The following is a 54,967-nucleotide window of genomic DNA, read 5'->3' as shown; positions in this document are numbered from 1 at the left end:
TATCCTATTTTCATGCGCGCTGTTTGCTGAATCAGTGCAGAAAATCGCCCGCGGCTGGCGACGCTTGTTAAAAGAAAGTAAATTACTGTTCATGCGCGTTGCGGCCGAGCTTGCCCTTAACGCACAATGTGATCAAGATCGAATTTGGTCAGCGTTTGAGCGCCAACGAGCCGTGCGTTACGCCAATCATTTTTTCGGTTGCCCTGTCCGCGCCTGGGCAACCTCTTTGAGGCAATCATGGATAAACACCTGCAAAAACCTAAAATTCTGAAAGTGGAAACGGTCGCGCGTTCGCGTTTGTTCAACGTCGAGTCGGTCGATTTGGAATTCAGCAACGGTGTGCGGCGGGTGTATGAGCGCATGCGGCCTTCGGATCGCGAGGCGGTGATGATTGTACCGGTGATTGGCGATGACCTGCTGCTGATCCGCGAATATGCGGTGGGCACTGAATCCTATGAGCTGGGCTTCCCGAAAGGGTTGATCGATCCCGGCGAGGGGGTGCTGGAGGCGGCCAACCGCGAGCTGATGGAAGAAGTGGGATTCGGCGCCAGACGCTTTGATTTCCTCAGCAAGCTGACGATGGCGCCATCCTACTTTTCCAGCAAAATGAATATTGTGCTGGCGCACGATCTCTACCCGCAGAGCCTGGAAGGGGACGAACCGGAACCCCTGCCGCAGGTGCGCTGGCCGATCGCCAACATGATGGCGCTGCTGGCGGAACCGGATTTCCGTGAGGCGCGCAACGTCAGCGCGCTGTTCCTCTCCGAGGCGTTTCTGCGCGCTTCGCGCTGAGACGCTTCGCGCCGCATAAAAAAAGGGCCAGATTTCTCTGGCCCTTTTCGATCAGAACAGCTCGTGGCTTTCGCCGCCCGGATCGGTCAGCGTGGTGCCGGTATCGCGCGATGGGTAGTCCGTCGGCTGCGTTCCTTCGATAAAGTACTCGGAACGGCTGCCGCCGCCACCGCCAGAGAGCTTGCCGCTGCTCTTGTCGATGGTGACGCTGATGATGCCCGGAGGCGGCGTGACTTTCTGCTCCGGAATGCCTTCCAGCGCGATCTTCATGAAGTCGTCCCACGCCGGCTGGGCGCTCTTGGCACCGCCTTCGCCGCCGGAAATCTGATCCGGGATGGCGCCGGACACCGTCGAACGGCCCAGATCGCGGCGGTGATCGTCGAAGCCGATCCACACCGACGTCACGGTATCCGGGCCATAGCCGGAGAACCAGGCGTCTTTGGAACTGTTGGTGGTACCGGTTTTGCCGCCGATATCATGACGTTTCAGATCGCGCCCGGCGCGCCAGGCGGTGCCCATCCAACCCGGTTCACCGAAGATGTTGCTGTTCAGCGCGTCGTGGATCAGGAAGGCCAGCGGCGTGCTGATCACGTGCGGCGCATACTGTTGGTCGCCGTCCTGCTGCACCTGAGCCGGGGTTACCTGCTCCAGCTGCGGCATCGGCACCGTGCTGTTGCTGCCTTCCTGCGAGGTGGCGACGTTTTCGATGTTGTCATCGGACAGCACGGCCGAACGGTGAGTATCACCGTAGATCACCGGCAGGTTGCAACTGCTGCAAACCACTTTAGGTTTGGCTTCGAACACCGTATTGCCGTTGTCGTCTTCAATTTTGGTGATGAAGTACGGATCGACCAGATAACCGCCGTTCGCCAGCACCGCGTAACCGCGCACCAGTTGCATCGGGGTGAAGGAAGCGGAGCCCAGCGCCAGCGATTCGGTATGCACGATGTTCTGTGCCGGGAAGCCGAAGCGCTGCAGATATTCCGCCGCGTAGTCGACGCCCATCGCACGCATCGCGCGCACCATCACCACGTTCTTCGACTGCCCCAGCCCTTGACGCAGACGAATCGGGCCATCGTAGGTCGGCGGCGAGTTCTTCGGCCGCCAGTCGGTGCCGGCGCCGGCATCCCAACGGGTGATCGGCAAGTCGTTCAGGATGGTGGCCAGCGTCAGGCCTTTATCCATCGCGGCGGTATACAGGAACGGTTTGATGTTCGAGCCCACCTGACGCAGGGCCTGCGTGACGCGGTTGAACTTGCTCTGGTTGAAATCGAAGCCGCCGACCAGCGCTTTCACCGCGCCGTCGTTCGGGTTGATGGAAACCAGCGCCGAGTTGACGTCCGGCACCTGCGACAGCCACCAGGCCTCGTTCACTTTACGCACCCAGACCTGCTGGCCTGGCTGCACCACGTCGGTGACGCGTTTCGGCGTTGGGCCTTGCTGAGTGTCTGAACGGTATGGCCGCGCCCAGCGCATGGTGGCCATCGGCAGGGCAATGCTGCTGCCGTCGGCCAGCATCGCCGTCGCTTCCTGCGGGTTGGCGGCGGTGATGACCGCCGGCGCCAGCGGGCCGTAGTTCGGCAGGTTTTTCAGCGAGTCGACAATCTGTTTGCGATCCCAGGCCGCTTCGCCGACTTTCCACAGCACGTTTGACGGGCCGCGATAGCCGTGGCGCATGTCATAGGCCAACACGTTATTGCGCACCGATTCCTGCGCCGCCAGCTGCAGCCGTTTGGTCACGGTGGTGTAAACCTTATAACCGTCGGTATAGGCGTTTTCACCGTAGCGCTTGATCATTTCCTGACGCACCATCTCGGAGAGATACGGGGCGGAGAAGCTGATTTCCGGCGCATGGTAGTTGGCGACCAGATCTTCAGAACGCGCCTGATCGTACTGCGCCTGCGTGATGTAGTGTTCGTCCAGCATGCGCGACAGCACTACGTTGCGACGGGCAACGGCGCGATCGTGCGAATAGAGCGGGTTGAAGGTGGACGGCGCTTTCGGCAGGCCGGCGATGGTCGCCATCTCGCTCAGGGTGAGCTGGCTGACGTCCTTGCCGAAATAGACCTGCGCGGCGGCGCCCACGCCGTAAGCGCGATAACCCAGGTAGATCTTGTTCAGATACAGCTCAAGGATTTCATCTTTGGTCAGCATCTGCTCGATGCGTACCGCCAGAAAGGCTTCCTTGATTTTACGCATCAGGGTGCGTTCCGGGCTTAAGAAGAAGTTACGCGCCAGCTGTTGGGTAATGGTGCTGGCCCCCTGAGAAGCGTGGCCGGAGACCAACGCGATGGAGGCCGCGCGGAAGATGCCGACCGGATCGACACCGTGGTGATCATAGAAGCGGCTGTCTTCGGTGGCGATAAATGCGTGCACCATCACCGGCGGAATTTGATCCAACTTCAGCGGAATGCGGCGCTTCTCGCCGTACTGGGCGATCAGTTCGCCATCGGCGCTGTAAACCTGCATCGGTATCTGCAGCCGCACGTCTTTCAGCGTTGCGACGTCGGGCAGCTGCGGCTCGACATATTTGTACAAGCCGAAAATCGAGGCTGCTCCCAGCACGATGCAACATACTGCAAGGATTAGTAAATACTTTACGAACTTCACCTGAGATTTCCCATTTCTAAGTCATTTGGGCAGTTTATAAACAACCGCGCGGTAGTATAAAGGCAAGCCTGCGACATGGATATGTTCTTTTATCATCGGATGTTATGGAGGCTTGTGAAACATGTTCCCTCAAGCATGGCAGGTGGGGCTGGATATACAAATCGACTGCGTGCGGGCGCTGGCGGTCCAACGCCGCCGCAACGGCTGGCAACTGCGTCACTGGTGGCAACAGACGCTGCCGCAGGCGGTTTTACGCGACGGCTGCCTGGCACCTTCCGAAGCCCTGATCCGGGCGCTGCGGCAATGGCGCGTCCAACTGCCGCGACATATTTCCTTACGCATTGCCCTGCCGGCGCAGCGGGTGTTGCAACAGTGCATGGCGCAGCCGGACGCGCGGCTGCGCGAGCCGGAACGCAGCGACTATATCGTTGGCCACGGCGTGAAGCAGTTCCCACTCGACGGCCAGACGCTGGCGCTCGACTATCGCGCCGCGCCGGCGGAGGGGGCGGCGCTGCTGTTGACCGCCGCGCGGCGGCAGGAGCTGCAGCAGTGGCTGCACTGTCTGCGCCAGGCGGGCCTGCATCCGCAAGCGGTCGATATTACGCCCTGCGCGCTGCGGATGATGGCGACGGCGGCGGACGTGCCGCACACCGCAGGGCTGATGCATCGTCTCGAGCGAGAATGGCTGTGGGTGGCGCCGGCCGACGGCGCGTTCGCGTTCGGGCTGACGCCGGGCGACGATGACGCGCAGGCGCTGCGGGCGCTGCAAGCCCAGACGCCGGCGGACGATGATCGACCGGTCTATGCCGGCAGCGTGCTGGCAGGAGCCTTGCCCGTCGGCTGCCTTTCCTGGTCACCGCTCAGCGCCTTCACGCAGCTGCGTCCGCCGTTGCCCGTGCATCCCTCAGCGTTCGCGTTGGCCGGCGGTCTGGCGCTGCGCGAGGAGGACCGCTGATGTACCAGGTCAACTTTTTGCCCTGGCGGCAACGTCGCGATCGGCGGCGCGGCTGCTTCTGGCTGGGCGTGTTGCTGTTGCAGATAACGGTGCTGTTGCTGGCAGGGGGCCTCGTCGCCGGTCAACTGCGTCATCAACAGGCGCAGCGTCAGGAGCGGCTGGCGCTGTTGGAAGAAGAGCTGGCGGCAGTGACGCTGCTCGTCCGTCAGCAGCAGCAAGAGCGGGCGCAACGGGCGCGATACAGCGCCCTCGCTGAACGGCAGGCGCGCAATGCCCAACATAACCGGCGTTATTTGCAACTGCTGCAGCAACTCTCCTCCTGCCTCCCCCCACCGCTGTGGCTCACGGCGTTGGACAGCGATGCGGCGAACGGCCTGCGGCTGCGTGGATTGAGCCGTTCTCCTGCCGCCATTTCGCAGTTCGAACGGCGGCTGGCGGGGATGCCCGCGTTACCGCGGCTGCGTTTGGCGGAGGTGGCGCAACGCGACGACGGCCTGTACGCCTTTCATCTGGTGGCGCAATGGGGGCGTGATGGATAACCGTTTGCCATCTGGGCTGCGCTTCTTGCTGGGCCTGTCGGGCCGGCGATTGCTGGCCGCGCAATGGCTGGGCATCGGCACGTTGGCGTTGTTGGGTGGGGGCTGGATGCTGCAAGACGAATGGCGTCAGCGGGAAAGTGCGACAGAGCGGCAACAGCGCCTGCTGCAACAGATCGCCGTGGCGCAGCGCCAACTGGACGAGGCGCCGGTCGCCCTGATGCCGCCGACGCCGCTCGCTCCGGCCGCCACCGGCGATCTGACGAACGGGCTGCAACGTGCGGGGGGCGCCTTATTGCGCTGGCAGCGGCAGGAAAAACCGCCGCGGCAAACGCTGAGCTTGCGCATTGACTACCCCGGTTTGTTGGCGCTGCTGGAGGCGCTGCCCGCCGATTTGCGTCTCGAACAATTGAGCGTGGAGACGCCGCCGCAGGGCATGACGGCGCGGTTGGTTTTACAGGATGCCGCCGAGGAGCTGGCCGATGAGTAGAAGATCCGGCCGTTGGTGGTGGCTGCTATGGCCGTGGGCCTTATGCGCCGAACCGCGCGACCCGTTTGCGCCGCCCCCGATGCCTGCTTGCGCCCAGACAGAGACATCCCCGGCGGGCTGGCGACTGAAAGGCGTCATCGGGCAACCGACGCAGCGCTATGGCTGGGTGGTGACGCCGGCGGGGCAATGGTTGCGCCTGCGGCCGCAACAACGGGTGCTTGCCGAGCGCTGGCAGGTGACGCAGGTGCAGGCGCGCAGCCTGACGTTGAAGGCGCTGACGGCCGAACCGGAGTGCCCGACGAGCCGCGACGACATATCGCTGATGATCGACGACAAGGATGACAAATCATGAAAGGACGCGCTGGACTGGGCTTGGCGCTAGGGTGTTTGGCGCTCGGCGCCGCGCAGGCTCAGGATAAACAGATAATCTCATTGGAGTTTCAGGATGCGCCGGTCACGGTCATCCTGCAGGCCTTGGCGGATTATCGGCAGATGAACCTGATCGCCGCGCCGGGCGTGAGCGGCAACCTGACGCTGCGGTTGGAGGATGTGCCCTGGCCCCAGGCGCTGGCGCTGACCCTGCGTATGGGCAAACTGACGATGACGCGGGAGGGTAACGTGATGCTGATCTCCCCGGAGCCGGATGCGCGGGAAAAAAGACAGCTGCAAGAGGCGCTGGCGCAGCGGCAACCCTTGCACAGCCTGACGATGACCGTGCAAAACGGCGATGCGGCGGAAATTGCCGAAAGCCTCAACGCCCAACGTGGCGCGTTGCTGAGCGAGCGTGGCAGCGTGTTGGCGGATAAACGCACCAATACGCTGCTGCTGCGCGACACCGCGCCGATTGTGGCGCAGTTGAAAAAGCGGATAACGGAAATGGATGCGCCGCTGGCACAGGTGCAACTGGCGGCGCATATCGTGACCATCAACAGCGAAAGCCTGCGTGAGCTCGGCGTGCGTTGGGGATTGGCGCCCGACGACAGGCCGGCGCGGCCGCTGCGGCCGGGCAATATCGGCGTTAACCTGCCGTTGGAGCGCAGCGCGGTGAACGCCGGTTTCCATCTGGCGCGCATCAGCGGGCGTTTGCTGAGCCTGGAGCTGACGGCGCTGGAGCAGGAAAATCAGGTGGAGATCATCGCCAGCCCGCGTCTCCTGACGGCGCATCTGCAAACCGCCAGCATCAAGCAAGGGACGGAGATCCCTTATGAAGTGTCCAGCGGCGCCAGCGGTGCGACCGCCATCGAGTTTAAAGAGGCGGTGCTGGGCATGGAGGTGACGCCGAAGGTGTTGCCGGACGGGCGCATCACGCTGACGCTGCAGATCAGCCAAAATATGCCGGGGCGCGCCATCAGCCGAGGGGCCGGAGAGGCGTTGACCATCGATAAACAGGAGATTAAGACGCAGATCACGGTGAAAAACGGCGAAACCCTGGTGCTCGGCGGCATTTTTCAACGGCATCGCGGCAAGACGGCGGACAAGGTGCCGGGACTGGGGGATGCGCCGCTGCTGGGGGGCTTGTTCCGGCAGAGCGGCGCACAACAGAAAAAACGCGAGCTGGTGATCTTTATTACGCCAACCCTGATTAAGGGATAAGCGGCGGCCTGTCGGCCGGGCGGCAAATCGCCTAAAGTTGATGAGCAGATACACTTTTTTATCCCCTTGGGGGGATCTGCGTTTGACGCTGCGGCCGATTTAGCTTACAAGGGTTACCGAATTGAGCACCGAGGTTTTTTGTTAGCGCCAAGACGCCGTTAAAAACATATGGTTTCCCTCCCGCGGCGTGGATTGCGATTTATTCGGTTGCCAAACTACCAAGAGTGTTGAGATAATTTTTCGTCTGATCTCGCACTATCGCTCATGAGGTTTCAGTTTAGGTCCCGCCGCTGATTTGATTGGCGGGGCGGGTTAACATTAACGAATTGTCTTAGTAATACCGAAAAACATGGCAGAGAAACGCAATATCTTTCTGGTTGGGCCTATGGGTGCCGGCAAAAGCACTATTGGCCGTCAGTTAGCTCAGCAACTCAATATGGAGTTCTTCGACTCCGATCAAGAAATTGAGCGACGTACCGGAGCTGACGTGGGCTGGGTATTCGACGTGGAAGGGGAAGAAGGTTTCCGCGATCGTGAAGAAAAAGTCATTAATGAACTGACGGAAAAACAAGGGATTGTGTTGGCGACCGGCGGCGGTTCGGTGAAGTCGCGCGAAACGCGCAACCGTCTGTCCGCGCGCGGCGTGGTGGTTTATCTCGAAACCACGATCGAAAAGCAGTTGGCTCGTACCCAGCGTGATAAAAAACGCCCGCTGCTGCAGGTTGATTCTCCGCCGCGTGAAGTGCTGGAAGCTTTGGCGAAAGAGCGCAATCCGTTGTATGAAGAGATTGCCGATGTCACCATTCGCACCGACGATCAGAGCGCTAAAGTGGTTGCCAACCAGATCATCAACATGCTGGAAAGCAACTGATTGCTGATTTTCGCGTTCGCCGTCGGCCAATGCGGAAAACTGATTTGTGTTCCCCGCCGTTGCGGGGATCAACCACCGCCGTACCATACAGAGAACTAAGCGCGACATGGAGAGAATTACTGTAACGCTTGGGGAGCGCAGCTACCCGATTACCATCGCCGCCGGATTGTTTGACGATCCGGCTTCTTTTATGCCGTTAAAGGCGGGTGAACAAGCGATGTTGGTCACCAACCAGACCCTGGCGCCGCTCTATCTGGAGCGTGTCCGGCAGGTGCTGGAGCAGAGCGGCGTCGTGGTGGATCAGGTGATTCTTCCCGATGGTGAGCAGTACAAATCTCTGGCGGTGTTGGAGCAGGTGTTTTCGGCGCTGCTCGAAAAACCGCACGGGCGCGATACCACGCTGATCGCGCTCGGTGGCGGCGTTGTCGGCGATCTGACCGGCTTTGCCGCCGCGTGCTACCAACGCGGCGTGCGCTTCATTCAGGTTCCCACCACGCTGCTGTCGCAGGTGGACTCCTCCGTGGGCGGCAAGACCGCCGTCAACCACCCGCTCGGCAAAAACATGATCGGCGCTTTCTATCAACCCGCTTCGGTGGTGGTTGATCTGGATTGCCTGAAAACGCTGCCGACGCGTGAACTCTCTTCCGGCCTGGCCGAAGTCATCAAATACGGGATCATCCTCGATCGCGAGTTTTTCGTCTGGTTGGAACATAACATCGATGCGCTGATGGCGTTGGATATGCAGGCGTTGGCCTACTGTATTCGCCGCTGCTGCGAGCTGAAGGCCGAGGTGGTGGCCGCAGACGAACGCGAAAGCGGCCTGCGCGCCCTGCTGAATCTGGGCCATACTTACGGCCATGCTATCGAAGCCGAGATGGGCTACGGCGTGTGGCTGCACGGTGAGGCGGTGGCTGCGGGCATGGTGATGGCGGCGGAAACCGCGCACCGTCTCGGCCAGTTCTCCGTTGAAGACATCGAGCGCATCAAAGCGCTGCTGCTGCGCGCCGGCTTGCCGGTCTGCGGGCCGCAGGAAATGACGCCGGAATCCTACTTGCCGCACATGTTGCGCGACAAGAAAGTGCTGGCGGGGGAACTGCGTTTGGTGTTGCCGACCGCGATCGGTGCGGCGGAAGTGCGCGGCGGCGTAGGGCATGAGCTGGTGCTGGCGTCGATCGCCGCCTGCTTGCCTGAGCGGAAGCGTAATTAAATCGGACTAAGTAACAGTGGCTTAGCCGCCATTAGCATCTATATTAATACAGTGAGCAGAGCACGACGGGTGTCGCTTTGCCATCATCGGGTTAATCCGCCCGTGCCACGGTAGGTCTACGGTGGTGGGCTTTTGCCTCTAGTTGGAGGGTTTCAGATGGACGAGTTTAAACCGGAAGACGATCTCAGACCTGATAGCAGCGATCGTCGTCCTACGCGTTCGCGCAAGCCGGCCGCCGCGCCGCGCTTCGCCGTTTCGCGCCAGCATTTGATGATTGGCATCGGCATTTTGGTGCTGCTGCTGCTGATTATCGGCATCGGTTCAGCCCTGAAGGCGCCGACCAAACATGAAGCGGCTCAGGAGAGCGGCGCGCAAAACGGCGCGGCCCGCGATATCAACCTGTCCGGTTCTTCGTCGCTGACCACCGCCAATAACGGCGTGCCGGGCGGCACGACGGATACCCACGATAATAACGGCGTGAGCGCGACTCAGCCGCAGCAACCGCAGAACGTCAGCGTTCCGCCGATCTCCGGCACGCCGACCGAAGCGCAAACGCAGCCTCAGCAAGGCGGTGCGCAGCAGCGCGTCGATTTGCCGGGCAACATGGCGGATGCGCTGTCGCAGCAGCAGGGGCAGGTGGATGCCGCTACGCAGGGCATGACCGGCGCAGCGTCGACGTTGCCGACCGCACCGGCAACGGTGATGAGCGGCGCCGCAGCGCGCGAAGCGACGCGTCCTGTGCAGGGCACTGCCCCGCAACAGCATAAAACGCCGGCGAAAACCGCCGCCGCCAAACCGACCGCGACGCAGCATAAATCACCGACTACGGTGTATACGCCGCCGGCCAAGCCGTCTTCCACCGCGAAAGCGGGAGCGGTCGCCAGCAGTGGCAGTTCTGTGCAGTCTGCGCCGGGCAGCCACTATACCTTGCAACTGAGCAGCGCTTCGCGTTCCGATACGCTGAACGCCTATGCCAAACAGCAGAAGCTGCAGAATTACCTGGTGTACGCCACCAAGCGTGACGGCAAGCCGTGGTACGTGCTGGTGAGCGGCAACTATGCGTCTTCTGCGGAAGCGAAGCGCGCCATTGCTTCGTTGCCGGCCGATGTGCAGGCGAAAAAACCATGGGTTCGACCTGTACACCAAGTGCAGCAAGATCTTAAAAAATAAATCATTTAAATTTGTGCGCTGATGTGCTGTCTGAAACAGAGTACAATCCGCCGCTCTGAATTGTATAAGTAGCTAATTGACGGCATGAAGAAAAACCGCGCTTTTTTAAAATGGGCTGGTGGAAAATACCCGCTGGTAGATGAGATTCGTCGCCATCTGCCGGCGGGAGACTGCTTAATCGAGCCCTTCGTGGGTGCGGGATCCGTCTTTCTGAATACGGATTACGACGCCTACATTCTCGCCGACATCAATAGCGATCTTATCAACCTGTATAACATCGTTAAGCTGCGCACGGATGACTTCGTGCGCGATGCCCGCACGCTTTTCGCCGATGAATTCAATAACTCGGATCAGTTTTACCTGCTGCGAGAAGAGTTCAATACTAGCACCGAGGCTTACCGCCGGGCGCTGCTGTTCCTGTACCTGAACCGTCACTGCTATAACGGCCTGTGCCGCTATAACCTGCGCGGCGAGTTCAACGTGCCGTTTGGCCGGTACAAGAAACCGTACTTCCCGGAAGAAGAGCTCTACTGGTTTGCCGAAAAATCGCGCAATGCCACTTTTGTCTGCGAGCATTACCGCGATACCATGGCGAAGGCCGTGGCCGGTGCCGTGGTGTATTGCGATCCGCCTTATGCGCCGCTGTCGGCGACGGCGAATTTCACCGCTTACCACACTAACAGCTTCAGCATCGCCGATCAGCAAAGCCTGGCGCAACTGGCGCACCAGCTCTCGGTAGAGAGCCAGGTACCGGTATTGATCTCCAATCACGATACCGAGCTGACGCGCGACTGGTACCAGCATGCTGCGCTGTATGTGGTGAAAGCGCGCCGTACAATCAGCCGCAACATTCTCGGCCGCAGCAAAGTGAACGAGCTTTTGGCGCTGTATCGCTAAGCCGGGGCACCCCGGCGCATAACAACTCGACCCTACGTTTGGAGAAGCGGATGAAAAAGTTTTTGATTGCCCCGTCCATTCTGTCGGCAGATTTTGCCCGGTTAGGTGAAGATACCGCTAACGTGCTGGCTGCAGGCGGCGACGTGGTGCACTTCGACGTGATGGATAACCACTACGTGCCCAATCTGACCATCGGTCCGATGGTGTGCGAAGCGCTGCGCAACTACGGCATTACTGCGCCGATTGACGTGCACCTGATGGTCAAACCGGTGGATCGCATCGTGCCTGATTTCGCCAAGGCCGGCGCGTCTTATATCTCTTTCCACCCCGAAGCTTCCGAGCATGTCGATCGCACCATTCAGCTGATCAAAGAGCACGGCTGTAAGGCCGGCCTGGTGTTCAACCCGGCGACCCCACTGAGCTATCTTGATTACGTGATGGATAAAATCGACGTGATCCTGCTGATGTCGGTCAACCCGGGCTTCGGCGGCCAGTCGTTCATCCACGGCACGCTCGACAAGCTGCGCCAGGTGCGCAAACTGATCGACGACAGCGGCCGCGATATCCGTCTCGAAGTCGACGGCGGGGTGAAGGTGGACAACATCGCCGAAATCGCCGCCGCGGGCGCCGATATGTTTGTCGCCGGTTCCGCCATCTTTGGCCAGCCGGACTACCGCAAGGTGATCGACGAAATGCGCAGCGAGCTGGCGAAGGTTTCCCATGGCTGATTTCGGCGCGATCCGCGCACTGGCCTTCGATCTTGACGGTACGCTGGTCGACAGCGCGCCGGGCCTCGCGGCCGCCATCGATATGGCGCTGGAAGAGAGGGGGCTGCCGCAAGCGGGTGAAGAGCGAGTTGGCACCTGGATCGGCAACGGCGCCGACGTGCTGGTGCAGCGCGCGCTGCGCTGGGCGGAAGCGGAAGACACGCCGGAGCAGTGCAGCCGGCTGCGTGAGCGCTTCGATCATTTCTACGCGCAGACTGTTGACAGCGGCAGCCGCCTGTTCCCGCAGGTGCAAGAGACGCTGGCCCGCCTGGCCGCGCACGGTTACCCGATGGCATTGGTGACCAACAAGCCGACGCCGTTCGTGGCGCCGCTGCTGGCATCGCTGGGCATTGGCGAGTATTTTTCGCTGGTGATCGGCGGCGACGACGTGACGGAAAAGAAACCTCACCCGGCGCCGTTGTATCTGGTGCTCGGCAAGCTTGGGTTGCGAGCGCATGAACTGCTGTTCGTCGGCGATTCGCGCAACGATATTCAAGCCGCTCAGGGGGCCGGTTGCCCGAGCGTCGGTTTTACCTACGGTTATAACTACGGCGAATCGATCGCCCTGAGCCACCCCGATCGGGTGTTGGAGCGCTTCGCCGATTTGTTGCCCGCTCTTGGGCTGTCATCTTTAGAGAATCAGGAAATTTAAACATGAGTAAGCCCATCGTATTTAGCGGCGCGCAGCCGTCCGGCGAACTGACCATCGGCAACTACATGGGTGCGCTGCGTCAGTGGGTGCAGATGCAGGACGACTACGACTGCATCTACTGCATCGTCGATCTGCATGCCATCACCGTGCGCCAAGACGCCGAAAAGCTGCGCAAAGCCACGCTGGATACGCTGGCGCTGTATCTGGCCTGCGGTATCGATCCGGAAAAAAGCACCATCTTCGTGCAGTCGCACGTGCCTGAGCACACGCAGCTGAGCTGGGTGCTGAACTGCTACACCTATTTCGGCGAACTGAGCCGCATGACGCAGTTCAAAGACAAATCCGCACGCTACGCGGAGAACATCAACGCCGGGCTGTTCAGCTATCCGGTGCTGATGGCGGCGGACATCCTGCTGTATCAAACCAATCAGGTGCCGGTGGGCGAAGACCAGAAACAACACCTGGAACTGAGCCGCGACGTGGGCCAGCGTTTCAACGCGCTGTACGGCGACGTGTTCAAAGTGCCGGAGCCGTTTATTCCTAAATCCGGCGCACGCGTGATGTCGCTGCAGGAACCGACCAAGAAGATGTCCAAGTCGGACGATAACCGCAACAACGTGATCGGCCTGCTGGAAGATCCGAAAGCGGTGACCAAAAAGATCAAACGCGCAATGACCGACTCGGAAGAGCCACCTGTCGTGCGTTACGACGTGGTCAACAAGGCGGGCGTCTCCAACCTGTTGGACATCCTCGCCGGCGTCACCGGCAAGAGCATCGCGCAGCTGGAAGCCGAGTTCGAAGGCCAAATGTACGGCCACCTGAAAGGCGCGGTGGCGGAAGCCGTCTCCGGCATGCTGGCTGAGCTGCAGGAGCGTTACCACCGCTTCCGCAACGACGAAGCCTACCTGCAGCATGTGATGCGCGACGGCGCCGCCAAAGCCCGTGCACGCGCGCAGGAAACCCTGGCGAAGGTTTATCAGGCCGTCGGTTTCGTACCGCCGCAGGCGTAACGCCGGCGCAAATAAAAAAAGCGGCCTTGGGCCGCTTTTTTTACGTCGGTATCACGCCATTTGCGCCAGGCCGGCGGGCGGGGCTTCGCTGGCGAACCAATTGAGCTTGCTGCGCAGGCTGATCACGCTGCCGACGATGATCAGGCTGGGGCTGGCGGCCTGCAGGGACAAGGCGCCCAGTTGGCCAAGCTCGCCTTCGATCACCCGCTGACGACAGGAAGTGCCGTTTTCCACCAGCGCCACCGGCGTAGCGGCCGGCAGTCCGTTCGCGATCAGCCGGCGCTGGATCTCCGCCGCCTGCGATAGCCCCATATAGAACACCAGCGTCTGTTGCCCGGCGGCCAGCGTCGCCCAGTCCAATCCACCGTCGGCCTTGGCGTGGCCGGTCACCAGACGCACGCTCTGCGCGTGGTCGCGGTGGGTGAGCGGGATGCCGCTGTAGGCGGAACAGCCGGAGGCGGCGGTGATGCCCGGCACCACCGAGAACGGTACGTTGGCGTCCGCCAGCGTTTCCAGCTCTTCGCCGCCGCGGCCGAAGATAAAGGGATCGCCGCCCTTCAGGCGCACCACGCGTTTGCCTTGCCGCGCTTGCTGCAGCAAGATGTGGTTGATCTGCTCCTGCGGCACGCAGTGATGGCCGGCGCGTTTGCCAACGAAGATGCGCTCGGCGTCGCGACGAACCAGCGTCATGATCTCTTCGGAGACCAGCCGGTCGTAAACCACCACGTCGGCCTGCTGGATCTGTTGCAGCCCTTTCAGCGTCAGCAGGCCGGCATCGCCCGGCCCGGCGCCCACCAGCACCACTTCACCGCGATCCTCCGGCCGTTCGCTGAACAGCTGTTCGAGCTGGCGTTCGGCCAGAGCCGCGTCGTCATTGGCCAGCGATTGCGCCAGCCGATCGTGAGCGAACAGCCGCTCCCAGAAGCGGCGGCGCGCGCCGAGGCTGCTGAAGCGCTGTTTCACCCGTTGACGCAGCGATCCGCCGAGCTGCGCCAGCTTGCCGAGGTGTTGCGGCAGCAGCGCTTCCAGCTTCTCGCGCAGCAACCGCGCCAACACCGGCGCTTTGCCGCCGGAGGACACCGCCACCACGATCGGCGAACGATCGATGATCGACGGCATGATAAAGCTGGCGCGTTTCGGGTCATCGACCACGTTGCAGAACACCCGCTGCTGGTTGGCGCACTGGTACACCCGCGCGTTGACCTCCAGCCTATCGGTGGCGGCGATCACCAACCATTTTTCCGTCAGCAGGGCCGGGCTGAATTCGCCCTCGGCCAGCGTCAACAGGCCTTCTGCCGCCCACTGGTGGAACTGCGGGCTGAAGGCCAGGGCGTTGACGGTCAGCGCCGCGCCGGCGTCCAGCAGCAGGCGCGCCTTGCGTTCGGCGATTTCGCCGCCGCCGACCAGCAGGCAGGCTTTGTGTTGCAGTTGGCAGAAAATCGGCAGGTAGTCCATCGGCATTCCTCGGGATTATCGGCGTGGGGGCGGGATGCGCCCCCGAAAGGTTATGCCGCGACTTGCACGATGCCGTCGACCACCCGGCTGGTGAAGCTGGCGACGGAGCGGCTGTCATCTTCCAGGCAGTGGCCATCGTACAGGCGGAAACGCTGTTTCTTCAGCGGGCTGGCGACCCACAATTCCCCCTGATGCTCGGCGATCAGCCCGCGCGACAGCACGCTGGCCTGGGCGAACGGGTCGATATTGCTGATGGCGAACACCTGTTCGTCGGCATAGGGGCGGAACACCGCCACCTGCCGATCGCCGATCAGGGCGCATACGCCGGTGCCGGGCAGGATGTCGGCGATGGGGCAAACGGTAATCCACTGGCTCATGCTTGGCTCTCCTCGGTGTCGATCAGGGTGACGGCAATGCGCTCGTCAGGGCGCGCCGGGCGGTGTTGGTCACGTTCGGCCACCACCTGCACGTTCGGATCGCGCAGCGGGCTGTTGATGAAGTGGGCGAAGCGCAGCTGCGTTTCCGGGTGCTCGACGGTTTCTTTCCACTCGCAGATCACTGCCTCGCGCAGGCGGGCGATATCCGCTTCCAGCTGCTCGTTGATGCCGAGCTTGTCGTCAACGATCACCTTGCGCAGGTAATCGATGCCGCCTTCCAGGCTCTCCAGCCATACCGAGGTGCGCTGCAGCTTATCGGCGGTGCGGATATAGAACATCATGAAACGGTCAAGGTAGCGCACCAGGGTCTCGCTATCGAGATCGGCGGCCAGCAGGTCGGCGTGGCGCGGTTTCATGCCGCCGTTGCCGCAAACATACAGGTTCCAGCCGTTTTCGGTGGCGATGATGCCGACGTCCTTGCCCTGCGCTTCGGCGCATTCCCGGGTACAGCCCGAGACGCCGAATTTCATTTTGTGCGGGGTGCGGATGCCTTTGTAGCGATGTTCCAGCGTGACGCCGAAACCGACGCTGTCGCCGACGCCATAGCGGCACCAGGTGCTGCCGACGCAGGTTTTCGCCATGCGCAGCGCCTTGGCGTATGCGTGCCCGGTTTCAAAGCCGGCGGCGAGCAGCTTGCGCCAGATGGCCGGCAGGTCGTCTTTCTGCGCGCCGAACATGCCGATGCGCTGCGAGCCGGTCATTTTGGTGTAAAGATTGTACTCCTTGGCGATCTGTCCGATGGCCAGCAGGCCGTCCGGGGTGATTTCGCCGCCGGCGGAGCGCGGTATCACCGAGTAAGTGCCGTCTTTTTGGATATTGCCGAGGAAGTTGTCGTTGGTATCCTGCAGCGGCGTGTGCTGCGGTTTGAGGATGTATTCGTTCCAGCACGAGGCCAGCAGCGAGCCGACGGTCGGTTTGCAGACTTCGCAGCCGTAGCCTTTGCCGTATTTGGCCAATAACGCCTCGAACGACTTGATGCCTTCGACGCGGATCAGGTGGAACAGCTCCTGGCGTGAATAGGCGAAGTGTTCGCACAGGTGGTGGTTGACCTCGATGCCTTGCTTGCTCAGCTCGGCGTTCAACACCTGGGTGAGCAGCGGGATGCAGCCGCCGCAGCCGGTGCCGGCCTTGGTTTCGGCTTTCAGCGCCGCCACGGTGTGGCAGCCTTTATTGACCGCCTGGATGATGTCGCCTTTGCTGACGTCGAAGCAGGAGCAGATCTGCGCGCTTTCCGGCAGCGAATCTACGCCGATGGCCGGTTTGCTGCCCGCATGGGCCGGCAGGATCAGGCCGTCCGGGTTTTCCGGCAGCTCGATGCCGTTCAGCGCCAGCTGCAACAGGTTGCCGTAGTCGCTGGTGTCGCCCACCAGCACCGCGCCGAGCAGGGTCTTATTGTCGGCGCTGACCACGATGCGTTTGTAGACTTCTTTGCTTTCATCCAGATAAACGTAGCTGCGGGCGCCTTCGGTGCGGCCGTGGGCATCGCCTATGCCGCCGACGTCCACGCCCAGCAGCTTCAGCTTGGCGCTCATGTCGGCGCCCTGGAAGCCGTTTTCGCGGCCCAGCAGGTGATCGACGGCCACCTGCGCCATTTTGTAACCCGGCGCCACCAGACCGAAGGTGCGATCGCGCCAGGCGGCGCACTCACCGATGGCGTAGACGTCCGGATCCGACGTCTGGCAGCTGTCGTTAATGGCGATGCCGCCGCGGCGGCCGATCTCCAGCCCACACTGGCGCGCCAGCTTGTCCTGGGCGCGGATGCCGGTGGAGAACACGATGAAATCCACTTCCAGCAGGCTGCCGTCGGCGAAATGCAGGGTTTTGCGAGCCGTGCCGCCGCCGTTGACAATCTCCTGGGTATTTTTGCCGGTGTGTACCTTGACGCCCATGCGCTCGATCTTGCGGCGCAGCTGGTCACCGCCCATCGGGTCGAGCTGTTCGGCCATCAGCATCGGAGCGAACTCGATCACGTGCGTTTCCACCCCCAGGCTTTTCAGCGCGCCGGCGGCTTCCAGCCCCAACAGCCCGCCGCCGACCACCGCGCCGCGTTTGCTGCGGCGCGCGCAGGCTTCGATGGCGTTAAGGTCTTCGATGGTGCGGTAAACGAAGCAGTCCTGGCTATCCGAGCCCTTAATCGGCGGGATCCACGGATAGGAGCCGGTGGCCATGATCAGCTTGTCGTAATAGACGGTGCGTCCGGTATTGGAGTGGATGACTTTCTCGTCGCGATTGATGGTGATGGCGCGTTCGCCGATCAGCACCTTCACGCCGTGCTTTTCGTAAAAGCCTTCGCGCACCAGCGACAGCTCTTCGGCGGTATGGTGCGAGAAATAGGAAGAGAGATGCACGCGATCGTAAGCGATGCGCGGCTCTTCGCAAAACACGGTGATGTCGAATAGGTCTTTGTCTGCTTTATCCAACAGATCTTCGATGAACCGGTGGCCGACCATGCCATTGCCGATCACGGCAAGTTTGACTCTGCTCATTATTGCCTCAAAATTCGGGTTTCCTAGGCTTACCTTATCCCTCCCGAGGGGCAATTTATTGATGCAAATCAATCGCGCCTTTATATACCCACAACGTGGTATATGAATGATTTTCCACGTTTTTTGATAAGTTGTGGATTTTATTCACCTTTAGCTGAAGCGAGTCAGGTCGCGCACCAACTACCCCGCTGGGAGTAGACGCGCAGGCCGGCATGCAACGGCGACTTTGTCAGCGCGATCCGCTGCCAGTATGATGAAGAAAACCAGCGCAACGGCAGAGGTGAAGGGTGGTGAAACGTCCATTGAAGTTTATCGACAACCTGCGTTTAAGCGGGCATGAAGGATTGTGGCAACTGGCGATAGAACAGGGGCGCATTGCGCATCTGGTGCCGCAGCCGGAAGGGCAGGAGTGGCGCAGCGACGTGCTGGATGCGCAGGGCGGGCTGGCGCTGCCGGCATTCGTCGAACCGCATATTCACCTGGATACCACGCAAACCGCCGGTCAGCCGGCCTGGAACCAGTCCGGCACGCTGTTTGAGGGGATTGAGCGCTGGGCAGAACGCAAAGCCTTGTTGACTCATGAAGACGTCAAGCAACGCACCTGGCAAACGCTCAAGTGGCAGATCGCCAACGGCGTGCAGTATGTGCGCACCCACGTCGACGTTTCCGATCCCACGCTGACCGCACTGCGCGCCATGCTGGAAGTTAAGCAGGAGGTGGCGCCCTGGGTAACGCTGCAGATCGTCGCCTTCCCGCAGGAGGGGATCCTTTCCTATCCCAACGGCGAAGCATTGCTGGAAGAAGCGCTGCGGCTGGGAGCCGACGTGGTGGGCGCCATTCCGCATTTCGAGTTCACTCGCGAGTACGGCGTGGAGTCGCTGCATAAGGCATTCGCGCTGGCGCAAAAATACGATCGGCTGGTGGACGTGCACTGCGATGAAATTGACGATGAGCAATCGCGTTTCGTCGAGACCGTGGCGGCGCTGGCGCTGAAGCTGGAGATGGGGGAGAAAGTCACCGCCAGCCACACCACGGCGATGCACTCTTACAACGGCGCTTACGCCTCGCGGCTGTTCCGCCTGCTGAAAATGTCCGGCATCAACTTCGTCGCCAACCCGCTGGTGAACATTCACCTGCAGGGGCGTTTCGACAGCTACCCAAAACGGCGCGGCGTGACGCGGGTGAAGGAGATGCTGGAGGCGGAGATCAACGTCTGCTTCGGCCACGACGATGTGTTCGATCCCTGGTATCCGCTCGGCACCGCCAACATGCTGCAGGTGCTGCATATGGGGCTGCACGTGTGCCAGCTGATGGGCTATGGCCAAATCGACGACGGGTTGAAGCTGATCACCAGCCACAGCGCGCGCACTCTTAACCTGAGCGACTACGGCCTGGCGGCCGGCAACAGCGCCAACCTGGTGATCCTGCCGGCGGAAAGCGGTTTCGACGCGGTGCGCCGCCAGACGCCGGTGCGTTATTCGATTCGCCAGGGCGCGGTGATCGCCGAAACGCGGCCGGCGGAAACCACGCTGCATCTGCAGCAGGATGAGACGGTGGATTTTCGGCGTTAGTCGATGATTGCCTGAAGCCGTGCCAGCGCGTCGGCGATGACTTCGCCAGGAGCACGTTCAACGAATTGCGCGCTGCGCCCGGCCAGATCCATCATGCGAACCTGGTTGATCAAGATGACGCCCTGCGTTGCGGTGCCGCTCCCGCTCAGGCTGACGGTGAAACCCGCTGTACGGGCAAAATTAGCCCCTTGTGAAATAGGGGCAACTAGCACCATGCCCAGCGCATTAAACTCGCGGGGAGAAAGCACCAGTGCCGGACGAAAGTCGCCTTGCTGCTCACGGCCAACCACGGGATTCAGGCTGACCCGGATAAGATCTCCGCGCTGAAAAACGGGGCGCTTCACCATACTTCTTTCCCCGCCGGCGGCATGTGTTCCCAGTTGTCGTCTGCGGCGGCCGGCGCTTCACCGTCACAGCTATCGAGCAATTGCTGCAGTGAATAGCGTTTCTTAACCGGTTTAATGACCAACGTTCCATCGATGACCTGCATGTCCATTTCCTGACCTACCTGGAGTTCCAGCTCGTTCATTAGCGCTGAGGGCACCAGCATTCCTGCGCTGTTGCCCCATTTTTTGATAAAGACTTTCATGAGCAATCCCTCTCCATTGTTCATGTATAAACAATGTATAATTAAGTGTGAAAAATGTACATAAAAAAGGGCGCCTTGCGGGCGCCCTTGATGTATTTGATGCGAAGAAATCAGTGCGTCACGTGACCGTGGCTGCGGTGCTTGGTTACGAAGCCCAGCAGCAGACACATCACGAACACTGCCAGGTACAGGCCGTTGGCGGTGGTTAGCGCTGCGTGCGCGCCGCCTTTCGCCACGATCGGGCCGGTGACCACGAAGGTCAGCATGGTGCCGATGGTGCCGCAGGTCAGGATAAAGTTGACCAGCTTCGGTGAGGAGACCTTGGTCTGCAGCGAGCCGAGGGTGATCAGCGTGGTGTAGATGGCGCTGGAAACGAAGCCCAGGGCCATGATGTAGTAGCCCAGGTGCTCCGGGTTGTCGGTGCTGACGAAGAGGTACATCGCGCCGGTAGCCAATGCGGCCAGCACGGTAACGATGCGCTGCAGATCGAAGAAGCGCAGGATGAAGCTGAACACCCACATGCCGACCATGTAAGAGGTCCAGAAGTCGCTCACCAGCTTACCGGCCTGGCCGATGTCCATGTTGAACGACTTGGTGGCGTACTCAGGCACCCACTGAATGAAGCCCAGCTGGCCGAGGATGTAGCACAGTGCGGCGATCGACAGGAACAGCACGCCGATGCCCCATTTTTCTTTTTCGACCGGCTGACCGGCGTCGGCGCCTTTCTTGCCCAGCACCGGGAATTCGGAGCACAGGGTCAGCACGAAGATCCCCACGTACAGCAGGCCGATGCAGGCATAAACCCAGTACCAGCCGATGTGGCGGGCCAACAGCATCGCGGCGACGATCGGGAAGATCATCCCGGCCATGCTGAAGAAGGAGTCGGTGAACAACAGGCGTGAACCGCGCTGGCGGCCGGCATACATGTGGGTGATCAGGAAGGTGCCGATCGACATGGTGATACCGCTAACCACGCCGAGGATAAACATGCACAGCGAGAACATGGTCAGGCTCTTGCCGAGCATCAGCCCTGCCACCGCCAGCACCATCAGGACAAAGCCGAAGATCAGCTGACGCTTCAGCGGGATGATTTCCATCAGCCAGGCATTGAGGAAGATCGAAATCAAAATGCCGGCGTTGAGGAAAGTAAAGGTGTTACTCATGCTGGAAACCGGCAGATTAAAGTACTCTGCAATGTTTCCCATCACCATCCCTGTGACGATCACTAAAGCACCGGTCAGCGCGTACGAAAAGAAGCTGATCCAGGTAAGCCGTATGCGGTTACTGTCATTCATTATATAGGCCTGAATATGTCTGTTAGAGGTTTTAAAACTGGCATAAGGCCGCTGGCTTTTCCTGGCAAACGCAGAAAAAAGTCCCGTTCAGGCCACCAGGGGGCGGATCCTAGCACAGACAACGGGATTTTTTGTGATGGCTGTCGATTTTTTGATGCAACCCATGAAGGGATGATACGCATTATTGTGATCTATTTGCGTACCGTCACAATGGAATCACGGTTGATGATCGTCGGCTCAAAACGGTGCGTCGGGGTGGCGGGATCGATCAACCTGCGCGCCGCGTATTGCGCCATCTCGCTGATGGGAAAGTGTACGCTGCTCAACGCCGGGCGGACGAAGGGCGCGCGTTCGCCGCTGTCGTAGCAGATCAAGGAGATATCCTGCGGCACCCGCAGGCGGTGCTCGTTGATCGCCAGCAGGGCGCCGATCGCCATCTCTTCGTTGCAGCAGTAGATGGCGCTGGGCGGCGCGGCCTGCCGCAACAGGCGATCGGCGCAGCGGTAACCGCTTTCCAGATCGTAAACGCCCTCCAGACAGGCCACCGGCTCGATATTCGCCGCCTGCATCGCCTCTTCAAACCCTTGCAGCCGCAGGCGGCTCGACGGCCGCTCGCGCGGCCCGCTGATGCAGGCGATGCGCCGGTGGCCGGCGTCGAGCAGTTGCTGGGTCGCCATGCGGCTGGCGAGCGGATGATCGAAGGTGACGCAGCGGTCTTCCAGCCCCGGCACCAGACGATCGAGCAACACGAAATCACGTTGCTCCGCCGCCAGCTGGCGCAGCCGATCGTCGCTGAGAAAACGCACGTGCAGGATCACGCCGTCGCAGCGCAGGCTGAACAGCCGCTGCACCGCCTGCCATTCGTTTTCGGCGCTGTTGCGGCCCTGGGTCACCAGCAGCTGCTTGCCGTGGGATTCGGCCTCGGTTTGCACGAAGTCCATCAGCGCGCCGAAGAAGCCGCCGCGATACGACGTGGTGACCAACCCGAGGGTATTGCTGTGGCTGGAGGCGAGCGCGCGGGCCGCCGGGTTGGGGGTGTAACCGAGCTGGGCGACGGCGCGCTCAACCTTCTCGCGGGTCGGCGCTTTGACGTTGCTGTCGCCGTTCACTACCCGCGATACGGTGGCGCGCGATACGCCCGCCAGCGCCGCGACATCTTCCAGTGTCACCATCGTCCAACTCCTGATTACGGCTAAAAAAATGGGTTCGGCGCGCCGAACCCCTGTCATACCGCGCGCAGGCGCTTACCTGAACTGCGGCAAATACGGCGCGTTTATCGTCAACACCTCGTCCAGCAACGGCTGCGCCAGATTGGCGTTGCCCACCAGCGGGTTGGCGATCAGCGCCAGCAAGCCGCTGCGGCGATCGCCGTGCACCGCGGCCTCGATGGTCAGGCGTTCGTAGGCTTTCACCTGCTGCGTCAGCGCCTGCATCGGTTCCGACAGCGGGCCGAAGGTCAGCGGATGCGCGCCCTGAGCATCGACGATACAGTTGATTTCTATCACAGCATCGTCCGGCAGGCCATGGATTGCGCCGCGGTTTGCGGTGTTGACCACTAATTGCGTGCCGAGATTATTATGGATAGCACGGATCAGCTCCAGCGCAACTTCGGAATAGAAAGAACCGCCGCGGAAGCTGAGCTGCTCCGGCTTACTGTTCAACTGCGGATCGGCATACAGCTCGAACAGCTCTTTTTCTACCTGCATCACCTGCTCGGCGCGGGTGCCGCGCTCGCCGGCGGCGGCCATCTCTTCCGCCAGCATCTCGCGGGTCTGGTAAAAATAGCGGTGATACGGGCAGGGGATGGCGCCGAGCGCGCGCAGGAAGTCCGGCTGCCAGGGCTCTTCCTTGATGTTGTTCATGGTCAGCGCCGCGCCGTCGCACAGCATGTCGATCACGTTGCCGGTGACGTCGCGCCCCTGCTGCGTGACCTGATGTACCCAGACCATGTGGTTCAAACCGGCGAACCGCAGCTGCACGTCGGCGTAAGGCGCCTGCAGCATGTTGGCGATCATGTGATGCATGCTGATCGGTACGTTGCACAGGCCGATGATCTTCGCTTTGGTAAAGCGGGACACCGCCTCGGTGACGATGCCAGCCGGGTTGGTGAAGTTGATGATCCAGGCGTCCGGTGCCAGCTTTTCCACCCGACGGGCGATATCCAGCATTACCGGAATGGTGCGCAGCGCCTTGGCGAAGCCGCCGACGCCGGTGGTCTCCTGGCCGAGCAGCTGGTATTTGAGGCCCAGCCGTTCGTCGGCGGCGCGCGCCGGCAGTTGCCCGACGCGGAACTGGGTCAGCACGAAAGCGGCGCCGCGAATCGCTTCGTCCAGCGCGAAGTGCACGCTGACCTTCACCTGTTCCAGCCCGTGGCGCGCCAGCATGCGGCGGGTCAGGGCGGCGATGGTTTCCACTTTTTGCCGGCCCGGTTCGACGTCCACCAGTGCCAGTTCGGTGACCGGCAGCTCCTCGATGCGCTGGATCAGCCCGTCCACCAGTTCGGGGGTGTAGCTGCTGCCGCCGCCGATCACGGCGATTTTGAGCGTGCTCATGGGCGGCCCTCCGTCTGCGACTGACGGCGATAGAGCTCGATCATGTCGTCGGCCAGATCCTGGATCACCATGGCGTTCATCAAATGGTCCTGCGCATGCACGGTGATCAGGTTGATCGCCAGCTTGCCGCAGCCTTCGTCCAGGCCGATCAGCTCGGTCTGGATCAGGTGCGCCTTCTTCACCCACTCTTTGGATTCGACCATGTGCTTGGCCGCGGCGGCGAAGTCGCCGGCGCGTGCTTGCCGCAGCGCCATCAACGCATTGCTGCGCGCGCTGCCGGAGAACACCAGCAGTTCCATGATGGTGCTTTCAAACTCGGGGCTGACTTCAGTCATCAATTCACTCACGTCATTTCTCCAGGGGTTGCGCGGCGACGCCGCCGTGGGATGCTTCAGTATCCGTTCTTTTTATAATGAGAGCGCTCTCATTTGAATAGAGTAACGACAATGCGTGTGCAAACTGGGAGGCAGATCGCAAAAAACGCCCCGGGGCGGCGCGGGGCAAAAAATGCGTGATGCGGTTGGCAAAAAAGCCTTCTGCGCCCATACTTTCCGCAGCAAAATTCAGGGCCGCCTAGGATATGTCCCGTAATTGGGTAAATATAGGTAAATGGCTGGCACTTGCCGATACAGCTCTTTAGAATCAAAGCGCTTTTCCGTTGTTTGTCTCTCAGAGAAAGGACCCGTTAATGTTCAAACGTACTTTAGTGACCTTCGTCGCGCTGTGTTCCCTGACCGCAGTGGCGCCAGCCGCACTCGCCGCCGGTGAGACCCACGTCATGCTGACGACCTCGGCGGGGAATATCGAGTTGGCGCTCGACAGCCAGAAGGCACCGGTTTCCAGCCAGAACTTCGTCGACTACGTGAACAGCGGGTACTACAACAACACCATCTTCCACCGCGTGATCCCGGGCTTTATGATCCAGGGCGGCGGTTTCACCGCTGACATGCAGCAAAAATCCACCAAGGCGCCGATCAAGAACGAAGCCGACAACGGTTTGCGCAACCTGCGCGGCACCATCTCGATGGCGCGCACCGCCGACAAGGACAGCGCCACCAGCCAGTTCTTCCTGAACGTGGCGGATAACGCCTTCCTGGATCACGGCCAGCGTGACTTCGGCTACGCGGTATTCGGCAAAGTGGTGAAAGGCATGGACGTGGTGGACAAAATTGCCCAGGTGCCGACCGGCAACGTCGGCCCTTACCAGAATGTGCCGACCAAACCGGTGGTGATTCTGTCGGCCAAGGTACTGCCGTAAGTTTTTTGGCCGATCCCGCCGGGGTCGGCCGCTCCTTCCTCCCGAAGCCTTGCCTTCATCACTGTTTTCTCCTGCGCCCCATGCTCTAATCGGCAGACAATAATCAGACCGGAAATCCGGCGTTCGCCCTTTGTTGTCTCTGGATGAGTTGCTGCCATGTATGAATTTAACCAGGTGCTGTTGCTGCTGCAGCAGATGTGCGTCTATCTCGTTATCGCCTATCTGCTGAGCAAAACCCCGCTGTTCATCCCGCTGATGCAGGTGACTATTCGCCTGCCGCACAAGCTGCTGTGTTACGTGATTTTCTCGGTGTTCTGCATCATGGGCACCTATTTCGGGTTGCACATTCAGGATTCGATCGCCAATACCCGCGCGATAGGCGCGGTCCTGGGCGGCTTGCTGGGCGGGCCGTCGGTAGGCTTTCTGGTCGGGCTGACCGGCGGGCTGCACCGGTATACGCTCGGCGGCATGACCGACGTGGCCTGCGCGATCTCCACGGTGTCGGAAGGCCTGGTCGGCGGTATCGTACACAGCATCGCCATGCGCCGCGGGCGCATCGAGCTGCTGTTCAATCCGCTGTTCGTCGGCGGCGTGGCGCTGGTGGCGGAAGTGTTGCAGATGGCGATCATTCTGGCGGTGGCGCGTCCTTACAACGAGGCGTTGCAGCTGGTGGAACACATCGCGCTGCCGATGATGATCGCCAATACCGTCGGCGCGGCGATGTTTATGCAAATCCTGCTGGATCGGCGCGCGATGTTCGAGAAATACACCAGCGCTTTCTCTTCCAAGGCGCTGAAAATCGCCGAGCGCACCGAGGGTATCCTGCGGCAGGGCTTCGATCAGGAAAACAGCATGAAGGTCGCCCGGGTGATTTATCAGGAACTGGGTATCGGCGCGGTGGCGATCACCGATCGCGACAAGCTGTTGGCGTTTATCGGCATCGGCGACGATCACCACCTGCCGGGGACGCCGATCGCCTCGGTGCATTCGCATCGCGCCATCGACAACAACGAGGTGGTGTACGCCGACGGCAACCAGCTCTCTTACTGCTGCTCGATCAATCCGGCCTGCAAGCTGGGATCGACGCTGGTGATCCCGCTGCGCGGCGAAAACCAGCGGGTCATCGGCACCATCAAGCTGTACGAACCGAAAAGCCAGCTGTTCAGCACTATCAACCGCACGCTGGGCGAAGGCATCGCCAGCCTGCTGTCGGCGCAGATCATGGCCGGACAGTACGAGCGCCACAAGCAGCTGTTGGCGCAGTCGGAGATCAAGCTGTTGCATGCGCAGGTCAACCCGCATTTCCTCTTCAATGCGTTGAATACGCTGGTGGCGGTGATCCGCCGTGATGGCGAGCGCGCCTGCGAGTTGGTGCAATCCCTTTCGACCTTCTTTCGCAAAAACCTCAAGCGCTCGGATGATGAAGTCAGCCTGGCGGACGAGATAGAACATGTGAACGCCTACCTGCAGATCGAGAAAGCGCGTTTCGCCGATCGGCTGGAGATTGCGGTATCGCTGCCCGAGGCGCTGCTGGCGGCGCGGCTGCCGGCGTTTTCGCTGCAGCCGATCGTCGAGAACGCCATCAAGCACGGCACCTCGCATCTGTTGGGCGTAGGCCGCATCGAAATCGGCGCCTGCTGCGAAGGCGAGCATCTGCTGCTGCAGGTGACGGACAACGCCGGGCTGTTCCAGCCGAAACCGAACTGCAGCGGGCTGGGTATGAATCTGGTGGATAAACGCATTCGCGTGCGCTACGGCGAAGGCTATGGCGTGCAGGTGGATTGCCGGCCGGACGCCTATACCCGCATTACGCTCAATGTTCCCATGGAGAGGGCCGCCTGATGTTAAACGCACTGATTGTTGACGATGAGCCTTCCGCGCGCGACAACCTGCGCCATCTGCTGGAGGCCGAAGCGGGGATCACGATCATCGGCGAATGCGCCAACGCCATCGAAGCCATCAGCCAGATCCACCGGCTGCAGCCGGACGTGGTGTTTCTCGATATTCAAATGCCGCGTATCAGCGGGCTGGAAATGGTCGGCATGCTGGATCCCAATCGGATGCCGCACATCGTGTTTCTGACCGCCTACGACGAATATGCGGTGCAGGCGTTCGAGGAGCACGCCTTCGACTATCTGCTGAAGCCGGCGGAGCCGAAGCGGCTGAACAAGACGCTGCAACGCCTGCGGCAGCGCAGTGCGCCGCAGGACGTGACGGTGCTGGATGAGAGCGCCGGCTACCTGAAATACATTCCCTGCACCGGCCACAGCCGCATCTATCTGCTGCGGTTTGACGAGGTGCTGGCGATACGTTCCAAACTGAGCGGGGTATTCGTGGTGCGCAGCGACGGCATGGAGTGTTTCACCGAGTTGACGCTGCGCACGCTGGAAAGCCGTACGCCGCTGGTGCGCTGCCATCGGCAGTATCTGGTCAACCTGGAGCAGGTGCGCGAGATCCGCTTCGAAGAAGGCGGCGCGGCGGAGATGATCATGTCCGCCGGCGATCCGGTGCCGGTCAGCCGGCGCTATTTGAAAGCGCTGAAGGAGCAACTGGGGCTGCGGGGGTAACGCAGGTCTTAGGGGGATTCTGAAAAGACAGGCATCATGGGCGTCCCGACGGCGCCCTTTTTGTTTGTCCTTGACGGGGTTACGCGGCGCTTATAGCTTTATTGCATCAACAGGCGCGTTTCGCGCCGCGTCAGCGTCAAAGGAACAGAAAATGAGTGAACCACGGATTATCGCCAAGGCGATGAAAGACGGAAAACCGGAACAGGATCTGGTGATTTTGCCGGCGTTGGCCAACCGCCACGGGTTGATTACCGGGGCAACCGGCACCGGCAAGACGGTGACGCTGCAAAAAATGGCCGAACAGTTCTCGCGCATCGGCGTGCCGGTGTTCCTGTCGGACGTGAAGGGCGATCTGTCCGGCATCGGCGCCGAGGGCGTGCCTTCCGAGAAGCTGCAGGCGCGCCTGGCAGCGATTGGCGTCACCGACTGGCAGCCGCAGGCCTGCACCATTATCCCGTGGGATATTTACGGCGAAAAGGGGCATCCGATCCGCGCCACGATTTCCGATCTCGGGCCGCTGCTGCTGGGGCGCCTGTTGGATCTGAACGAGGTGCAAAGCGGCGTGCTGCAACTGGTGTTCAAAATCGCCGATGACAACGCGCTGCTGCTGTTGGACATGAAAGACCTGCGCGCCATGGTGCAGTTCGTCGGCGATAACGCCAAACAATTCCAGACTCAGTACGGCAACATCTCTGCCGCGTCGATCGGCGCCATCCAGCGCGGGTTGCTGACGCTGGAAGAGCAGGGCGCCAACCAGTTCTTCGGCGAGCCGATGCTGGACATCAACGATCTGATGAAAACCGACGCCAACGGTCATGGCGTGATCAACCTGCTGGCGGCGGACAAGCTGATCAATCAGCCGAAGCTGTATTCAGTGTTCCTGCTGTGGCTGCTGGCCGAGCTGTTTGAACATCTGCCGGAAGTGGGCGACCCTGAACAGCCGAAGCTGGTGTTCTTCTTCGATGAAGCGCACCTGCTGTTCAACGACGCGCCGGCGGCGCTGTTGACCAAGATCGAACAGGTGGTGCGCCTGATCCGCTCCAAAGGCGTCGGCATTTACTTCGTCACCCAGAACCCGCTGGATATCCCGGACAGCGTGCTAGGCCAGTTGGGCAACCGCGTACAGCATGCGCTGCGCGCCTTTACGCCGCGCGATCAGAAGGCGGTGAAAACGGCGGCGCAAACCCTGCGTGCCAATCCGGCCTTCGATGCTGAAACGGCGATCACCGAGCTGGGCGTGGGCGAAGCGCTGGTGTCATTCCTCGACGAAAAGGGCCGGCCGAACGTGGTGGAGCGGGCGATGGTCATCGCGCCGGAATCCAAGATGGGCATGCTCGGCGCGGAAGGGCTGAACAGCGCGATCAACAAGTCGCCGCTGTATGGCCGCTATGAAGACATGATTGACCGCGAGTCCGCCTACGAGAAGCTGTCGTCGGGCGGCTTCGCCACCGTCGGCACTGCGCAGCAGGGGCAGCAACCGCAGGCGCAAGCGCAGCAACAGACGGGCGGCGGCCTGATGGACGGATTGAACGAGCTGCTGTTCGGTTCCACCGGCCCGCGCGGCGGCAAACGCGACGGCATCGTCCAGACCGCCGCCAAGAGCATGGCGCGCGATCTCGGCCGGCAGATCCTGCGCGGCGTACTGGGCTCGATCACCGGCGGCCGTAAAAAGTAAGCGGAAATTATCGTCGGCAGCGGCGGGTTAAATCAGTAAACTATGGCGGCGTTTTTCTCTGCCGGACCTAACATGCTGCTGCTGATCGATAACTACGACTCCTTTACCTATAACCTTTACCAGTACTTCTGCGAGTTGGGTGCCGAGGTGGTGGTGAAGCGCAATGATGAGCTGCAGCTGGCCGATATCGAGCGGCTGGCGCCGCAGCATCTGGTGATTTCCCCCGGCCCTTGTACCCCGAACGAAGCGGGCATCTCGCTGGCTGCCATTCGTCATTTCGCCGGCAAGCTGCCGATCCTCGGCGTGTGCCTGGGGCACCAGGCGCTGGGGCAGGCGTTCGGCGCCGAGGTGGTGCGCGCCCGCGCGGTGATGCACGGCAAAACCTCGGCGATTCGCCATCTGGGCGTCGGCGTGTTTCGCGGCCTGAGCGATCCGCTGACCGTGACGCGTTACCATTCGTTGGTGCTGAAAGCCGATACGCTGCCGGATTGCTTTGAAGTGACCGCCTGGAGCGAACGCGACGGCGTGCGCGACGAGATCATGGGTATCCGCCACCGCACGCTGGCGCTGGAAGGGGTGCAGTTCCACCCGGAAAGCGTGCTCAGCGAGCAGGGCCATCAGCTGTTGGACAATTTTCTCAGGCGTTAATCCCTTCGCATTTTTTTCGCCCGTCAGGCGTTTTGCATTTGCGCTTTAGTGTTTTTTTATGCATATTTCGTGATTATATTTTCATTATAACATCGCGATAGCGCTGAAAAACCTTCAGGGTGGAGCCGAAAATGACTGACAAATCCGCAGTGAGCCGCAGCACCTTTGACCAGGTGATCCTGCCTGTTTATGCACCCGCCCAGTTTGTGCCGGTGCGCGGCCAAGGCAGCCGGGTCTGGGATCAGCAGGGAAAAGAGTACATCGATTTTTCCGGCGGCATAGCGGTGACGGCGCTGGGGCACTGCCATCCGGCGCTGGTCGAGGCGCTCAAACGCCAGGGCGAAACCTTGTGGCATACCAGCAACGTCTTCACCAATGAACCGGCGCTGCGCCTGGCGAGCAAATTGATCGACGCCACCTTCGCCGATCGGGTGTTCTTCGCCAACTCCGGCGCAGAGGCCAACGAGGCGGCGTTCAAACTGGCGCGTCATTACGCTATCACCCGCCACAGCCCCTATAAAACCAAAATCATCGCCTTCTATAACGCGTTTCACGGCCGCACGCTGTTCACCGTGTCGGTGGGCGGGCAGGCCAAATATTCCGACGGGTTCGGGCCGAAGCCGGCCGACATCGTGCACGTGCCGTTCAACGATCTGGCGGCGGTGAAAGCGGTGATGGACGACCACACCTGCGCGGTGGTGATGGAGCCGATTCAGGGCGAGGGCGGCATTACGCCGGTCGACGCCGACTTCCTTAAAGGCGTGCGCAAACTGTGCGACCAACATCAGGCGCTGCTGGTGTTCGATGAAGTGCAAAGCGGTATGGGGCGCAGCGGCAAGCTGTTCGCCTATATGCATTATGGCGTGACGCCGGACATTCTCACCACCGCCAAGGCGCTGGGCGGCGGTTTCCCGGTGAGCGCCATGCTGACTACCGAAGAGATTGCGTCGGTGATGCAGGTGGGCACTCACGGCACCACCTATGGCGGCAACCCGCTGGCCTGCGCGGTGGCGGAGGCGGCGCTGGATGTGATCAATACGCCGGAGGTGCTGAGCGGCATCGAGCAGCGCCATGCGCTGTATGTACAGTCTTTGCAGAATATCGGCGATAAATACGGTATTTTCACCGCCATTCGCGGCATGGGGTTGCTGATCGGCGCCGAGCTGACGCCGCATTATCACGGCAGAGCGCGCGATTTCCTCACCGCCGCCGCCGCGCGTGGGCTGATGATCCTCAACGCCGGGCCGAACGTGATCCGCTTTGCGCCGTCGCTGGTGGTGGAGCTGCAGGACATCGAGGCCGGCATGGCGCTGTTCGAGCTGGCGGTGCAGGATGTGATCAACGCCTGAAGCACCTGCGGCGAATAACGGGGCGCGGCATGCCGCGCCCTTATTGATCGCGCAGTTTACGCTTGAGCCAGATGCCGTGGTGCGGGCGCTGGCGCCAGGCCAGCGACGAAATGGTGTGCATGACGCTCAGGTGCGACAGAATACGCCGCAAATGACGTTCCATCTCGGTGACGGGCATCTCCGGATGCAGATCCGGCGGCTGCATGATGCCGCTGTTGTCACTGCTCGGGCCGTCGTATTCCAACCGCTGCTGGCAGCTTTGCAGCGCGATTTCACAGGTTTGCAGATACGCTTCCGCCAGCTTCGGCGTCAGCATGTAGTGCTCGCGCGCCAGGATGGTCATGGCGTTCAGGTGTTCGACGATGAACTGGCTGTGAGTGACCCACAGCCGCATGTCCGCCAGATAGTTCGAGGCGAACCCCGGTTCCTGCATCGCCTGATTGAGCGAAGTGAACAGCGCATTGTGCGCCTGGTTGACCTGCATGCGGGCATAGGCCAACGCGGTGGCGTCCGGCTCCGGTTGCTTCAGCATCAGCCGCAGCGCGGCTTGATCGTTTTCCAGCGCCTGATGGGCATTCTTGCGCAGCAGCCCGCTTTGCCACTGCGGCCACAGCCAAATGGTGCCGCCGAACGCCAGCACGCAGCCGATCAGCGTATCGATCAGACGCGGCACCAAAAAATGCGAGCCGTTCAGCGCCAGCAGCTGCAGGGTGTAAACCGCCGTGACCGTAAAGCCAATCACCGACAGCCCGTAGTTCTTGCGCGAAACCAGGTAGGCCAACAGCGTGATCATCAGCATGATGCTCAGTGTTTCTGCTTCCGGTAATTGCAGCTGCAACAGCCCGGCCGCCAGCAACAAACCGGCGATCGTGCCGAGCGCACGGTGCTGAATACGCACCCGGGTGGCGTTATAGCCGTTTTGGCTCACCAGCATGATGGTGAGCAGTATCCAGTACGGCTTCGGCAGATTGAATACCGCCCCCAGGCTGCTGCCGACCGCCAGCGTCACCCCCAGCCGCGCGGCGTTGCGCAGCGCCGTGGATTTGAACGACAGGTAGCTGGCCAACGCCGGCCAAAACGGCAGGCGATGCTGGCTGGGCATCAAATCGCGGCGGTACAGCGGATGCTGGGTGCGCAGCAGGCGGGCAATGCGGCTGAAATGGTAGTAACAAAACTGGCCGACCGGGTTGTCGGGATGCTGCGCCGCCATTTTTTCCAGCGCCGCCAGTTCGTGCGTCATGGAAAAGCGCTTCGAATGTTGATGGTAGAGAATATCGTGCGCCACCACGCGCAGCCGCCCGGCGATCACCTGAGCGTTGCGGCGAATGATCGCTTCGGCCTGGCTCTGCTCCATCAGTTTTTGTACTTCCTCCGGCAAGTGCAGGCTGACGGTGATGTGCTCCTGCAGATCCATCGCCACCTGAAAGGCGCGTTGCAGACGCTTTTGATCGAGGTTGTTGGCGTGCGGCAGGAAATTAAGCTGTTGGTACAGCAGGCTGATCAGATCCATCACCTTTTGCTGGCGCACCAGCAGCGGCGGCAGAGCGGTCTGCGGATCGGTGTGCTGAGTCAGCAGCGAGTATTTGGCTTCGAAGTAGTCCGCCAGTTCCAGATAGAGCTGGCTCAGCGTCTCGCGCATCGGCTGCTCTTTCCACAGCCGGAACCAGAACCAGGTGAATAAGCCGTACCAGGCGGTGCCGATCGCGTACAGCAGCGGCGCCTGCCAGAGAGGCACGGTGCCGGCCATGCTGAGGGAGAAGATGGCGGCCACCAGCGCCGCCGGCAACAGCCGGGCGTGCAGCGGGCTGATTTCGCCGGTGACGCCGAGCAGCAGCGCCAGGCCCAGCATCAGCGCCGGCAGCGGCACGTGCCACAGCAGGGCTTGTTGCAGCAGCAGGCTGCTGAGGGCAAACAGCGCACCGCCGACGATCAGCCGTTTAAAGAAGCGCCTATGCGGCGTGTCCAGACCGGCGATATTGCAGCAGGCGGGCACCAGAGAGAACATCAGGCCGAGCTGCAGCTGGCCAATCAGCAGGCCAAACAGCACCGGCAGGCACAACACCAGCGTTTGTCGCAGTGCGTAGTTGACTTCCGGGTGGTAAATCAGGCGGCGCCACATGGCAGAGAGCAGACAAAAAAACGGCGCAGATTGCGCCGTTTCTTCAGGGATTAACGGGTGCCGTAGACGACAATGGTCTTGCCGTGGGCGGAAATCAGGTTTTGGTCTTCCAGCATTTTCAGAATACGGCCAACGGTTTCACGCGAGCAGCCGACGATCTGGCCGATTTCCTGGCGGGTGATCTTGATCTGCATGCCGTCCGGGTGAGTCATGGCGTCGGGTTGCTTCGCCAGATTCAGCAGGGTTTGCGCGATGCGGCCGGTGACGTCCAGGAAGGCGAGGTTGCCCACTTTTTCGGAAGTGACCTGCAGGCGGCTCGCCATTTGGGCGGACAGACGCATCAGGATGTCCGGGTTAACCTGGATCAACTGGCGGAATTTCTTGTAGGAAATTTCGGCCACTTCACAGGCGGTTTTGGCGCGAACCCAGGCGCTGCGCTCCTGACCTTCTTCGAACAATCCGAGCTCGCCGATGAAATCCCCCTGGTTGAGGTAGGACAGGATCATCTCTTTACCTTCTTCATCCTTGATCAGCACCGCGACGGAGCCTTTCACGATGTAGTAAAGCGTTTCGGCCTTTTCACCTTGGTGAATCAGCGTACTCTTCGATGGATATTTGTGGATATGGCAATGAGACAGGAACCATTCGAGAGTAGGGTCTGTTTGCGGTTTGCCGAGAACCATTCGCTGTTATCCTCTGTTGTTATCGCTGCCTTGTGTCACAGGGGTCAGAGTTCCCTGTAAAACCCGCCTGTAGCCGCAGTTATGAGCGAGGGCTACCGGCAAGTTTTGAGGCGTGTCATAAAAATACGCTGTCGCTCTAGCATATTAACTTGCCGTAAGCGCTGCAAGCTACATTCTGTTAACATACCGGTAAAGGAGCCTTTCTCTGGGCGTTTCCCTGAAATTCAGTGTCCCGGAAAGATTTATTGCGGCTCTGTTTGTAGCACAGAGTAAGGCGGGTGTCTCGTGTTGTCTCGCTTCAGCATGATTAGCATCAGGTTACGTTGCCTGTTTCTATGCGAAAGCGTACTCTGATTTTAAGAAATCAACCGGAGTGACCAGAATGCAGGCAAGAGTTAAGTGGGTGGAAGGGTTAACGTTTTTGGGTGAATCGGCCTCCGGCCACCAGGTGCTGATGGACGGCAACGCCGGCGATAAAGCGCCCAGCCCGATGGAGATGGTGCTGATGTCGGTGGGTGGCTGCAGCGCGATCGACGTGGTGTCCATCCTGCAAAAAGGGCGCAACGACGTGCGCGACTGCGAGGTGAAGCTGACCTCCGAGCGCCGTGCAGAAGCCCCGCGGTTGTTCACCCATATCAACCTGCACTTCATCGTCACCGGCCAGGATCTGACCGACAAAATCGTAGAGCGAGCGGTGAACCTGTCGGCGGAGAAGTACTGCTCGGTGGCGCTGATGCTCAACAAGGCCGCCACGGTGACCCACAGCTTCGAGATCCGCCAGCCGGCGTAATCGAGACGGAGCGCGGCCCGCCGCCGCGCTCAACGCGTTTATTCGATCTTCTTGCCTTCCAGCAGCCGCTGTACCAGCGGCGCCATGATCAGCTCCATCGCCAGCCCCATCTTGCCGCCCGGCACCACTAACGTATTGATGTGCGAGATAAACGAGCCCTGCAGCATCGCCAGCAAATAGGGGAAGTCAATCTGATCCAGCCCGCGGAAGTGGATCACCACGAAGCTTTCATCCAGTGAGGGAATGGCTTTGGCGGCGAACGGGTTGGAAGTATCCACCGTCGGTACGCGCTGGAAGTTGATGTGGGTGCGCGAGAACTGCGGCGTGATGTAGTTGATGTAGTCTTCCATCGAACGCACCACCGAATCCATCACCGCCTCGCGGGAGTGGCCGCGTTCGCCGGTATCGCGGATCAGCTTCTGTATCCACTCCAGGTTGACGATCGGCACCACGCCGACCAGCAGATCGACGTGGTTGGCCACGTCATGGTGCTCGGTGACCACGCCGCCGTGCAGCCCCTCGTAGAACAGCACGTCGGTCGGCGCCGGCAGCGGCTCCCACGGGGTGAAGGTGCCCGGCACCTGATTGTAGGGCACCGCTTCGTCGTAGGTGTGCAGGTACTTGCGCGAACGGCCGGTGCCGTTTTTGCCGTACTCGATAAAGCTCTGCTGCAGCAGGCCGAAGTCGTTGGCCTCGGGGCCGAAATAGCTGATGTGTCTACCCAGATCGCGCGCCTTGCGGATCGCCGCGTCCATTTCCGGCCGGGTGTAGCGGTGGAAGCTGTCGCCCTCCAGCTCGGCGGCGCGAATGTTGAGCTGTTGGAAGATTTTGCGGAACGCCACGCTGGTGGTGGTGGTGCCGGCGCCGCTGGAACCGGTCACCGCGATAACGGGATGTTTGGCAGACATGGTAGTTGTCACTCCGTGTTGAATGCGCCGGCGTCAGGGGATTATTGTGGCTCTTGTTGACGCTCTCTATGTCAGGAAAAAATGGCGCGCGCTGGTTTGCAATGTCCCATTGTTACCTGATTTTTTCCGTCAGTCATAGAACCGGGCGCCACTAAATTTCTTCCTGCCCGGCGCGGAACTGACCGCGCGGCATGATGTTGACGCTCTCATGCAGTTCCGACCACACCAGCACCACCTCGCCGTTTTTCAGCTGGCGGCGCACGTCCTCCACCTTCTGCTCCAGCGATCGTTCGTGCTCGCCGTAATCGGTGCCTTCACGCAGCACAAAGGATTCGATCAGGCTGTTCAGGGTGTCGGTTGCCAGTTCTTGCCAGGGAATGATCACGTCGGGATGTCCAGATAAGGGGAAAGCCAGGCCGGAATGCGATGCTCCAGCCACATGTGCGGTTTTTTCAGCGTGCCGCCGACAAAGCCGACGTGGCCGCCGAACTCGGTCAGCTGATATTCGATATTGCGCGGCAGGCTGGCGACGTCGGGGATCACCTCAGGGGTCATGAAGGGATCGTCCTTCGCATGGATGATCAGCAGCGGCGTTTGGATCGCCGACAACAGCGGCAGGGCGCTGCAGCGGCGATAATAATCGGTGGCGTCGCTGAAGCCGTGAATGCGCGAGGTGATGGCGTCGTCGAATTCGCGGATGCGCCGCAACCCGTTCAGCTGTGACAGCTTGAGCGGCAGGGTGTCCGGGTAGTGCAACAGCTTGCGGGTGGCGTTTTGTTTCAGCTGCCCCAACAGGTAGCGCTGATAGACGCGGGAGAAACCTTGCTCCATGCGATAGGCGCAGGGCTCCAGCATCAGCGGCGCCGAGACCACCACCGCCGCCTGCAGCAGGCTGTCGGCGCCTTGCTGCGCCAGATAACAGGCCAGCATGTTGCCGCCGAGCGAAACGCCTACTGCCGCGGTTGGCACCTCGCCGTAGCTGTCGCGCAGCCAGCGCAGGAAGAAGCGCGCGTCTTCGGTTTCGCCGGAGTGGTAGATGCGCTGTTTGCGGTTGGGCACGCCGCTGCAGCCGCGAAAGTGCATCACCACCCCGAGCCAGCCACGTTCGCGCCAGGCGTTGAGCAGGCCATGCGCGTAGGGGCTGTAGAAGCTGCCCTCCAGACCGTGGAACAGCACCGCGCGCGGTTTGTCGCGCGCCTGCGCCGGATCCTCGCTCCAGGCGAGATCGACGAAATCGCCGTCGGGCAATTCCAGCCGTTGCCAATGCGGTTTCAATAACACGCGGCGGCGCACCAGCCGCGGCAACAGCGTTTGCAGGTGCGGGTTACTGGCCCCGGTCAGGGGGCGAAAGACGTCATGCATAGGCGGAGTAAAAATGTTGTTGGCGACTATTGTGAGATCCCAGGCGCACTGTTAGCTTCAATACCAATAACTGACAATGATACTGCAAAAAAGCGCCTTGGGTGAGGAGCACCCGTGCCATGGAACCGAGTTTATTCCTTTCGATGCTGGGCTTCCTGTGGGTCGCCGCCATCACGCCTGGCCCCAATAACCTGCTGCTGACCACCTCCGGCGCTCATTTCGGCTTTATGCGTTCGCTGTGGCTGATGATCGGCATCATGCTCGGCATGCAAAGCATTTTGCTGCTGGTGGCCTTCGGCGTCGGCAGCCTGATCCTGGTTTACCCGTCGCTGCACCTGATCCTGAAAATCCTCGGCAGTTTGTACCTGCTGTGGCTGGCGTGGAAAGTCGCCACCGCCGCCTATGAAAAGCTGGAAACCGACGTGGCGCCGCCGCAGCCGGTGCGGCTGTATCAGGGCTGGCTGTTGCAGTTCCTCAACCCGAAAGCCTGGCTGATGGCGCTGGGCGCGGTGGCGAGCTTCAGTCTGGCGGGCGATAAGTACAACGGTTCCATTGCGGCGATCGCGCTGGGCATTTTGGCGGTCAACATCGTCGCCGGCGTTATCTGGCTGGCGTTCGGCACGGTGATCGGCCGCCTGCTGCGCAGCAAAAAGGCCTGGATTATCTTCAACGTTTCCATGGGGCTGCTGACTGCAGCCTGTGTATTACTGATTTGGCATTAAGGAGCGGAACGATGGCGGAAAACTATTATCACGTGGTCGCCTTTACCGGTGAGGGGCTGCGCGGCAACCCGGCCGGGGTCTGCCTGCTGACGCAGCCGCTGCCGACGGAGCGGCTGCAGGCGATCGCCAACGAGATCGGCCTGCCGGAAACCAGCTTTGTCTGGGATGACGGCGACATGACCGCCATTCGCTGGTTTACCCCGGAGCGTGAGGTCGATCTTTGCGGCCACGGCACGCTGGCGGCGGCGCATGTGATGTTCAGCGCGGTTAACCCGGCGCTGAAGGATATTCGCTTCAGATCGGCCAGCGGCGAGCTGTTCGTCAAGCGCGATGAGCGGGACGGGGAGCGGCTGGTGCTTGATTTCCCCGCCAGGCCGCCGCAGAAAGTCGCCGAACCGGCGGGCCTCGCGGCGCTGCTGGGCGTGCAGCCGCAGGAAGTGTGGCAGGCGAAAGCGCTGCTGGCGGTGGTGGAAAATGAGGCGCAGGTGCGCGCGCTGCGCCCGGACATCCCGGCGCTGATCGCATTGGCCGGCCGCGCGGTGATCGTCACCGCGCCGGGTGACACCGTGGACTTCGTTTCGCGCTATTTCACGCTCGACGGCGGCGAGGATCCGGTGACCGGTTCCGCGCATTGTACGTTGATGCCTTACTGGACGGCGCGTCTCGGCCGCCATCGGCTGCACGCCCGGCAGATTTCGGCGCGCGGCGGCGAGCTGTTCTGCGAACTGCAAGGGGACCGCACGCTGCTCGGCGGCTACGCTCACGTGTTCTTGCGCGGGACGATCGTGCTGTGATTCGCTTTAATATTACCTAAGGTAATAAAGAAGACTTTTTTATTCTTTTATCGCCCGTCATCGCTCAGATAAAACTGTCAGCAACTGAACAGATTTTTATCAACGGAGCGGAACATGGCGGGCAAACTCTTTTCTTTACGCAACGCGGCGCTGCTGGCGCTGTCGCTCAGCGCGGCCAGCGCCTATGCGGTGGACGTCACCGTGGCGTACCAGACGTCGGCGGAGCCGGCCAAGGTGGCGCAGGCGGAAAACAGCTTCGCCAAACAGTCCGGTGCGACCGTCGACTGGCGTAAGTTCGACAGCGGCTCCAGCGTGTTGCGCGCGCTGGCCTCCGGCGACGTGCAGATCGGCAATATCGGCTCCAGCCCGCTGGCGGTGGCCGCCAGCCAAAAACTCCCCATCGAAGTGTTTTTCATCGCCTCGCAGCTCGGCAGTTCCGAAGCGCTGGTGGTGAAGAATGACATCAAAAGCCCGCAGGATCTGATCGGCAAGCGCATCGCGGTGCCGTTTATTTCTACGACTCATTACAGCCTGCTGGCCTCGCTCAAACATTGGGGCATCAAGCCTGAACAGGTGAAGATCCTCAATCTGCAGCCGCCGGCCATCGCCGCCGCCTGGCAGCGCGGCGACATCGACGGCGCCTACGTCTGGGCGCCGGTGGTCAACGAACTGGCCAAACAAGGCAAGGTGTTGACCGACTCCGCGCAGGTGGGCGAATGGGGTTCGCCAACCCTGGACGTGTGGGTGGTGCGCAAAGACTTTGCCGAGAAACATCCCGACGTGGTGACCGCCTTTGCCGCCAGCGCCCTGCAGGCGCAGAAGGCCTACCTGGCAGCGCCGGAACAGTGGCTGAAAGATCCGAGCCATCTCAGCACCTTGGCGCGCTTGAGCGGCGTGCCGGAAGCGCAGGTGCCGGAGCTGGTGAAGGGGAACCGTTATCTGCCGGTGGCGGATCAGGTCGCCCAACTCGGCCAGCCGGTGGACAAGGCGATCCGCGATACCGCCGAATTCCTCAAGCAGCAGGGCAAGATCCCGCAGGTCGACAGCGATTACAGCGCTTATGTGACCGACCGTTTTGTGAAACAGGTGCAGGCTGCGCCGCAGTCGTAAGGAAGCAGGATGCTAAACGTCAGCCATCTTTCAGCAGAATATCAGGGGCGGCCCGCGCTGCGTGACGTGTCGTTCCAGATCGCCGCCGGGCAACTGGTGGTGGTGCTCGGCCCGTCGGGCTGCGGCAAAACCACGCTGCTGAATTTAATCGCCGGGTTTATCGAGCCTTCAGCTGGCAGCATCACGCTGGATGGAACGTCCGTTCATGGCCCAAGCGCCGAACGGGGCGTGGTGTTCCAGCATGAGGGTTTACTGCCGTGGCGTAACGTGGTGGACAACGTCGAGTTCGGCCTGCAGCTGGCCGGCGTCGGCAAGGCGCAGCGCCGCCAGGTGGCGGAGCAGATGTTGCAGCGCGTCGGTCTGGCCGGTTACGAGCGGCATTTCATCTGGCAGCTTTCCGGCGGCATGCGCCAACGCGTCGGCATCGCCCGCGCCCTGGCCGCCGATCCGCGTCTGCTGTTGCTGGATGAACCGTTCGGCGCGCTGGACGCGTTCACTCGCGAGCAGATGCAAGAGCTGCTGCTGACCATCTGGCGCGATACCGGCAAGCAGGTGCTGCTGATCACTCACGATATTGAAGAGGCGGTGTTCCTCGCCAGCGAGCTGTTGCTGCTGTCGCCGGGGCCGGGGCAGGTGGTGGAGCGGCTGTCGCTGAACTTCGGCCAACGCTATGCCGACGGCGAAGCCTGCCGCTCGATTAAGTCCGATCCTGAATTTATCGCGCAGCGCGAATACGTGCTGGGCAAAGTTTTCCAACAGCGCGAGGCCTTGTTATGAGCCTGCATTCCACGTTAAAGGCCGCGGCGCAGCCGCAGGGCAAAGCGACGCGCCGTTTCAGCGTGCCGCGCAACGTTTGGCTGAGCGGCGCCACGCTGTTGACGGTGTTGATCGTCTGGTGGGGCGTGACGGCGCTGCAGCTGATCAGCCCGCTGTTCCTGCCGGCGCCGCAGCAGGTATTGCATCAGCTGATCACCATCGCCAGCCCGCAAGGCTTTATGGACGCCACGCTGTGGCAGCATCTGGCGGCCAGCCTGGGGCGCATTTTGGTGGCGCTGCTGGCGGCGGTGATCGTCGGCATTCCGGTGGGCATCGCCATGGGGCTGAACGACACGGTGCGCGGCATCCTCGATCCGCTGATTGAGATCTATCGTCCGGTGCCGCCGTTGGCGTATTTGCCGCTGATGGTGATTTGGTTCGGCATCGGCGAAACCTCGAAGATCTTGCTGATTTATCTGGCGATTTTCGCGCCGGTGACGCTGTCCGCCGTGGCGGGCGTGCGCAGCGTGGCGCAGGTACGGGTGCGCGCCGCCCGCGCGTTGGGCGCCACGCGTTGGCAGGTGCTGCGTTTCGTGGTGCTGCCGAGCGCGCTGCCGGAGATCCTGACCGGCATTCGCATCGGGCTGGGCGTCGGCTGGTCGACGCTGGTAGCCGCCGAACTGATCGCCGCCACGCGCGGCCTGGGATTTATGGTGCAATCCGCCGGTGAGTTTCTGGCGACCGACGTGGTGCTGGCCGGCATCGGCGTGATTGCGGTGATTGCATTTGGGTTGGAGCTGGGGCTGCGCGCCCTGCAGCGCCGATTGACCCCGTGGCATGGAGTACAGCAATGAACGAACGTCTGAATATCACCCCGCTGGGGCCTTACATCGGGGCGCTGGTGGAAAACGTCGAGTTGGCCCGGCCGCTGGGCGACGGCCAGTTTGAACAGCTTTATCATGCGCTGCTCAAGCATCAGGTGCTGTTCTTCCGCAATCAGCCGATCACGCCGCTGCAGCAGCGCGATCTGGCCGGCCGCTTCGGCGATCTGCACATCCATCCGGTCTATCCGCACGCCACCGACGTGGAAGAGATCATCGTGCTCGATACCCACGACGACAACCCGCCGGATAACGACAACTGGCACACCGACGTGACCTTTATCGAGAACCCGCCGCTGGGGGCGATCCTGGCGGCCAAGACGCTGCCTGCCACCGGCGGCGATACGCTGTGGGCCAGCGGCATCGCCGCCTATGAGGCGCTGTCGGCGCCGTTCAGAACGCTGCTCGCGGGGCTGCGCGCGGAACATGACTTCACCAAGTCGTTCCCGGAGCACAAGCATCGCGGCAGTGAAGAAGAGCATCAGCGCTGGCAACTGGCGGTGCAGAAAAACCCGCCGCTGCTGCATCCGGTGGTGCGTACCCATCCGGTCAGCGGCCGGCAGGCGCTGTTCGTCAATGAAGGGTTCACCACGCGGATCGTCGATCTGGCGCCGAAGGAGAGCGACGCTTTACTGAATTTCCTGTTTGCTCACATCACCAAACCGGAGTTTCAGGTGCGCTGGCGTTGGCAGGAGAATGACGTGGCGATCTGGGATAACCGCGTGACGCAGCACTACGCCAACGCGGATTATCTGCCGCAGCGGCGCATCATGCACCGCGCGACCATTCTGGGGGACAAGCCCTTTTACAAGGCGTAACAACGGTTAGGCGTCGAACGCCTGCGTTAACTGCTCCAGCTGTTCCTGCGCATCCAGCCAGGTCATTTCCGTCTCTTCCAGCGCGGATTTGGCCTGGCTTTGCTTTTGCAGGCAGTCGGTCAGTTCGGCCTTGCGGCTGATGTCGTACAGTGCGGAATCCGCCAACTGCTCTTCCACCGCCGCCAGTTCGGCGCCCAGTTTTTCCATCTGCTGTTCCAGCTTGGCGATCTGCTTGCGCAGCGGTTGGGTTTGCGTACGGAACTCCGCCTCGCGGCGTTTTTGATCCTTGCGCGCCTGCGCGCTGTTGGCGCCGCTCTCTTTTTCCGGCGCGTCCTGCTGGCTTTCCTGGCGCTGCAGATCGATCAGCCACTGCTGATAATCGTCGAGATCGCCTTCGAAAGGCTCGACCTGGCCATCGTGCACCAGGTACAGATCGTCGGTGGTGGAGCGCAGCAGGTGACGGTCGTGCGAGACCACCACCAATGCGCCTTCGAAATCGATCAGCGCCTCGGTCAGCGCCTGGCGCATGTCGAGATCCAGGTGGTTGGTCGGTTCATCGAGCAGCAGCAGGTTCGGGCGCTGCCAGACGATCAGCGCCAGCACCAGCCGCGCCTTCTCGCCGCCGGAGAAGCGTTCGGTGATTTCACTGACCTTGTCGCCCTGGAAGCCGAAACCACCCAAATAATCGCGCAGCTGCTGCTCCAACACCCGTGGCGCGATGCGGCTCAGGTGCTGCAGCGGCGACTCGTCGGCGCGCAGGAATTCCAGCTGGTGCTGAGCGAAGTAACCCAGCTTGATGCCTTTCGCCAGGCCGATCTCGCCGCTCAGCGGCTCCAGGGTGCCGGCCAGCAGTTTGATCAACGTCGATTTACCGGCGCCGTTGCGGCCGAGCAGGCCAATGCGTGAGCCGGGCACCAGGTTCAGTTTGATGGACTTCAGGATCACCTTGTCGCCGTACCCGGCGCTGACTTTTTCCATGCGCAGCAGCGGGTTCGGCAGGCTTTCCGGCGGCCGGAAGCTGAAGGTGAACGGGTTGTCGACGTGCGCCGGGGCGATCAGCTCCATGCGTTCCAGCATCTTGATGCGGCTCTGCGCCTGCTTGGCCTTGGTCGCCTGCGCGCGGAAACGGTCGATATAGCTTTGCAGGTGCGCCACTTTTTCTTGCTGGTGCTGATACAGCGACTGCTGCTGCGCCAGTTTGGTGGCGCGTTGGCGTTCGAACGACGAGTAGTTGCCGGTGTACTCGTTCATCGTCTGCTGTTCGATATGCAGGATCTTGTCGACGATCGGATCGAGGAAGTCGCGGTCGTGCGAGATAAGCACCAGCGTGCCGGGATAGCTTTTCAGCCAGCGCTCCAGCCAGATCACCGCATCGAGATCCAGGTGGTTGGTCGGTTCGTCGAGCAGCAGCAGATCGGAACGGCACACCAACGCCTGCGCCAGGTTAAGACGCATGCGCCAGCCGCCGGAAAAGTCGCGCACCGGGCTTTGCAGTTGTTCGTTGGAGAAGCCGAGACCGTGCAGCAGGCTGGCGGCGCGGGAACGAATGGTCCAGGCGTCGATGGCGTCCAGCTTGCCGTGCAGGGTGGCGATGGCGTGGCCGTCGTTGCGGTCGTTGGCGGCCTGCAGTTCGGCTTCGAGCTGGCGAAACTCGCGGTCGCCGTCGATAACATACTCGATCGCCGGCACATCCAGCGCCGGCGTCTCCTGGTTGACCCAGGCCAGCGCCCAGTTGCCGGGGAAGGTGAAGCTGCCGCCGTCCGCCGCGATCTCGCCCTTCAGCAGCGACAACAGCGTGGATTTGCCGCAGCCGTTTTTGCCGACCAGGCCGACCTTCTGACCTGGATTAACCGTCGCCGTGGCGTTGTCCAGCAGGACGCGGATGCCGCGTCGGATTTGTAGCGAGGAGAATACAATCATAAAGCGCCGTATGTTCAGAGTATGTTAAATTATCATTAAGGTAACAGAACGCGCACCGCGCGCTGTTTTTGTCTTTGCGATGCATGGTAACGGAAAACCGCTACCCTGACGACGCTTTGGAGGGGAATGATGTCGCAGCCGCCCAAGGTCTTGCTGCTGTATGCCCATCCGGAATCCCATGACTCGGTGGCGAACCGGGTTTTGCTTCGACCGGCGCAGCAATTGGAACATGTCACCGTGCACGATCTCTACGCGCACTACCCTGATTTTTTTATCGATATTCATCACGAACAACAGCTGCTGCGTGAGCATCAGGTCATCGTGTTTCAGCACCCGCTGTATACCTACAGCTGCCCGGCGCTGCTGAAGGAATGGCTGGATCGCGTGCTGGCGCGCGGCTTCGCCAGCGGCGTGGGCGGCAATGCGCTGGCGGGCAAATACTGGCGTTCGGTGATCACCACCGGCGAGCCGGAAGGCGCCTACCGCACCGGCGGTTATAACCATTACCCGATGGAAGATATCCTGCGGCCGTTCGAGTTGACCGCCGGGATGTGCCATATGCATTGGTTGACGCCGTTCGTGGTCTATTGGGCGCGGCGGCAAAAGCCGGAGGTGCTGCGCAGCCACGCAGACGCCTACGGGGAGTGGCTGAGCCACCCGCTGCCGCACGGGGGGCGGTGATCATGGAAGGATCGACCTTACTGACCGCCATTTTACTGTTCCTGTTTGCCGCGGTGGTGACGGTGCCGATCGCCCGTCGCCTGGGGATCGGCGCGGTGCTGGGTTATCTGATCGCCGGCATCGCCATCGGCCCGTGGGGATTGGGTTTTATTCGCGACGTTGACGAGATCCTGCACTTCTCCGAGCTGGGCGTGGTGTTCCTGATGTTCATCATCGGCCTGGAGCTGAACCCCAGCAAGCTGTGGGAGCTGCGGCGCTCGATTTTCGGCGCCGGCGCCGGCCAGGTGCTGATCACCGCGGCGGTGCTGGGCGCATTGCTGTACCTGACGCACTTCGCCTGGCAGGCGGCGGTGATCGGCGGCGTTGGCCTGGCGATGTCTTCCACCGCCATGGCGCTGCAGCTGATGCGCGAAAAGGGCATGAACCGCAACGAAGGCGGGCAGCTGGGTTTCTCGGTGCTGCTGTTCCAGGATATGGCGGTGATCCCGGCGCTGGCGTTGATCCCCATTCTGGCCGGCGCCGGCGGCACCAGCGACGACTGGGCGAAGATCGCGCTCAAGGTGGCGGCGTTCGGCGGCATGCTGATCGGCGGCCGCTTCCTGCTGCGGCCGCTGTTCCGCTATATCGCCGCTTCCGGCGTGCGCGAGATCTTTACCGCCGCGGCGCTGCTGCTGGTGCTCGGCTCGGCGCTGTTTATGGAGACGCTCGGCCTGTCGATGGCGCTCGGCACCTTCATCGCCGGCGTGCTGCTGGCGGAGAGCGAATACCGCCACGAACTGGAGATCTCCATCGAGCCGTTTAAAGGGCTGCTGCTGGGGCTGTTCTTTATCTCGGTGGGCATGGTGTTGAATATCGGCGTGCTCTACACCCATCTGGCCGAGGTGTTGATCGGCGTGTTGGCGTTGGTGGCGGTGAAATCCGGCGTGCTCTACGGCGTATCGCGCCTGTTCGGCCTGCGCAGTTCGGTACGCCTGCAGTTCGCCGGCGTGCTCAGCCAGGGCGGTGAGTTCGCCTTCGTGCTGTTTTCGGCGGCGGGCGCCCAAAAGGTGCTGCAGCCGGATCAACTCTCTTTGCTGCTGGTGGTGGTGACGCTGTCGATGATGACCACGCCGCTGTTGATGCAGGCCATCGATCGCATTTTGGCGCGCCGCTATAACGCCAAAGACGAAGACGAGGAGACGCCGTACGTGGAAGATGACGATCCGCAGGTGATCATCGTCGGCTTCGGACGTTTTGGCCAGGTGATCGGCCGCCTGCTGATGGCCAACAAAATGCGCATTACCGTACTGGAACGCGACGTCAGCGCCGTCGGCGTGCTGCGTCGCTACGGTTACAAGGTCTATTACGGCGACGCCACCGAGCTGGAGCTGCTGCGCGCGGCAGGCGCAGAGAAGGCCAAGTCGATCGTGATCACCAGCAATGAGCCGGAAGACACCATGGCGATCGTGCGGCTGTGCCAGCAGCACTTCCCTAACCTGAGCATCCTGGCGCGCGCGCGCGGCCGCGTGGAGGCACATGAGCTGCTGCAGGCGGGCGTAAAACAGTTCAGCCGCGAGACCTTCTCCAGCGCGCTGGAACTGGGGCGCAAGGCGCTGATGGAATTGGGCATGCACCCGCATCAGGCCTTTCGCGCCCAGCAGCATTTCCGTCGTCTGGATATGCGCATGCTGCGTGAGCTGATGCCGCCGCATCAGGGCGACGTGGCGCAAATTTCTCGCGTGAAAGAGGCGCGGCGCGAGCTGGAAGAGCTCTTCCATCGCGAAATGCAAAAAGAAAGTCGCCAGTTTGACGGCTGGGATGAATACGAATAAGCGGGAGCATAACGATGTCTGCAACACGTAAGAGATTTATCGCCGGAGCGGTGTGCCCGAGCTGTAGCGCCATGGATACGCTGGCGGTATGGCGGGAGGATCAGGTGGAAGTGGTGGAGTGCGTCAAGTGCGGCCATCACCAGCGCCAGACCGAACAACAGGTGGAAAAACACGTTCGACCGCAAGAGCAGGTGATCGGCATTTTTCAGCCGAAGTAGCGTTTTTTTATCCCGGAGGGTACAGCGAGGCAGATTTCCGTTACAATCTGTCCGGAAAAGGCGCGCATCCCGATAACGGTGCGCGTCCTAGTAGCCAACGGTAGGAGATATCATGAAAGTAGCAAAAGACTTGGTGGTCAGCCTGGCTTACCAAGTACGTACAGAAGACGGTGTTTTGGTTGATGAGTCTCCGGTGAGCGCACCGCTGGACTATCTGCACGGGCATGGTTCTCTGATCGCAGGTCTGGAAAAAGCGCTCGAAGGCCACGACGTTGGCGATCGTTTTGACGTTCACGTCGGCGCGAACGACGCGTACGGCAACTACGACGAAAACCTGGTGCAGCGCGTACCGAAAGACGTCTTCATGGGCGTTGACGAACTGCAGGTCGGCATGCGTTTCCTGGCTGACACCGATCAGGGCCCGGTACCGGTTGAAATCACTGAAGTTGACGGCGACCACGTTGTGGTTGACGGCAACCACATGCTGGCCGGCCAAAACCTGAACTTCAACGTGGAAGTTGTCGCGATCCGCGAAGCGACCGCAGAAGAACTGGCGCACGGTCACGTACACGGCGAGCACGATCATCACCACGAGCACGGTGAAGGCTGCTGCGGCGGTCACGGCCATAGCCACGATCACGACCATGGTCACGACCACGGTAAAGGCGGTTGCGGCAACGGCGGTTGCGGCTGCCACTAAGCAGAACGCAATCCCGAGACGAGAGGGCAGCCATTGGCTGCCCTTTTTTATGCGCGGCGCCCCTCAATAGTGCGGCGGAGGGGTTTCTTCCGATTGCGAGGCGATCATCGAGGTTTGGGTCGAGCGCAGTTTGTCGGTCAACATGCGCAGGTGCTCGCGCATCTTCAGCATTTCCATCTGATGCTGGGTGACGGTCTGGTTGAGCTCTTCGATAGTAAGCTCTTGAAAAGCCTGACGGCTTTCCAGTTCTTCAAGCCGCTGTAGCAGGCTTTGAATGTCGGCGTTGTGCATGAGGCTACCTCTGACGCGATAAAATCCTGATTCGGCGCTATGGTAACAGCTGGCGTCGGGTTTGCCCGCGCTATTTCTTTGGGCGGCGCGCAACGTTGCGATCGGCAGTGTAAAGTGCTGAAAAGCTGCACGCCTGATTCGCCGTTTTTTGCTAACCTCGCCGAATATTCTGCAAGAAAAATCTGATTTATCATGTGAGTAGCACGCAGCGGGAAACTTCTTGGCAAAGCGGGAGTCACACTTTGACTCGATTGGTTACCTGTGCGACTGTTTTGTTTTGTTTCAGGCAGCTATAGTAGCCCGGTTATCTTACCTAATGATTGTTTGGGGCATTGCTTCAGACATTGGAGAAATGGATGAAATCTTTGTTTAAAGTCACGCTTCTGGCAACCACCATGGCTTTTGCTCTGAATGCGACCCAGGTCATGGCAGCCGATGCCGCTAAACCGGCGGCAGACGCGGCAGCAGCGCCAAGCACCGGCAAGTTCAAAAACGACGACGAGCAAGCGGCTTACGCACTGGGCGCCTCTCTTGGCCGTTACATGGACAACTCTCTGAAAGAGCAAGAGAAGCTGGGCATCAAGCTGGACAAAGATCAGCTGATCGCCGGCGTTCAGGACGCTTTCGCTAACAAAAGCAAGCTGAACGACGCCGACATCGAAAAGACCCTGCAGGGCTTTGAAGCGCGCGTGAAGGCTTCCGCACAGGCGAAGATGGAGCAGGACGCCAAGGACAACGAAACCAAAGGCGCCAAGTATCGCGACAGCTTCGCTAAAGAAAAAGGCGTGAAGAAAACCGAATCCGGCCTGCTGTATCAGGTAGAGAAACCGGGCGCGGGTGAAGCGCCGAAAGACAGCGACACCGTGGTGGTGAACTACAAAGGCACCCTGACCGACGGTACCGAGTTCGATAACTCCTACACCCGCGGTGAGCCGCTGTCATTCCGTCTGGATGGTGTGATCCCTGGCTGGACCGAAGGCCTGAAGCACATCAAGAAAGGCGGCAAAATCAAGCTGGTGATCCCACCGGCGCTGGCCTACGGTAAAACCGGCGTTCCGGGCATCCCGGCTAACTCCACGCTGGTCTTCGACGTCGAGCTGCTGGATGTGAAAGCGGCGCCGAAAGCTGACGCTAAAGCCGAAAAACCGGCCGACGCCAAAGCCGACGCCAAAGCGAAATAATCTCGTCGCTCTGTTTGCCACCGCCGCGGATGCCCTCCGCGGCGGTTTTCATTTCGGCAGCCGCTACCGCTCTCTCCATTGAACGCTTGACGCCTGCCGGGCATCGGGCTTAACGTCAATACCACGCGCAAACGCAAGGACTTTGCTCCGGCCGCTTTGCTAGACTAATAATTCTGACTTATCAGTCATGCGTCTGCCCCTTAGGGCGTGTACCTAAAATTGTTCCCGGCCGCCTCGCCCGCGGATGTCATCGCGCCGTTTTATGCCGCTCTCAGCCAGCCGCGCTGCAGCGCGCCGACGGTGGCAGCGATCCGGCCCGAGCGGTTTTAGCTGCGCCCCCTGGCACAGGCGATCTATGAGGGTGGTATCTTCGATGTCGAATTCGCTTTTATCCAGCGAAGCCAGCGAACTTGATTTGCTGAATGAACGTCCGTTTACTCAAACGGATCATGAAGTCCTGAAATCCTATGAAGCGGTGGTCGACGGGCTGGCGATGTTGATCGGCGGCCACTGCGAAATCGTATTGCACGCGCTGGAAGACCTGAACAGCTCGGCGGTGCGCATCGCCAACGGGGAACACACGGGGCGCAAAATCGGCTCGCCGATTACCGACTTGGCGCTGCGCATGCTGCACGACATGGCCGGCGACGACAGCAGCGTGTCGAAAGCCTACTTTACCCGCGCCAAGAGCGGCGTATTGATGAAATCGGTGACTATCGCCATTCGCAATCGCGAGCAGCGGGTGATTGGTTTGTTGTGCATCAACATGAACCTCGACGTGCCGTTCTCGCAGATCATGCAAACCTTTATGCCGCCGACAGCGCAGGACGTGCCGTCGTCGGTGAACTTCGCCTCTTCCGTCGACGATCTGGTGGCGCAGACGCTGGAGTTCACCATCGAAGAGGTGAACGCCGACCGCTCAGTGTCCAATAACGCCAAGAATCGACAGGTGGTGCTCAATCTCTATGAGAAAGGCATCTTCGACATCAAGGATGCGATCAACCAGGTGGCGGATCGTCTGAATATCTCCAAACACACCGTCTATCTGTACATTCGCCAGTTTAAAAGCGGCGATCTGGTGGGAAGCGACCGCTGATGCTCGACTATTGTCTGTTGGTTACCGGCCCGGCTTATGGCACGCAGCAGGCCAGCAGCGCCTATCAATTCGCTCAGGCTTTGCTGGCGAAAGGGCACCGTCTTTCCAGCGTCTTTTTCTACCGTGAAGGGGTGTTGAACGCCAACCGGTTAACCGCGCCCGCCAGCGACGAATTCGATCTGGTGCGCGGCTGGACGCAGCTCGCGCAGCAACACGGCGTAGCGCTCAACGTCTGCGTGGCCGCCGCGCTGCGTCGGGGCGTCACCGACGAGCAGGAGGCGCAGCAGCAGGGGCTGGCCGGCGCCAACCTGCAGCCCGGTTTTACCCTGAGCGGGCTGGGTTCCCTGGCCGAAGCGTCGCTGAGTTGCGACCGTCTGGTGCAGTTCTGAGGAAATGATGAAACGAGTCGCTTTTGTTTTCACCCACGGGCCGCATGGCGGCGCCGGCGGCAGGGAAGGGCTGGATGCGCTGCTCGCCACGTCGGCGCTCAGTGAAGATTTGGGGGTGTTTTTTATCGGTGATGGCGTGTTGCAGCTGTTGCCGGGCCAGCAACCGGAAAAGATTTTGGCGCGCAATTATATCGCCACTTTCGGCGTACTGCCGCTGTATGACGTGGAGCGGTGTTATCTGTGCCAGGCTTCGCTGCAGGAACGCGGGCTGAGTCAGGTGACCGATTGGGTGCTGGATGCCGAGGTGCTGGCGCCGGACGAACTGCGCCGTGAATTGGCCGGCTACGACGCCGTAATGACGTTTTAGGATCTTCTGATGTTGTATACCCTGAGCCATTCGCCAAACCAATGTGACCTGCCCGCGCTGTTGCGCCTGACCGCGGAGGGCGACGCGCTGCTGCTGCTGCAGGACGGCGTGCTCGCAGGCCTTGTTGGCAGCGCCCATCTTGAATCGCTGCTCGCCGCCCCCATATCCCTTTATGCGCTGCAGGACGACCTGGAAGCCAGGGGGGTGATTGGTCATTTTTCGCACAAAATCACTGTCGTCGGCTATAATCACTTCGTTGAATTAACCGAACAACACCGCAGCCAAATGGCCTGGTAATGAGAGTGATGTTGTATATTTCTTGACACCCATACTGGTCAGCCCTAAAATTCTGCGTCCTCGTACTTTGCCAGTAGTGCATACGAGGGGATTTATCACATGTTTACGAAGCTAGTACGAAGCAAAAACCAGGAGCTTTTTTAATGGCAACAATTAACCAGCTGGTTCGCAAACCACGCTCTGTGAAGGCTGCTAAAAGCAACGTTCCAGCGCTGGAAGCCTGCCCGCAGAAACGTGGCGTATGCACCCGCGTATATACCACTACCCCGAAAAAACCAAACTCCGCACTGCGTAAAGTTTGCCGTGTGCGTTTGACCAACGGTTTCGAAGTGACTTCCTACATCGGTGGCGAAGGCCACAACCTGCAGGAACACTCCGTAATCCTGATCCGTGGCGGTCGTGTAAAAGACCTGCCAGGTGTGCGTTACCACACCGTCCGTGGTGCACTTGACTGCTCCGGTGTTAAAGACCGTAAGCAAGCTCGTTCCAAGTACGGCGTGAAGAAGCCAAAGGCTTAATGGTTCTCCGTTAAGTAAGGCCAAACGTTTTAACTTTAATGTCAAAATAAACTCGTAGAGTTTTGGACAATCCTGAATTAACAACGGAGTATTTCCATGCCACGTCGTCGCGTAATCGGCCAACGTAAAATCCTGCCAGATCCTAAGTTCGGATCTGAGCTGCTGGCCAAATTTGTAAATATCCTGATGGTAGACGGTAAAAAATCTACTGCAGAAGCAATCGTCTATACCGCGCTGGAGACCCTGGCTCAGCGTTCTGGTAAAGATCACCTGGAAGCTTTCGAAGTCGCTCTCGACAACGTTCGCCCGACTGTAGAAGTTAAGTCGCGTCGCGTTGGCGGTTCTACTTATCAGGTACCAGTTGAAGTCCGCCCGGTTCGTCGTAATGCTCTGGCAATGCGTTGGATCGTTGATGCTGCACGTAAACGCGGTGATAAATCCATGGCTCTGCGCCTGGCGAACGAGCTGTCTGACGCAGCAGAGAACAAAGGTTCTGCTGTTAAGAAGCGTGAAGACGTTCACCGTATGGCCGAAGCCAACAAGGCGTTCGCCCACTACCGCTGGTAATCATCTGGCTGTAGTCATGCTAACCAAGCGGGCGCGTCAAATCGGCCCGCTTGGGTTAACTGAACTTGAACGCCCTAGGAATAGAGGAATCAAATGGCTCGTACAACACCCATTGCACGCTACCGTAACATCGGTATCAGTGCTCACATCGACGCCGGTAAAACCACCACTACCGAACGTATTCTGTTCTACACCGGTGTAAACCACAAAATCGGTGAAGTTCATGACGGCGCTGCCACCATGGACTGGATGGAACAGGAGCAGGAGCGTGGTATTACCATCACTTCTGCAGCGACGACTGCCTTCTGGTCTGGTATGGCCAAGCAGTTCGAACCGCATCGCGTAAACATCATCGACACCCCAGGGCACGTTGACTTCACCATCGAAGTAGAACGTTCCATGCGTGTGCTGGATGGCGCGGTAATGGTTTACTGTGCTGTTGGTGGTGTTCAGCCACAGTCTGAAACCGTATGGCGTCAGGCTAACAAATACAAAGTGCCACGTATCGCGTTCGTTAACAAAATGGACCGTATGGGCGCTAACTTCCTGAAAGTTGTTGGCCAGATAAAAACTCGTCTGGGCGCTAACCCTGTTCCTCTGCAGCTGGCTATCGGCGCAGAAGACAAATTCACCGGCGTTATCGACCTGGTGAAGATGAAGGCGATCAACTGGAACGAAGAAGACGCAGGCGTTACCTTCGAATACGAAGACGTCCCGGCTGACATGATGGAACTGGCTGAAGAATGGCGCCAGAACCTGATCGAATCCGCAGCGGAAGCTTCCGAAGAGCTGATGGAAAAATACCTGGGCGGCGAAGAGCTGACCGAGGCAGAAATCAAATCCGCTCTGCGTCAGCGCGTGCTGAACAACGAAATCATCCTGGTTACCTGTGGTTCTGCGTTCAAGAACAAGGGCGTACAGGCGATGCTGGATGCGGTAATCGAATACCTGCCGGCGCCAACTGACGTTCCTGCGATCAACGGTATCCTGGACGACGGTAAAGACACCCCGGCTGAGCGTCACGCAAGTGATGACGAGCCGTTCTCTGCTCTGGCGTTCAAAATCGCTACCGACCCGTTCGTAGGTAACCTGACCTTCTTCCGCGTGTACTCCGGCGTTGTTAACTCCGGCGACACCGTGCTGAACTCCGTTAAGGCTGCGCGTGAGCGTTTCGGCCGTATCGTTCAGATGCATGCCAACAAGCGTGAAGAGATCAAAGAAGTTCGCGCAGGCGACATCGCCGCTGCGATCGGTCTGAAAGACGTGACCACCGGGGACACCCTGTGTGATCCAGACTCTCCAATCATCCTGGAGCGTATGGAATTCCCTGAGCCGGTAATCTCTATCGCCGTTGAACCAAAAACCAAAGCTGACCAAGAGAAAATGGGTCTGGCTCTGGGCCGTCTGGCTAAAGAAGACCCGTCATTCCGCGTATGGACTGACGAAGAGTCTAACCAGACCATCATCGCCGGTATGGGTGAACTGCACCTCGACATCATCGTTGACCGCATGAAGCGTGAATTCAACGTTGAAGCTAACGTGGGCAAACCTCAGGTAGCTTACCGCGAAGCGATTCGCGCGAAGATTACCGATGTTGAAGGTAAGCACGCCAAGCAGTCTGGTGGTCGCGGTCAGTACGGTCACGTTGTGATCGACATGTACCCACTGGAGCCGGGCTCTAACCCGAAAGGTTACGAGTTCATCAACGACATCAAAGGCGGCGTAATTCCTGGCGAATACATCCCTGCCGTTGATAAAGGCATCCAGGAGCAGCTGAAGTCTGGTCCGTTGGCTGGTTACCCGGTAGTAGATATGGGTATTCGTCTGCACTTCGGTTCTTACCACGACGTTGACTCCTCTGAACTGGCGTTTAAACTGGCCGCATCTATCGCCTTTAAAGAAGGCTTTAAGAAAGCGAAACCAGTTCTGCTTGAGCCTATCATGAAGGTTGAAGTTGAGACTCCAGAAGAGAACACCGGTGACGTTATCGGTGACTTGAGCCGTCGTCGCGGCATGCTGCGCGGTCAGGAATCTGAAGTGACTGGCGTTAAGATCCACGCTGAAGTACCGTTGTCCGAAATGTTCGGCTACGCAACTCAGCTGCGTTCTCTGACTAAAGGTCGCGCATCATACACCATGGAATTCCTGAAGTATGATGATGCACCGAACAACGTCGCTCAGGCCGTAATCGAAGCCCGTGGCAAATAAGCCGCAGGGTTAAAACCAAAGTCCCGTGCTCTCTCCAGAAGGGGAGAGCGCTATAGTAAGGAATATAGCCGTGTCTAAAGAAAAATTTGAACGTACAAAACCGCACGTTAACGTTGGTACTATCGGCCACGTTGACCACGGTAAAACTACCCTGACTGCAGCGATCACTACCGTTCTGGCTAAAACCTACGGCGGTTCTGCACGTGCTTTCGACCAGATCGATAACGCACCAGAAGAAAAAGCTCGTGGTATCACCATCAACACCTCTCACGTTGAGTATGACACCCCGACTCGCCACTACGCGCACGTTGACTGCCCAGGGCACGCCGACTACGTGAAAAACATGAT

The 54,967-nt window shown here is 60.4% G+C and carries 57 protein-coding genes; 40 read left to right on the top strand and 17 right to left on the bottom strand.

What is annotated here, in order from left to right:
* The first annotated feature begins 237 nt into the window (after positions 1-237).
* A complete protein-coding gene (nudE, locus tag ACJ8M3_RS22150; RefSeq protein WP_033645281.1) occupies positions 238-792 on the top strand; it encodes an ADP compounds hydrolase NudE in 555 nt (184 codons plus the stop codon).
* A gap of 51 nt (positions 793-843) precedes the next feature.
* On the opposite strand, the gene mrcA is transcribed toward nudE, so the two are convergent.
* A complete protein-coding gene (gene mrcA, locus ACJ8M3_RS22145) occupies positions 844-3,402 on the bottom strand; it encodes a peptidoglycan glycosyltransferase/peptidoglycan DD-transpeptidase MrcA (RefSeq protein WP_033645280.1) in 2,559 nt (852 codons plus the stop codon).
* Positions 3,403-3,523: 121 nt separating this feature from the next.
* Here mrcA and pilM point away from each other — a divergent pair, with 121 nt between their 5' ends.
* The 12 genes from pilM to trpS all read left to right on the top strand — a co-directional run bounded on the left by pilM (position 3,524) and on the right by trpS (position 13,550).
* A complete protein-coding gene (gene pilM / locus ACJ8M3_RS22140) occupies positions 3,524-4,357 on the top strand; it encodes a type IV pilus biogenesis protein PilM (RefSeq protein WP_442514742.1) in 834 nt (277 codons plus the stop codon).
* Positions 4,357-4,896, top strand: coding sequence for a PilN domain-containing protein (locus ACJ8M3_RS22135; protein ID WP_033645278.1), 540 nt, complete (start codon positions 4,357-4,359; stop codon positions 4,894-4,896). The genes pilM and ACJ8M3_RS22135 overlap by 1 nt, the downstream gene beginning before the upstream one ends.
* Complete coding sequence (locus ACJ8M3_RS22130) at positions 4,889-5,383, top strand: hypothetical protein (protein WP_033645277.1); 495 nt, start codon at positions 4,889-4,891, stop codon at positions 5,381-5,383. The genes ACJ8M3_RS22135 and ACJ8M3_RS22130 overlap by 8 nt, the downstream gene beginning before the upstream one ends.
* Positions 5,376-5,735 carry a HofP DNA utilization family protein gene (locus ACJ8M3_RS22125; RefSeq protein ID WP_033645276.1) on the top strand — a complete coding sequence of 120 codons (360 nt, stop codon included), beginning with the start codon at positions 5,376-5,378 and terminating at the stop codon, positions 5,733-5,735. Before ACJ8M3_RS22130 ends, ACJ8M3_RS22125 begins: the two co-directional genes overlap by 8 nt.
* Complete coding sequence (gene hofQ / locus ACJ8M3_RS22120; RefSeq protein WP_089192327.1) at positions 5,732-6,976, top strand: DNA uptake porin HofQ; 1,245 nt, start codon at positions 5,732-5,734, stop codon at positions 6,974-6,976. Before ACJ8M3_RS22125 ends, hofQ begins: the two co-directional genes overlap by 4 nt.
* 349 nt (positions 6,977-7,325) lie before the next feature.
* Positions 7,326-7,847, top strand: a complete 522-nt coding sequence (gene aroK / locus ACJ8M3_RS22115; protein ID WP_004391482.1) for a shikimate kinase AroK — start codon at positions 7,326-7,328, stop codon at positions 7,845-7,847.
* Positions 7,848-7,953: 106 nt separating this feature from the next.
* A complete protein-coding gene (aroB, locus tag ACJ8M3_RS22110; RefSeq protein WP_046687922.1) occupies positions 7,954-9,054 on the top strand; it encodes a 3-dehydroquinate synthase in 1,101 nt (366 codons plus the stop codon).
* 156 nt (positions 9,055-9,210) lie between these two features.
* Positions 9,211-10,224: an SPOR domain-containing protein gene (locus ACJ8M3_RS22105; protein ID WP_033645274.1), complete on the top strand. Its 1,014-nt coding sequence runs from the start codon at positions 9,211-9,213 to the stop codon at positions 10,222-10,224.
* Positions 10,225-10,308: 84 nt separating this feature from the next.
* The gene (dam, locus tag ACJ8M3_RS22100; RefSeq protein ID WP_089197524.1) at positions 10,309-11,121 is read left to right on the top strand and encodes an adenine-specific DNA-methyltransferase; all 813 of its coding nucleotides are present in this window, start codon (positions 10,309-10,311) and stop codon (positions 11,119-11,121) included.
* Positions 11,122-11,171: 50 nt separating this feature from the next.
* On the top strand, positions 11,172-11,849 hold the full coding sequence (gene rpe, locus ACJ8M3_RS22095; RefSeq protein ID WP_019456160.1) for a ribulose-phosphate 3-epimerase: 678 nt from the start codon (positions 11,172-11,174) through the stop codon (positions 11,847-11,849).
* Positions 11,842-12,540 carry a phosphoglycolate phosphatase gene (locus ACJ8M3_RS22090; RefSeq protein ID WP_033645272.1) on the top strand — a complete coding sequence of 233 codons (699 nt, stop codon included), beginning with the start codon at positions 11,842-11,844 and terminating at the stop codon, positions 12,538-12,540. Before rpe ends, ACJ8M3_RS22090 begins: the two co-directional genes overlap by 8 nt.
* 2 nt (positions 12,541-12,542) lie before the next feature.
* Complete coding sequence (gene trpS, locus ACJ8M3_RS22085) at positions 12,543-13,550, top strand: tryptophan--tRNA ligase (RefSeq protein ID WP_033645271.1); 1,008 nt, start codon at positions 12,543-12,545, stop codon at positions 13,548-13,550.
* 51 nt (positions 13,551-13,601) lie between these two features.
* On the opposite strand, the gene cysG is transcribed toward trpS, so the two are convergent.
* Genes cysG through nirB form a run of 3 tightly spaced genes read right to left on the bottom strand, consistent with a single transcriptional unit; the run spans position 13,602 to position 17,928 of the window.
* Positions 13,602-15,005 (bottom strand): siroheme synthase CysG, encoded by a 1,404-nt coding sequence (cysG, locus tag ACJ8M3_RS22080; RefSeq protein WP_060660172.1) that lies wholly within the window; start codon positions 15,003-15,005, stop codon positions 13,602-13,604.
* A gap of 50 nt (positions 15,006-15,055) precedes the next feature.
* The gene (gene nirD / locus ACJ8M3_RS22075) at positions 15,056-15,382 is read right to left on the bottom strand and encodes a nitrite reductase small subunit NirD (protein WP_033645269.1); all 327 of its coding nucleotides are present in this window, start codon (positions 15,380-15,382) and stop codon (positions 15,056-15,058) included.
* On the bottom strand, positions 15,379-17,928 hold the full coding sequence (gene nirB, locus ACJ8M3_RS22070) for a nitrite reductase large subunit NirB (RefSeq protein ID WP_060660173.1): 2,550 nt from the start codon (positions 17,926-17,928) through the stop codon (positions 15,379-15,381). The genes nirD and nirB overlap by 4 nt, the downstream gene beginning before the upstream one ends.
* Positions 17,929-18,218: 290 nt before the next feature.
* Here nirB and ACJ8M3_RS22065 point away from each other — a divergent pair, with 290 nt between their 5' ends.
* Complete coding sequence (locus ACJ8M3_RS22065; protein WP_188050021.1) at positions 18,219-19,499, top strand: cytosine deaminase; 1,281 nt, start codon at positions 18,219-18,221, stop codon at positions 19,497-19,499.
* Here the strand turns inward: ACJ8M3_RS22065 and ACJ8M3_RS22060 are convergent.
* The 6 genes from ACJ8M3_RS22060 to ACJ8M3_RS22035 form a co-directional block, all read right to left on the bottom strand.
* On the bottom strand, positions 19,496-19,846 hold the full coding sequence (locus tag ACJ8M3_RS22060; RefSeq protein ID WP_089197523.1) for a type II toxin-antitoxin system ChpB family toxin: 351 nt from the start codon (positions 19,844-19,846) through the stop codon (positions 19,496-19,498). The two genes, ACJ8M3_RS22065 and ACJ8M3_RS22060, sit on opposite strands and share 4 nt — an antisense overlap.
* On the bottom strand, positions 19,840-20,088 hold the full coding sequence (locus ACJ8M3_RS22055) for an AbrB/MazE/SpoVT family DNA-binding domain-containing protein (protein ID WP_089197522.1): 249 nt from the start codon (positions 20,086-20,088) through the stop codon (positions 19,840-19,842). Before ACJ8M3_RS22055 ends, ACJ8M3_RS22060 begins: the two co-directional genes overlap by 7 nt.
* A gap of 110 nt (positions 20,089-20,198) precedes the next feature.
* Positions 20,199-21,383, bottom strand: coding sequence for an MFS transporter TsgA (gene tsgA / locus ACJ8M3_RS22050; RefSeq protein WP_033636290.1), 1,185 nt, complete (start codon positions 21,381-21,383; stop codon positions 20,199-20,201).
* A gap of 191 nt (positions 21,384-21,574) precedes the next feature.
* On the bottom strand, positions 21,575-22,555 hold the full coding sequence (locus tag ACJ8M3_RS22045) for a LacI family DNA-binding transcriptional regulator (protein WP_342171290.1): 981 nt from the start codon (positions 22,553-22,555) through the stop codon (positions 21,575-21,577).
* Between the two features lie 72 nt (positions 22,556-22,627).
* Positions 22,628-23,935 (bottom strand): 6-phospho-beta-glucosidase, encoded by a 1,308-nt coding sequence (locus ACJ8M3_RS22040; protein WP_089197521.1) that lies wholly within the window; start codon positions 23,933-23,935, stop codon positions 22,628-22,630.
* Positions 23,932-24,270 carry a PTS lactose/cellobiose transporter subunit IIA gene (locus tag ACJ8M3_RS22035; protein WP_060660177.1) on the bottom strand — a complete coding sequence of 113 codons (339 nt, stop codon included), beginning with the start codon at positions 24,268-24,270 and terminating at the stop codon, positions 23,932-23,934. Before ACJ8M3_RS22035 ends, ACJ8M3_RS22040 begins: the two co-directional genes overlap by 4 nt.
* Before the next feature lie 353 nt (positions 24,271-24,623).
* Here ACJ8M3_RS22035 and ppiA point away from each other — a divergent pair, with 353 nt between their 5' ends.
* The 6 genes from ppiA (at position 24,624) to argD (ending at position 31,432) form a co-directional block, all read left to right on the top strand.
* Complete coding sequence (gene ppiA, locus ACJ8M3_RS22030) at positions 24,624-25,193, top strand: peptidylprolyl isomerase A (RefSeq protein WP_038878108.1); 570 nt, start codon at positions 24,624-24,626, stop codon at positions 25,191-25,193.
* A gap of 156 nt (positions 25,194-25,349) precedes the next feature.
* Positions 25,350-27,035, top strand: a complete 1,686-nt coding sequence (locus tag ACJ8M3_RS22025) for a sensor histidine kinase (RefSeq protein WP_044029984.1) — start codon at positions 25,350-25,352, stop codon at positions 27,033-27,035.
* On the top strand, positions 27,035-27,760 hold the full coding sequence (gene btsR / locus ACJ8M3_RS22020; protein ID WP_201884251.1) for a two-component system response regulator BtsR: 726 nt from the start codon (positions 27,035-27,037) through the stop codon (positions 27,758-27,760). The genes ACJ8M3_RS22025 and btsR overlap by 1 nt, the downstream gene beginning before the upstream one ends.
* Before the next feature lie 151 nt (positions 27,761-27,911).
* Complete coding sequence (locus ACJ8M3_RS22015; RefSeq protein WP_033645261.1) at positions 27,912-29,435, top strand: helicase HerA-like domain-containing protein; 1,524 nt, start codon at positions 27,912-27,914, stop codon at positions 29,433-29,435.
* Between the two features lie 72 nt (positions 29,436-29,507).
* On the top strand, positions 29,508-30,083 hold the full coding sequence (locus ACJ8M3_RS22010) for an aminodeoxychorismate synthase component II (protein WP_033645386.1): 576 nt from the start codon (positions 29,508-29,510) through the stop codon (positions 30,081-30,083).
* 131 nt (positions 30,084-30,214) lie between these two features.
* The gene (argD, locus tag ACJ8M3_RS22005) at positions 30,215-31,432 is read left to right on the top strand and encodes a bifunctional acetylornithine/succinyldiaminopimelate transaminase (RefSeq protein WP_033645260.1); all 1,218 of its coding nucleotides are present in this window, start codon (positions 30,215-30,217) and stop codon (positions 31,430-31,432) included.
* A gap of 40 nt (positions 31,433-31,472) precedes the next feature.
* Here the strand turns inward: argD and ACJ8M3_RS22000 are convergent, their stop codons facing one another.
* The gene (locus ACJ8M3_RS22000; RefSeq protein WP_047026485.1) at positions 31,473-33,551 is read right to left on the bottom strand and encodes a YccS/YhfK family putative transporter; all 2,079 of its coding nucleotides are present in this window, start codon (positions 33,549-33,551) and stop codon (positions 31,473-31,475) included.
* A 50-nt stretch (positions 33,552-33,601) separates the two neighbouring features.
* Positions 33,602-34,234, bottom strand: coding sequence for a cAMP-activated global transcriptional regulator CRP (gene crp, locus ACJ8M3_RS21995; RefSeq protein ID WP_004090925.1), 633 nt, complete (start codon positions 34,232-34,234; stop codon positions 33,602-33,604).
* A gap of 382 nt (positions 34,235-34,616) precedes the next feature.
* On the opposite strand from crp, the gene ACJ8M3_RS21990 reads away from it, so the two are divergent.
* Positions 34,617-35,024: an OsmC family protein gene (locus ACJ8M3_RS21990; RefSeq protein ID WP_025304517.1), complete on the top strand. Its 408-nt coding sequence runs from the start codon at positions 34,617-34,619 to the stop codon at positions 35,022-35,024.
* 38 nt (positions 35,025-35,062) lie between these two features.
* Here the strand turns inward: ACJ8M3_RS21990 and ACJ8M3_RS21985 are convergent, their stop codons facing one another.
* The 3 genes from ACJ8M3_RS21985 to ACJ8M3_RS21975 form a co-directional block, all read right to left on the bottom strand.
* Positions 35,063-35,932: a phosphoribulokinase gene (locus ACJ8M3_RS21985; protein WP_042785488.1), complete on the bottom strand. Its 870-nt coding sequence runs from the start codon at positions 35,930-35,932 to the stop codon at positions 35,063-35,065.
* A 151-nt stretch (positions 35,933-36,083) separates the two neighbouring features.
* Positions 36,084-36,317 carry a YheU family protein gene (locus tag ACJ8M3_RS21980; protein ID WP_004930376.1) on the bottom strand — a complete coding sequence of 78 codons (234 nt, stop codon included), beginning with the start codon at positions 36,315-36,317 and terminating at the stop codon, positions 36,084-36,086.
* Positions 36,314-37,294, bottom strand: a complete 981-nt coding sequence (locus ACJ8M3_RS21975; protein ID WP_442514741.1) for a hydrolase — start codon at positions 37,292-37,294, stop codon at positions 36,314-36,316. The genes ACJ8M3_RS21980 and ACJ8M3_RS21975 overlap by 4 nt, the downstream gene beginning before the upstream one ends.
* A 119-nt stretch (positions 37,295-37,413) precedes the next feature.
* Here ACJ8M3_RS21975 and ACJ8M3_RS21970 point away from each other — a divergent pair, with 119 nt between their 5' ends.
* From ACJ8M3_RS21970 to tauD, 6 genes are all read left to right on the top strand, one after another.
* The gene (locus ACJ8M3_RS21970; RefSeq protein ID WP_033645257.1) at positions 37,414-38,016 is read left to right on the top strand and encodes a LysE family translocator; all 603 of its coding nucleotides are present in this window, start codon (positions 37,414-37,416) and stop codon (positions 38,014-38,016) included.
* 11 nt (positions 38,017-38,027) lie between these two features.
* Positions 38,028-38,810 (top strand): PhzF family phenazine biosynthesis protein, encoded by a 783-nt coding sequence (locus ACJ8M3_RS21965; RefSeq protein ID WP_096242648.1) that lies wholly within the window; start codon positions 38,028-38,030, stop codon positions 38,808-38,810.
* A gap of 114 nt (positions 38,811-38,924) precedes the next feature.
* Positions 38,925-39,920, top strand: a complete 996-nt coding sequence (gene tauA / locus ACJ8M3_RS21960) for a taurine ABC transporter substrate-binding protein (RefSeq protein ID WP_442514740.1) — start codon at positions 38,925-38,927, stop codon at positions 39,918-39,920.
* A 9-nt stretch (positions 39,921-39,929) separates the two neighbouring features.
* Positions 39,930-40,697, top strand: a complete 768-nt coding sequence (gene tauB / locus ACJ8M3_RS21955; protein WP_033645255.1) for a taurine ABC transporter ATP-binding subunit — start codon at positions 39,930-39,932, stop codon at positions 40,695-40,697.
* The gene (gene tauC, locus ACJ8M3_RS21950; protein ID WP_033645254.1) at positions 40,694-41,530 is read left to right on the top strand and encodes a taurine ABC transporter permease TauC; all 837 of its coding nucleotides are present in this window, start codon (positions 40,694-40,696) and stop codon (positions 41,528-41,530) included. Before tauB ends, tauC begins: the two co-directional genes overlap by 4 nt.
* Positions 41,527-42,375, top strand: a complete 849-nt coding sequence (gene tauD, locus ACJ8M3_RS21945) for a taurine dioxygenase (RefSeq protein ID WP_033645253.1) — start codon at positions 41,527-41,529, stop codon at positions 42,373-42,375. Before tauC ends, tauD begins: the two co-directional genes overlap by 4 nt.
* Positions 42,376-42,381: 6 nt before the next feature.
* On the opposite strand, the gene ACJ8M3_RS21940 is transcribed toward tauD, so the two are convergent.
* Complete coding sequence (locus tag ACJ8M3_RS21940) at positions 42,382-44,295, bottom strand: ABC transporter ATP-binding protein (protein ID WP_033645252.1); 1,914 nt, start codon at positions 44,293-44,295, stop codon at positions 42,382-42,384.
* A 129-nt stretch (positions 44,296-44,424) separates the two neighbouring features.
* Here ACJ8M3_RS21940 and kefG point away from each other — a divergent pair, with 129 nt between their 5' ends.
* The 4 genes from kefG to slyD all read left to right on the top strand — a co-directional run bounded on the left by kefG (position 44,425) and on the right by slyD (position 47,705).
* Positions 44,425-44,976 carry a glutathione-regulated potassium-efflux system ancillary protein KefG gene (gene kefG / locus ACJ8M3_RS21935; RefSeq protein ID WP_028127618.1) on the top strand — a complete coding sequence of 184 codons (552 nt, stop codon included), beginning with the start codon at positions 44,425-44,427 and terminating at the stop codon, positions 44,974-44,976.
* Positions 44,977-44,978: 2 nt separating this feature from the next.
* Entirely contained in the window at positions 44,979-46,787 is a 1,809-nt protein-coding gene (kefB, locus tag ACJ8M3_RS21930; RefSeq protein ID WP_033651722.1) for a glutathione-regulated potassium-efflux system protein KefB, read from the top strand.
* Positions 46,788-46,801: 14 nt separating this feature from the next.
* Positions 46,802-47,005: a YheV family putative zinc ribbon protein gene (locus tag ACJ8M3_RS21925; protein WP_015379274.1), complete on the top strand. Its 204-nt coding sequence runs from the start codon at positions 46,802-46,804 to the stop codon at positions 47,003-47,005.
* A 112-nt stretch (positions 47,006-47,117) separates the two neighbouring features.
* Positions 47,118-47,705 carry a peptidylprolyl isomerase gene (gene slyD, locus ACJ8M3_RS21920; RefSeq protein ID WP_004930407.1) on the top strand — a complete coding sequence of 196 codons (588 nt, stop codon included), beginning with the start codon at positions 47,118-47,120 and terminating at the stop codon, positions 47,703-47,705.
* 63 nt (positions 47,706-47,768) lie between these two features.
* On the opposite strand, the gene ACJ8M3_RS21915 is transcribed toward slyD, so the two are convergent.
* Positions 47,769-47,996, bottom strand: coding sequence for a SlyX family protein (locus tag ACJ8M3_RS21915; RefSeq protein WP_033645250.1), 228 nt, complete (start codon positions 47,994-47,996; stop codon positions 47,769-47,771).
* A gap of 356 nt (positions 47,997-48,352) precedes the next feature.
* On the opposite strand from ACJ8M3_RS21915, the gene fkpA reads away from it, so the two are divergent.
* The 9 genes from fkpA to ACJ8M3_RS21870 form a co-directional block, all read left to right on the top strand.
* Positions 48,353-49,177, top strand: coding sequence for an FKBP-type peptidyl-prolyl cis-trans isomerase (gene fkpA / locus ACJ8M3_RS21910; protein ID WP_033645249.1), 825 nt, complete (start codon positions 48,353-48,355; stop codon positions 49,175-49,177).
* Positions 49,178-49,550: 373 nt separating this feature from the next.
* Positions 49,551-50,273, top strand: a complete 723-nt coding sequence (locus ACJ8M3_RS21905; RefSeq protein WP_197755307.1) for a helix-turn-helix transcriptional regulator — start codon at positions 49,551-49,553, stop codon at positions 50,271-50,273.
* Positions 50,273-50,662: a sulfurtransferase complex subunit TusD gene (gene tusD, locus ACJ8M3_RS21900; protein WP_033645247.1), complete on the top strand. Its 390-nt coding sequence runs from the start codon at positions 50,273-50,275 to the stop codon at positions 50,660-50,662. The genes ACJ8M3_RS21905 and tusD overlap by 1 nt, the downstream gene beginning before the upstream one ends.
* Positions 50,663-50,669: 7 nt before the next feature.
* Positions 50,670-51,029 (top strand): sulfurtransferase complex subunit TusC, encoded by a 360-nt coding sequence (gene tusC, locus ACJ8M3_RS21895; RefSeq protein ID WP_033645384.1) that lies wholly within the window; start codon positions 50,670-50,672, stop codon positions 51,027-51,029.
* A 9-nt stretch (positions 51,030-51,038) separates the two neighbouring features.
* Complete coding sequence (gene tusB / locus ACJ8M3_RS21890) at positions 51,039-51,326, top strand: sulfurtransferase complex subunit TusB (protein ID WP_033651720.1); 288 nt, start codon at positions 51,039-51,041, stop codon at positions 51,324-51,326.
* A 143-nt stretch (positions 51,327-51,469) separates the two neighbouring features.
* Positions 51,470-51,844, top strand: a complete 375-nt coding sequence (rpsL, locus tag ACJ8M3_RS21885; protein ID WP_004930426.1) for a 30S ribosomal protein S12 — start codon at positions 51,470-51,472, stop codon at positions 51,842-51,844.
* A 96-nt stretch (positions 51,845-51,940) separates the two neighbouring features.
* Positions 51,941-52,411 carry a 30S ribosomal protein S7 gene (rpsG, locus tag ACJ8M3_RS21880; protein WP_004956203.1) on the top strand — a complete coding sequence of 157 codons (471 nt, stop codon included), beginning with the start codon at positions 51,941-51,943 and terminating at the stop codon, positions 52,409-52,411.
* Positions 52,412-52,504: 93 nt separating this feature from the next.
* The gene (gene fusA, locus ACJ8M3_RS21875) at positions 52,505-54,619 is read left to right on the top strand and encodes an elongation factor G (protein WP_033645245.1); all 2,115 of its coding nucleotides are present in this window, start codon (positions 52,505-52,507) and stop codon (positions 54,617-54,619) included.
* Between the two features lie 70 nt (positions 54,620-54,689).
* On the top strand, positions 54,690-54,967 hold a 278-nt coding region (locus ACJ8M3_RS21870; RefSeq protein ID WP_227592740.1), incomplete at its 3' end, for a GTP-binding protein.

Origin of the sequence: Serratia sp. CY55921, assembly GCF_052167655.1 — a bacterium.
Classification (GTDB): Bacteria; Pseudomonadota; Gammaproteobacteria; order Enterobacterales; family Enterobacteriaceae; genus Serratia; species Serratia ureilytica.
The sequence above is the reverse complement of the archived record's forward strand: the minus strand, read 5'-3'. Positions and strand labels throughout refer to the sequence as shown.

What these genes read in the sequence shown, in the direction of transcription:
- btsR (WP_201884251.1), top strand. Translation starts at nt 27,035, where the DNA reads ATGTTAAACGCACTGATTGTTGACGATGAGCCTTCCGCGCGCGACAAC.
- nudE (WP_033645281.1), top strand. Translation starts at nt 238, where the DNA reads ATGGATAAACACCTGCAAAAACCTAAAATTCTGAAAGTGGAAACGGTC.
- ACJ8M3_RS21985 (WP_042785488.1), bottom strand. Translation starts at nt 35,932, where the DNA reads ATGTCTGCCAAACATCCCGTTATCGCGGTGACCGGTTCCAGCGGCGCC.
- ACJ8M3_RS22055 (WP_089197522.1), bottom strand. Translation starts at nt 20,088, where the DNA reads ATGAAAGTCTTTATCAAAAAATGGGGCAACAGCGCAGGAATGCTGGTG.
- ACJ8M3_RS22000 (WP_047026485.1), bottom strand. Translation starts at nt 33,551, where the DNA reads ATGTGGCGCCGCCTGATTTACCACCCGGAAGTCAACTACGCACTGCGA.
- tusC (WP_033645384.1), top strand. Translation starts at nt 50,670, where the DNA reads ATGAAACGAGTCGCTTTTGTTTTCACCCACGGGCCGCATGGCGGCGCC.
- ACJ8M3_RS22135 (WP_033645278.1), top strand. Translation starts at nt 4,357, where the DNA reads ATGTACCAGGTCAACTTTTTGCCCTGGCGGCAACGTCGCGATCGGCGG.
- tsgA (WP_033636290.1), bottom strand. Translation starts at nt 21,383, where the DNA reads ATGAATGACAGTAACCGCATACGGCTTACCTGGATCAGCTTCTTTTCG.
- kefB (WP_033651722.1), top strand. Translation starts at nt 44,979, where the DNA reads ATGGAAGGATCGACCTTACTGACCGCCATTTTACTGTTCCTGTTTGCC.
- ACJ8M3_RS21940 (WP_033645252.1), bottom strand. Translation starts at nt 44,295, where the DNA reads ATGATTGTATTCTCCTCGCTACAAATCCGACGCGGCATCCGCGTCCTG.
- pilM (WP_442514742.1), top strand. Translation starts at nt 3,524, where the DNA reads ATGTTCCCTCAAGCATGGCAGGTGGGGCTGGATATACAAATCGACTGC.
- aroK (WP_004391482.1), top strand. Translation starts at nt 7,326, where the DNA reads ATGGCAGAGAAACGCAATATCTTTCTGGTTGGGCCTATGGGTGCCGGC.
- ACJ8M3_RS21925 (WP_015379274.1), top strand. Translation starts at nt 46,802, where the DNA reads ATGTCTGCAACACGTAAGAGATTTATCGCCGGAGCGGTGTGCCCGAGC.
- hofQ (WP_089192327.1), top strand. Translation starts at nt 5,732, where the DNA reads ATGAAAGGACGCGCTGGACTGGGCTTGGCGCTAGGGTGTTTGGCGCTC.
- crp (WP_004090925.1), bottom strand. Translation starts at nt 34,234, where the DNA reads ATGGTTCTCGGCAAACCGCAAACAGACCCTACTCTCGAATGGTTCCTG.
- ppiA (WP_038878108.1), top strand. Translation starts at nt 24,624, where the DNA reads ATGTTCAAACGTACTTTAGTGACCTTCGTCGCGCTGTGTTCCCTGACC.
- fkpA (WP_033645249.1), top strand. Translation starts at nt 48,353, where the DNA reads ATGAAATCTTTGTTTAAAGTCACGCTTCTGGCAACCACCATGGCTTTT.
- ACJ8M3_RS21990 (WP_025304517.1), top strand. Translation starts at nt 34,617, where the DNA reads ATGCAGGCAAGAGTTAAGTGGGTGGAAGGGTTAACGTTTTTGGGTGAA.
- nirB (WP_060660173.1), bottom strand. Translation starts at nt 17,928, where the DNA reads ATGAGCAGAGTCAAACTTGCCGTGATCGGCAATGGCATGGTCGGCCAC.
- rpsG (WP_004956203.1), top strand. Translation starts at nt 51,941, where the DNA reads ATGCCACGTCGTCGCGTAATCGGCCAACGTAAAATCCTGCCAGATCCT.
- nirD (WP_033645269.1), bottom strand. Translation starts at nt 15,382, where the DNA reads ATGAGCCAGTGGATTACCGTTTGCCCCATCGCCGACATCCTGCCCGGC.
- trpS (WP_033645271.1), top strand. Translation starts at nt 12,543, where the DNA reads ATGAGTAAGCCCATCGTATTTAGCGGCGCGCAGCCGTCCGGCGAACTG.
- tusD (WP_033645247.1), top strand. Translation starts at nt 50,273, where the DNA reads ATGCTCGACTATTGTCTGTTGGTTACCGGCCCGGCTTATGGCACGCAG.
- rpsL (WP_004930426.1), top strand. Translation starts at nt 51,470, where the DNA reads ATGGCAACAATTAACCAGCTGGTTCGCAAACCACGCTCTGTGAAGGCT.
- ACJ8M3_RS21905 (WP_197755307.1), top strand. Translation starts at nt 49,551, where the DNA reads ATGTCGAATTCGCTTTTATCCAGCGAAGCCAGCGAACTTGATTTGCTG.
- ACJ8M3_RS22060 (WP_089197523.1), bottom strand. Translation starts at nt 19,846, where the DNA reads ATGGTGAAGCGCCCCGTTTTTCAGCGCGGAGATCTTATCCGGGTCAGC.
- slyD (WP_004930407.1), top strand. Translation starts at nt 47,118, where the DNA reads ATGAAAGTAGCAAAAGACTTGGTGGTCAGCCTGGCTTACCAAGTACGT.
- ACJ8M3_RS22040 (WP_089197521.1), bottom strand. Translation starts at nt 23,935, where the DNA reads ATGAGCACGCTCAAAATCGCCGTGATCGGCGGCGGCAGCAGCTACACC.
- rpe (WP_019456160.1), top strand. Translation starts at nt 11,172, where the DNA reads ATGAAAAAGTTTTTGATTGCCCCGTCCATTCTGTCGGCAGATTTTGCC.
- ACJ8M3_RS22045 (WP_342171290.1), bottom strand. Translation starts at nt 22,555, where the DNA reads ATGGTGACACTGGAAGATGTCGCGGCGCTGGCGGGCGTATCGCGCGCC.
- ACJ8M3_RS21915 (WP_033645250.1), bottom strand. Translation starts at nt 47,996, where the DNA reads ATGCACAACGCCGACATTCAAAGCCTGCTACAGCGGCTTGAAGAACTG.
- argD (WP_033645260.1), top strand. Translation starts at nt 30,215, where the DNA reads ATGACTGACAAATCCGCAGTGAGCCGCAGCACCTTTGACCAGGTGATC.
- ACJ8M3_RS22025 (WP_044029984.1), top strand. Translation starts at nt 25,350, where the DNA reads ATGTATGAATTTAACCAGGTGCTGTTGCTGCTGCAGCAGATGTGCGTC.
- tauA (WP_442514740.1), top strand. Translation starts at nt 38,925, where the DNA reads ATGGCGGGCAAACTCTTTTCTTTACGCAACGCGGCGCTGCTGGCGCTG.
- ACJ8M3_RS21970 (WP_033645257.1), top strand. Translation starts at nt 37,414, where the DNA reads ATGGAACCGAGTTTATTCCTTTCGATGCTGGGCTTCCTGTGGGTCGCC.
- dam (WP_089197524.1), top strand. Translation starts at nt 10,309, where the DNA reads ATGAAGAAAAACCGCGCTTTTTTAAAATGGGCTGGTGGAAAATACCCG.
- ACJ8M3_RS22090 (WP_033645272.1), top strand. Translation starts at nt 11,842, where the DNA reads ATGGCTGATTTCGGCGCGATCCGCGCACTGGCCTTCGATCTTGACGGT.
- tusB (WP_033651720.1), top strand. Translation starts at nt 51,039, where the DNA reads ATGTTGTATACCCTGAGCCATTCGCCAAACCAATGTGACCTGCCCGCG.
- ACJ8M3_RS22125 (WP_033645276.1), top strand. Translation starts at nt 5,376, where the DNA reads ATGAGTAGAAGATCCGGCCGTTGGTGGTGGCTGCTATGGCCGTGGGCC.
- ACJ8M3_RS21975 (WP_442514741.1), bottom strand. Translation starts at nt 37,294, where the DNA reads ATGCATGACGTCTTTCGCCCCCTGACCGGGGCCAGTAACCCGCACCTG.
- ACJ8M3_RS22105 (WP_033645274.1), top strand. Translation starts at nt 9,211, where the DNA reads ATGGACGAGTTTAAACCGGAAGACGATCTCAGACCTGATAGCAGCGAT.
- ACJ8M3_RS21965 (WP_096242648.1), top strand. Translation starts at nt 38,028, where the DNA reads ATGGCGGAAAACTATTATCACGTGGTCGCCTTTACCGGTGAGGGGCTG.
- fusA (WP_033645245.1), top strand. Translation starts at nt 52,505, where the DNA reads ATGGCTCGTACAACACCCATTGCACGCTACCGTAACATCGGTATCAGT.
- kefG (WP_028127618.1), top strand. Translation starts at nt 44,425, where the DNA reads ATGTCGCAGCCGCCCAAGGTCTTGCTGCTGTATGCCCATCCGGAATCC.
- ACJ8M3_RS22010 (WP_033645386.1), top strand. Translation starts at nt 29,508, where the DNA reads ATGCTGCTGCTGATCGATAACTACGACTCCTTTACCTATAACCTTTAC.
- ACJ8M3_RS22035 (WP_060660177.1), bottom strand. Translation starts at nt 24,270, where the DNA reads ATGACTGAAGTCAGCCCCGAGTTTGAAAGCACCATCATGGAACTGCTG.
- aroB (WP_046687922.1), top strand. Translation starts at nt 7,954, where the DNA reads ATGGAGAGAATTACTGTAACGCTTGGGGAGCGCAGCTACCCGATTACC.
- tauD (WP_033645253.1), top strand. Translation starts at nt 41,527, where the DNA reads ATGAACGAACGTCTGAATATCACCCCGCTGGGGCCTTACATCGGGGCG.
- tauC (WP_033645254.1), top strand. Translation starts at nt 40,694, where the DNA reads ATGAGCCTGCATTCCACGTTAAAGGCCGCGGCGCAGCCGCAGGGCAAA.
- ACJ8M3_RS22015 (WP_033645261.1), top strand. Translation starts at nt 27,912, where the DNA reads ATGAGTGAACCACGGATTATCGCCAAGGCGATGAAAGACGGAAAACCG.
- tauB (WP_033645255.1), top strand. Translation starts at nt 39,930, where the DNA reads ATGCTAAACGTCAGCCATCTTTCAGCAGAATATCAGGGGCGGCCCGCG.
- ACJ8M3_RS22130 (WP_033645277.1), top strand. Translation starts at nt 4,889, where the DNA reads ATGGATAACCGTTTGCCATCTGGGCTGCGCTTCTTGCTGGGCCTGTCG.
- cysG (WP_060660172.1), bottom strand. Translation starts at nt 15,005, where the DNA reads ATGGACTACCTGCCGATTTTCTGCCAACTGCAACACAAAGCCTGCCTG.